The sequence below is a fragment of the Streptomyces sp. TLI_55 genome, assembly GCF_900206255.1.
GTDB lineage: Bacteria > Actinomycetota > Actinomycetes > Streptomycetales > Streptomycetaceae > Streptomyces > Streptomyces aquilus.
This window is the reverse complement of sequence record NZ_OAOJ01000001.1, coordinates 2732749-2789165: the sequence shown is the minus strand read 5'-3', so window position 1 is coordinate 2789165 and position 56417 is coordinate 2732749. Positions and strand designations below refer to the sequence as shown.

Here is a 56417-nt window from a genome sequence, read left to right as displayed (position 1 = left end):
GCGTCCGATGCTTCCGAGGGCTTCCTTCACCTGGGCCACGGTCAGCCACTTCTGCGGGGCGAGGATCTTGCTGACCTGCGGGGCGAAGGAGGGGGACGCGACGACCACGTCGGCCGCCGGGCCGTCCGCGATGATCTCGCCGTCCGCGAGCAGGACGACGCGGTCGGCGATCTCGGCGGCGAGTTCCACGTCATGGGTGGCGAGGACGATGGCGTGGCCTTCGGCGGCGAGTGTCTTGAGCACGGCCGCCAGGCGGGCCTTCGCCGCGTAGTCGAGACCTCGGGTCGGCTCGTCGAGGAGGAGGAGCGGGGGGCGGGCGGTGAGGACGACGGCGAGGGCGAGGGCGAGGCGCTGGCCCTCGGAGAGGTCGCGGGGGTGGGTGTCGTCGGTGACATCGGTCATGCCGGGGAGGAGGTCGGTGACGAGGGTGCGGCAGGTGCCGGGCGCTGCGCCTGCGTCGGCGTCGGCGGCCTCGCATTCCGCGGCGATCGTGTCTGCGTAGAGGAGGTCTCTTGGTTCCTGGGGGACCAGGCCTACTCGGCGGATCAGGTCGCGGGGTGGGGTGCGGTGGGGGATGGCTCCGCCGGTGCGGACTCCTCCGGAGGTGGGGGCGATGAGGCCTACGAGGGTGTTGAGGAGGGTGGACTTTCCGGCGCCGTTTCTGCCCATGAGGGCGACGGTTTCGCCGGGGGTGAGGGTGAGGGTGATGTTGGTGAGGGCGTGGGTGGGGGTGCGGTGGACTGAGAGGGCTTGGACTTCGGCGGCGTGGGGGGAGGGCTGGATCGGGGTGGGGGTGCGTTTCTTGAACCAGCGGCGGGTGGGAGGGGTGCCTACGGGGGTGGGGGGTGTGGTGTGTTGGCGGGTGCGGGTGGTGTGTGGCTGGTCGCGCAGTTCCCCGCGCCCCTGAGGGGCGTCAGCTGTGCCGGTGCTTAGTTGCTGCCGTAGGGCTGCTGCCTTGCGCCTTGCGTCCCGCACCGTGAGGGGGAGGGGGGACCAACCTGCCAAGCGGCCCAGGGCCACCACCGGTGGGTACACCGGTGACTCGGCCATGATCTCGGCCGGGGTGCCCAGGCGCAGAGGCTCGCCCGGGCCTGGCAGGAGGGCTAGCTGGTCCGCGTACTGGATGACGCGTTCCAGGCGGTGTTCGGCCATGAGGATCGTCGTGCCCAGGTCGTGGACCAGGCGTTGGAGGACCGCGAGGACTTCCTCCGCCGCGGCGGGGTCCAGGGCGGAGGTCGGTTCGTCGAGGATCAGGGCCTGGGGGTGGGGGGTGAGGACCGAGCCGATCGCGACGCGTTGCTGCTGGCCGCCGGAGAGGGTGGAGAGGGGGCGGGACCGGAGGTCGGTCAGGCCGAGGAGGTCCAGGGTCTCCTCTACGCGGCGGCGCATCACGTGCGGAGGCAGGCCCAACGACTCCATGCCGTAAGCCAGTTCGTCCTCGACCGTGTCCGTGACGAAGTGGGAGAGCGGGTCCTGGCCCACCGTGCCTACGACGTCGGCCAGTTCGCGGGGCTTGTGGGTGCGGGTGTCGCGGCCTGCGACCGTGACCCGGCCGCGCAGGGTGCCGCCCGTGAAGTGCGGGACGAGACCGCTGACGGAGTTGAGGATCGTGGACTTGCCGGTGCCGGACGGGCCGACGAGGAGGACGAGTTCACCCTCGGGGACCTCGAAGTCGACGCCCTGGACGGTGGGTTCGGTCGCGCCGTCGTAGGTGACGGAGACGTCCTCGAAGCGGATCACGACGGCTCCTCGGGAGGCGGGGTGACGAAGGCGGGCAGCAGGCCGAGCAGGATCGCGGCCGCCGGGTAGAGGGGGAGGGTGGGGGTGGTCAGGGGGATGACGCCGGGGTGGAGGGCCGCGGGGTCGTGGACGGAGGCCCAGGCGAGCGCCGCGGCCACCGCCGCGCCGGACGCGGTCACCAGCCAGGCGCGGGCGCCCCAGGGGGCGGGGCGGTAGCGGGTGCGGGGGGTGCGGCGGCCGCCCAGGCGAAGTCCGGCGAGGGCCGCGGTCACGCCGGCGAGGAGGACGGGGACGCCGTACGTGCCGCCTTCGGCGGTCAGCAGGCCGTACGTTCCCGCGCAGACGCCGAGCAGGCCGCCGAGGGTGAGGGCGTTCGTCGTACGGCGGACGCGGGGCGGGACGTCGGCGGTACGGCCGTAGCCGCGGGCGTCCATCGCGGCGGCGAGGGCGACGGAGCGTTCCAGGGCGCCTTCGAGGACGGGCAGGCCCACTTGGAGGAGGCCGCGCAGGCCGGAGTCGGGGCGGCCGCGGAGCCGGCGGGCGGCGCGCAGGCGCTGGACGTCGGCGATGAGGTTCGGGGCGAAGGTGAGGGCGACGACCACGGCCACGCCCATCTCGTACAGGGCGCCGGGGAGGGACTTGAGGAGGCGGGTGGGGCTGGCGAGGGCGTTCGCGGCGCCCACGCAGATGAGGAGGGTGGCCAGTTTCAGGCCGTCGTAGAAGGCGAAGGTGAGGGTCTCCGCGGTGACCTTGCCGCCGAGGCGGATGCCCTGGGCCCAGTCCGGGAGGGGGACTTCGGGGAGGGTGATGATCACGTGCGTGCCGGGGAGGGGGGAGCCGAGGGTGACGGCGAAGGCGAGGCGGATGAGGAGGACGGCGAGGGCGAGCTTGACGAAGGCGGAGTACGAGCGGGCCCAGGGGGTGTGGGGGCGGCGGGCGGCCACTACGTAGGCGGACGTGGCTATGAGGAGGGCGAGGAGGAGGGGGTTGGTGGTGCGGGTGGCTGCGGTGCCCAGGGAGAGGGACCAGAGCCACCAGGCACCCGGGTGGAGGGGGGTGGGGTGGTGGGTGCGGTGAGTGGGGGGTGCTGTGGGGGGCGTTGCGCTTGCCCGCGCTTGTTGCAGCGGGCGGCTACGGCTGTGCATTTCTACGCCGTCGCGCTTGCCAAACCGCTGCCCCGCCCAGCGCCGCCACCGCTGCCGCGCCTGCCAGCAGGCCCACCGAGGGGCCCGAGTCCTTGTGTTGCTTCTTCGCGGCCGTCTCCTTCTTTCCCTTCTCGCCCGACGCCACCTGCTCCCCGCACCCCGCCTCCGGGTACCCCGCGATCGCGCACAGCAGGGCGTTCGTGTCGTAGCGCAGGGGCTTGGCCACCGAGGCCAGGGCCTCTGCCGTGGTCGCGTCGTCCGGTACGACCGCGCACCGCGTGCGGAGTGCCGGCGGGGTTTCGCCCGAGGGGGCGTCCGTCGGCGTGCCGAAGTCGATGACCAGGGCGATGCGCTTCCTGCCGTCCTCCGTGGGGGTGTCCGCGCAGATCTTCGCGAACGACGCCGTGCCGCGTGGTTTCGTCGCGTCCGACGAGTCCTCGCTCACCGCGAACCGGAAGCCCTGGACGTCGCCGTCGGAGGGGACCGCGGTGGCGGGGCCCTGGGTGGCGTAGGTCCAGGTCGTGCCGGTGCGGTCCCAGAAGGACCAGTAGCGGTAGCCGGTGGCGTGGGCGGCCTGGGTGGAGAGGGGGAGGAGGCAGAGCGCCGTCAGGAGCAGGGTGGTGACGCGGCGCATCACTGCCCGCGCTTCCGGCCGCGGAGCATGAGGCCGAAGCCGATCAGGGCGCCGAGGAGGAGACCGCCGCCGACGGCCCAGGCGACGGTGAGGGTGCCGTCGTCGTCCTTGCCGCTCTTGCCCTCGAGATGCGGGGCCTCTTCCGCGGTGGGCAGGTGCTCGGGCTTCGGGCCGGTGGCGTTCAGCAGCGTGACCAGGTTCTTGCCGCCGAAGTCACGCGGGTCCACACCGGCGGAGCGGGCCGCGAAGATGAGCTGGGCGTAGGCGGCGGGGCCGCTCTGCGCGGCCCACTTCAGGGCGTGGGTCTCCAGCCAGTGGGCGGACGCGGCGGCCTCGTCGTTGAACTCGGCGGCGGAGAGGGCGACGACGGCGTCGGCCGTGTTGCCGTAGTCCGGCTGGTCCTCGGAGCCGGGCAGGACCGACTTCAGGTACTTGTCCTTGGACATCGTCTTCGCGAGGTAGGAGGCGCCGTTGTGGACGGCCGTCTCGAAGCTGCTCGGCTTCTCGCAGGATGCGGAGGACTGGTCGTCGCCGAGGAGGATGGTCTCCGGCCCGCCGCCCATACCGCTGAGCACAGCCGCCGCCGTCGCGTCCGCGTTGGCGGTCAGCTTCCCCTTCTTGTCCGGCTGGTAGGCGAAGGCGCCCGCGCCGTCGCCGGTGCAGGGCAGGGCGAGCTTCAGCAGAGCGTCGGACGGCGTGTGACCGGCCTTCTTGAATTCCGAGGTCGAATCCACCTCGTTGCTGGAGAGGAGCGCATCGATGACCACGGACGTGGAGTTCGCGTCGGTCGCCCCGCCTGGCGTGTAGCCCCAGCCACCGTCCTTGTTCTGCACGGACCTCAGCCAGGCGACACCCTTGCGCACCGCGTCCTCGTGGGTGCTGCCGACCACGGCGAGGGCATGGACGGCGGCCGCCGTGCTGTTGGTGTCGACCATCACCTCGGCGTCACAGGGCTTGGACGGATCGGCGCGGAAAGCCGGGAAGGCGCCGTTCGCGCACTGCTGGCCGGCCAGCCAGTCCACCGCCTTCCGGGCGGGGACCACGCTCTGCTTGTTCTGCGCTATCAAGGCCCAGGACTGCCGCCACACCCCGTCGTACGTCGGGTCCCCCACCCCGTACAACCCCTCCGGTATCGCCACCGAAGGCGACGGCGAAGGCGAGGCGGACGGATCGGCGGCCACGGCCGGTGTGGCCGTGCCGATCACGGCGGTGGCGGCCAGGACCGCGGCGCTGCGGCGGACGTTCATGATCGGCGGATGCCTCTCCCTGCAAGGGAGCCGGGCGCACGGGAAACCCCCGGGCGGCTCGGCCCCGTAGACCTCGACGGTGCCGTGCACCGGCCGGATGCCGGTGCGCGTGAGCCGGTCAACTGCTCCGTGCGGGGCGATCCGGCTCGCCGCCCAGGAAAGGACGGCTCACGGTTGCGGGTCAGCGCCGGAATTGCACCGGCTTCCCCCCGTACGGGTGTGATGACGACGCGGCCACTCTACCCGGCCGTAAACAACCGGCTGAGGGGCTCCTGTGAGGGGCCTGCGCGCTGCGGATAGGTTCTGCGGCATGGAGATCACGGGGAGACTCATCGGCTCGGGGCGGGCGTCCGACGTGTACGAGATCGACGAGGAGTGGGTGCTGCGGCGGGACCGGGAGGGATACGCGGACGCCCTCGCGGAAGCGGCCGTCATGGAACATCTGCGCGGGCACGGCTACCCCGTACCCCAGGTGCGGCTCGACGCCTCCTCGCGCAGCGACCTCGTCATGACGCGGCTGCACGGTCCCACCATGCTGGCCGCCTTCGCCGCCGGGCGGATCGACGCCCGGGAGGCGGGGACGGTGCTGGCGCAGCTGCTGCGGCGGCTGCACGCCGTTCCGGGACGGATCGTCCACCTCGATCTCCATCCCGACAACGTGATGCTCACCGACGACGGGCCCTACGTCATCGACTGGGCCAACGCCGAGGAAGGCGACCCGGGGCTCGACTGGGGCATGTCCGCGGTGATCCTCGCCCAGGTGGCTGTCGGGGAGGAGGCGATCGCCGAGCCCGCCCGCGCGATGCTGGCCGCGCTGCTCGCCGACCCGTCCGACCTCACGGAGGAGGGGCTGGCGGAGGCCCTTGGGCGGCGGGCGGTCAACCCGACGATGAGCCGGGCCGAGACCGAACTGCTCGGCCCCGCCGAGCAGTTGATCAGGACTTACCTGTCCTGACCGGCGTCGGCCCTCCGAACGGCAGCCTCAGCCGCCGCGCCGCCAGCAGCCACGTACCCTCCGCCGACCTGCGGAACTCGTCCTCGTACTGACCCACCTGCACCGGCGGACCCGGCGGGACCGAGCCCTGGGCGTCGCCCTCGTGGCCGTCGACGCGGTACGTCGTGAAGTACGAGGTCGCCGTCGCGGTGTCCGGGGACGTGACCGTGACGAGGATGTTCGACATCACCCGGCGCGAGAGGCGATCCGCCGGTCGGGAGCCGAAGTACGCCCGCAGCGCCTCCCGGCCCTCGGAGTGCCGCCCGTCACCGCCCGGAGGCGGCCACTCCCAGACACCGTCCTCGGTGAACAGCTCGGCGACGGAGCCCGGTTCGCCGAGGTCGAGGCGGTGGACGAAGTCGATGATCAGGCGTTCGCAGGCGCGCTCGGCCAGGAGCTGTTCCAAGGGGTCCATGGCCGTTATGAGATCACGCGGCCACGTACGTCACCGGCTCGCTCCCCGGTACCGCCTCCGCCCGGCCCAGTTTCACCAGGCGCCGTAGGTGCGCCTCCGCCTCCGAGACGGCGATGTTCCTCGATCCGTACGGGATTTCGGCCCAGGGGCGGTTCCACTCCATGCGCTCGGCGACCTGCCAGGGCGTGAGCGGCTCGACGAGCAACATGCGCAGTCCGTCGAGGCGTTCCTCGTGGTGGGCCAGCAACTCCCGTACCCGGGCGGGCGCGTCGGTGAAGACGTACTGGTGGGCCGGGAGGATCTCCGCGGGGGCGAGGCGGCCGACGCGTTCCAGGGAGTCGAGGTAGTCGCCGAGGGGGTCGGTGACGGTGGCGTCGTCGGGGTCCTCGTACAGGCCGATGTGCGGGGTGATCTCGGGGAGCAGGTGGTCGCCGGAGAACAGGCGGCCGTGGCCCGGGAGTTGGGCGGGGTGCTGTTCCTCCAGGTGGAGGCAGACGTGGCCCGGGGTGTGGCCCGGCGTCCAGATCGCGCGCAGTCGGCGGCCGGGGAGGGGCAGGAGGTCGCCGGGGACGATCTCGCGGTCCGGTACGGCGGGGGAGAAGCCGGGGAGGCGGCGCGGGCGGGCGGTGCGCAAGGGGGCCACATGGTCCTCGGGGGCGCCCGCCGCCTCCAACTTGGCCGTCATATAGGCGAACCAGCGCTCGGGGCGGGTCTCGCCGGTGCGGCGGACGATGGCCGCGTCCGCCGCGTGCATCGCGATCCAGGCGCCGGACGCCTCCCGTACCTGGCCCGACAGGCCGTGGTGGTCCGGGTGGTGATGGGTGATCACCACTCCGTGGATCTCGGTGGGCGAGGTGCCGCAGGCGGCCAGTCCCGCAGCGAGGGTGTCCCAGGAGTCCGGGTCGTCCCAGCCGGTGTCGACCAGCACCGGGCCGCCGTCGGTGTCGACGACGTACACGAGTGTGTAGCCGAGCGGGTTGTCCGGGATGGGGACGCGGACGGAACGGACGCCACCGCCGTGATCACTGACCTGTGTCATGGGCTCCCCTGTCGCCGCGTTCCGGTCACTATAACTAGAACGGGTTTCGATGGGAGCCCGAGTCATCCATCAGTCGCGTGTTCGGGGCTGTGGACTCATGGGAGTAGAACTGGTATCAGTTCCGGTAACTGAGTATCTGATGAACCGTCAGAGTCAGCTCCCGGGGAGGCAGTCGGCCATGACCGAGCTCGTGGAACACGGACAGCTGTTCATCGGCGGGGAGTTGACCGACCCCCACGGCAAGGACGTCATCGAGGTGATCTCCCCGCACACCGAAGAGGTCATCGGGCGCGTCCCGCACGCCGCGCAGGCGGACGTGGACGCCGCCGTCGCCGCCGCCCGGCGTGCCTTCGACGAGGGGCCCTGGCCGCGGATGAGCCTCGACGAGCGCATCGAGGTCGTCACCCGCATCAAGGACGGCATCCTCACCCGGCACGAGGAGATCGCCCGCGTGATCTCCTCCGAGAACGGGTCGCCGTACTCCTGGAGTGTCCTCGCGCAGGCGCTCGGCGCGATGATGGTGTGGGACGCGGCGATCACCGTCGCGCGGAACTTCACGTACGAGGAGCAGCGCGACGGCGTGCTCGGGAAGATCCTCGTGCGGCGGGAGCCGGTCGGCGTCGTCGCGGCCGTGGTCCCGTGGAACGTCCCGCAGTTCGTCGCCGCCGCCAAGCTCGCGCCCGCGCTGCTCACCGGCTGCACGGTGATCCTCAAGCCGTCGCCGGAGTCGCCGCTGGACGCGTATCTGCTCGCCGAGATCACGCGGGATGCAGGGCTGCCGGAGGGCGTGCTGTCGATCCTCCCCGCCGACCGGGAGGTCAGCGAGTACCTGGTCGGGCACCCGGGCGTGGACAAGGTCTCCTTCACCGGGTCGGTGGCGGCGGGCAAGCGCGTGATGGAGGTCGCGTCACGGAACCTGACCCGGGTCACCCTCGAACTGGGCGGTAAATCGGCGGCGGTCGTGCTGCCGGACGCGGACGTCGAGTCGACGGTCGCCGGGGTCGTCCCGGCCGCCTGGATGAACAACGGCCAGGCGTGCGTCGCCCAGACCCGCATCCTCCTGCCGCGCTCCCGCTACGACGAGTTCGCGGACGCCTTCGCGGCGGCGGCGAGCGCGCTCGTGGTCGGCGACCCGCTGGACCCGGCGACCCAGGTGGGCCCGCTGGTCGCCCAGCGTCAGCAGCGCCGCAACCTCGACTACATCCGCATCGGCCAGGAGGAGGGCGCGAAGATCCTCACCGGCGGTGGCCGTCCGCCCGGCCTGGACAAGGGCTGGTACGTGGAGCCCACCCTCTTCGGCGACGTCGACAACTCCATGCGGATCGCCCGCGAGGAGATCTTCGGCCCGGTCATCTGCCTTCTCCCGTACGGCGACGAGGCCGAGGCCGCGAAGATCGCGAACGACTCCGACTACGGACTCAGCGGCAGCGTGTGGACGGCGGACGTGGCCCACGGCATCGAGTTCGCGCGCGGGGTGCGGACGGGCACGTACAACGTCAACACCTTCAGCCTGGACATGCTCGGCCCGTTCGGCGGCTACAAGAACTCGGGGCTCGGGCGGGAGTTCGGGCCGGAGGGCTACGGCGAGTTCCTCGAACACAAGATGATCCATCTGCCGGCCGGCTGGGAGGCGTGAGGGCGGCCATGGGGGACCGCTGGCAGGTAGAGGTCGACCGTTCGATCTGCATCGGCTCGGCCCAGTGCGTCCACCGCGCCCAGGGCGCCTTCCGACTCGACTCCGGCATGCAGTCCCACCCCGCGGAGCCGGAGACCGACGCCAACGAGAAGATCCTGGAGGCCGCCGAGAACTGCCCGGTCGAGGCGATCATGATCACGCTCCTGGGCAGCGGGGAGCCGGTGTTCCCGCCCGAGGAGTGAAGGCTCACAAGGAGGACTGGCCGCGCGGCCGAGGCCTTCGAGGAGGTGCTCGCGCACTTTCCGGATGAGCCGGATGAGCCGGATGAGAAGGACAGCGCGGTGTGGTGGTACGACGCCGCGTTCGCTTGATCCGCCGGGCAGGCCCTGGCCGCGAGGCCGCCGCCCGCGCGCCGCGCGGGGAGGGTGACCCGGCGTACTGGAACCTCGGCATCGCGGCGACGATCCAGCGCGACTGGGCGACGGCGCGGGACGCCTGGGCGGGCTTCGGCATCCAACTCCCGGCCGGGGAGGGCGAGATCACCGGCCGCTTCGGACACGCGTGCGTGCGGCTCGACACGGGCGGCGAGCGGGAGGTCGTATGGGTCGAACGGCTGTGTCCGACCCGCGGCCGGGTGGTGAACGACGAGCTGCTGCTCTTCCGGGAGTCCGAGCTGCCCACCCTGGAGGTGACGGTCGCCGCGGGCGAGCGCGCCGACCTGGAAGCGCTGGTCGGCCTGTTCACCGAGCACGGCTACGGCGTCGAGCCCGCGAGCAGCGTCCGGATGGCTGTGTGCCTGCTGCTGGAGCGGTGGGCGGCGGGGGCGGCGATCGGGCGGAGCTGGAGCCGGTTGGATAGGTCGGACAGGCGGCGCGTGGCGGCGAAAAAATATCCGGAATGTTCGGATCGGGCGGGTTCATTCCCGCTCTGGCGTTCTATTCTGGAAGTGGCCTACGGGACGAGTGAGGGAGCCCGAGCGGAGTAGCCGACTCTGGCGTGACGCGGACGCAGTGCATCCGCCGGTGCCGACGTCGACGGTCGGGCTGAGAGGCCGGAAGGCAGCGGTCAGGCCGGAAGGCGACCCCCAGAACCTGCTCCGGACCATGCCGGCGAAGGGAACCCGTCTCGTAGGTTCCCTATGTCTCCTCGGGTGCCGTGAGGTCGATCAGGCGGCACACCGTCTCGATGTCGATCTTCACCTGGGCGATGGAGGCGCGGCCCGAGAGCCAGGTGATCAGCGCCGAGTGCCAGGTGTGCTCGATGACCCGGACCGCGGAGAGCTGGTCCGGGGTCGGGTCCGCGAGCCCCATCGCGTCCAGGATGATCACCGTGGTCTGCCGGGAGACCTGGTCGACCTCGGGGGAGACGCTGCGGTCGGCGAAGGTGAGGGCGCGGACCATCGCGTCGGCCAGATGCGGCTCACGCTGGAGGGCGCGGAAGGCCCGCATCAGGGTCTCCGCGACCCGCTCCGCCGCCGTCTCGCCCTGCGGGGGCTTCTTCCGCAACGTGCCGTGCATGTGCTCCAGTTGGTCCTGCATGGTCGCGACGAGCAGATGCACCTTGGAGGGGAAATAGCGGTACAGCGTGCCGAGCGCCACCTGGGAGGACTCGGCGACCTCCCGCATCTGCACGGCGTCGAAGCCGCCCCGGCTCGCCAGCTGGGCGCTCGCGTGCAGGATGCGGCGCCGGCGGGCCTCCTGCCGTTCGGTGAGCGGCGGCGAGTCGGTCCGCACCGTACCGGCTTCGACCTTGACCGGCTTGACCGGTTTGGCCGGTGGCTTGGCTTGCGCAGGCATGGGTCGGGTCCCGTTCCGTGACAATCGGTGAGGGCGAATGATCGCACAGCATGACAGGGGCTTCGGCCGTGGCGCGAATCACCTGATCCACTGCTCACACCGCCCCTACCTGCCGGTAGATTCAGAGCCTCTTGGACGATCAAGTCTGAAACTTGTTCTAGATTAGCGTCCCGGCGTAATCTCGCGGGAAACAGCAGGGAGAAGGGGGCCCGGAGTGACCGCTGAGGCCAGTCAGGCGGGGTCCCAGGAGGACCCGGCCGCGGACGGCGAGCGACCGCTCAACATCGCACTCCTCACCTATAAGGGAAACCCGTTCTGCGGCGGCCAGGGCGTCTACGTCCGCCACCTCTCCCGCGAACTGGCCCGCCTCGGCCACCGCGTCGAGGTCATCGGCTCCCAGCCGTACCCGGTCCTGGACGCGGGACTGGAGGACCGGCTGTCCCTCACGGAGCTGCCGAGCCTCGACCTCTACCGCTCCCCGGACCCCTTCCGCACCCCGAAGCGCGACGAGTACCGCGACTGGATCGACGCCCTCGAGGTCGGCACCATGTGGACCGGCGGCTTCCCCGAGCCCCTCACCTTCTCGCTCCGCGCCCGCCGCCATCTGCGCGCGCGCCGCGGCGAGTTCGATGTCGTCCACGACAACCAGACGCTCGGCTACGGCCTGTTGGGCGACGTCGGCGCCCCCCTCGTCACCACCATCCACCACCCCATCACCGTGGACCGGCAGTTGGAGCTGGACGCCGCCGAGGGCTGGAAGCGCCGCTACTCGATACGCCGCTGGTACGCCTTCACCCGCATGCAGAAGCGCGTCGCCCGCCGGCTGCCCTCGGTCCTGACCGTCTCCGGCACCTCCCGCCAGGAGATCGTCGACCACCTCGGCGTCCGCGACGACCGCATCCACGTCGTCCACATCGGCGCCGACACCGACCTGTTCAAGCCGGACGCGTCCGTACGACGGGTGCCCGGCCGGATCGTCACCACCTCCAGCGCCGACGTCCCGCTCAAGGGCCTCATCTACCTCGTCGAGGCCCTCGCCAAGGTCCGCGTCGAACACCCCGACGCCCACCTCGTCGTCGTCGGCAAGCGAGCCGAGGACGGACCCGTCGCCCAGGCCATCGAGCGCTACGGCCTCGAAGGCGCCGTCGACTTCGTCAAGGGCATCACCGACGCCGAACTCGTCGACCTGGTCCGCTCGGCCGAGATCGCCTGCGTCCCGTCGCTCTACGAGGGCTTCTCCCTCCCGGCGGCGGAAGCCATGGCCACGGGAACGCCGCTGGTCGCCACGACCGGCGGAGCGATCCCCGAGGTCGCCGGCCCGGACGGAGAGACGTGCCTCGCCGTACCGCCCGGCGACGCGGGGGCGCTGGCCGCTGGGCTGGGCCGGTTGCTAAGTGACCCGGCGTTGAGAGCGCGGCTCGGCTCTGCCGGGCGTGAGCGGGTACTGGCGAAGTTCACCTGGGCCAGGGCTGCCGAGGGAACGGTGGCCAGGTACCGCGAGGCCATCGCCCGCTCCGCGGGCACGATTCCCGGCCGCTCCGCAGCCTTCCAGGGTGTCGAGTCCGCGACCCCCACCAGCGACACCGGTGTCTATTCCGAAAGCAGGGCCACGTGCTGACCGTCGACTTCTCCCGGTTCCCGCTCGCCCCGGGCGACCGCGTCCTGGACCTCGGCTGCGGAGCCGGCCGGCACGCGTTCGAGTGCTACCGGCGCGGCGCCCAGGTCGTCGCCCTGGACCAGAACGCCGAGGAGATCCGCGAGGTCGCCAAGTGGTTCGCGGCGATGAAGGAGGCCGGCGAGGCCCCCGAGGGCGCCACCGCGACGGCGATGGAGGGCGACGCGCTGGCCCTCCCCTTCCCCGACGAGTCCTTCGACGTCGTGATCATCTCCGAGGTCATGGAGCACATCCCCGACGACAAGGGCGTGCTCGCCGAGATGGTCCGGGTCCTCAAGCCCGGCGGCCGGATCGCCGTCACCGTCCCGCGCTACGGCCCCGAGAAGGTCTGCTGGGCGCTGTCCGACGCCTACCACGAGGTCGAGGGCGGCCACATCCGCATCTACAAGGCGGACGAACTGCTCGCGAAGATCCGCGAGGCCGGCCTCAAGCCGTACGGCACCCACCACGCGCACGCGCTGCACTCGCCGTACTGGTGGCTGAAGTGCGCGTTCGGCGTCGACAACGACAAGGCGCTGCCGGTGAAGGCGTACCACAAGCTCCTGGTCTGGGACATCATGAAGAAGCCGCTCGCGACCCGGGTCGCCGAGCAGGCCCTCAACCCGCTGATCGGCAAGAGCTTCGTGGCGTACGCGACCAAGCCGCACCTGCCGCGGGTGGACGCCAAGTGACCACTCCCCGGACAGAACACCTCGTCCTGCCCGGGGTGCTGACCGCCGAGCAGGCCGCCGCGACCGTCGCCGGCATCCTCGCCGTACAGCGGGAGGACGGCGCGATCCCCTGGTTCCGCGGCCACCACCTCGACCCGTGGGACCACACCGAGGCCGCGATGGCCCTCGACGCGGCCGGCGAGCACGAGGCCGCCGAGCGGGCGTACGACTGGCTGGCCCGGCACCAGAACGCGGACGGCTCCTGGTACGCGGCGTACCAGGACGGGGACTTCGCACAGGTCACCGACCGGGGCCGCGAGACCAACTTCGTCGCCTACATAGCCGTAGGGGTGTGGCACCACTACCTCTCGACGGGCGACGACACCTTCCTCGACCGCATGTGGCCCTCGGTCTACGCGGCGATGGAGTACGTCCTGCGGCTGCAACAGCCCGGCGGCCAGATCGGCTGGAAGGGCGAGGAGGACGGCGGCTTCACGACGGACGCGCTGCTGACCGGCTCCTCCTCCATCCACCACGCGCTGCGGTGCGCCCTGGCCATCGCCGACCAGCGTGAAGAGGCACAACCGGACTGGGAGTTGGCGGTAGGGGCACTGCGCCACGCGATCCGCCGTCACCCGGAGCGGTTCCTGGACAAGGACCGCTACTCGATGGACTGGTACTACCCCGTCCTCGGCGGCGCGTTGACGGGCGCGGAGGCCAAGTCCCGGGTGGAGAAGGACTGGGAGCGCTTCGTCGTCCCCGGGCTCGGGGTGCGCTGCGTCGTCCCCAACCCGTGGGTGACGGGCGGCGAGTCGGCCGAACTCGCCCTGGCCCTGTGGGCGATGGGCGAGTCCGACCGCGCGCTGGACATCCTCCAGTCCATCCAGCACCTGCGGGACCCGGAGACCGGCCTGTACTGGACGGGCTACGTCTTCGAGGACAAGGCGATCTGGCCCCGCGAGCTGACCACCTGGACGGCGGGCTCCCTGCTGCTGGCGGTCGCGGCCCTCGGCGGCCACGAGGCGACCTGCACGGTGTTCGGCGGGGAGCTGCTGCCGAGGGGGCTGGATCCGGACTGCTGCGCCTGATCCCCGGGCGCCGCCGGGTGCGTGGTCAGTGCCGCGTCATCCGTCCGGCGATGGCGTGGCCGACGAACAGGTAGACCACCGCTGCCAGGCCGTAACCTGCGACCACGCGGGCCCAGGCCTCGTCGAAGGTGAACAGGTCACGCGACCAGCCGGCCAGCCAGTTGGCCACGTTGTGGACGAACTGCACCAGCTCGTTGGCACGGTTGGCGTCCAACAGGTACATCAGGATCCACAGGCCCAGGATGAGGGCCATGACGTCGGCGACGATCGCTATGACCGCCCCGGCTCGATTACCGCTGCTGTATCGAGACATGCCTTTCGGATTGCCGCCGAATGCTGTATGAAACCCGGTTGGGTGGATCCGAAACGGGTGCCCTCAGGAGTTCAGCTCCGCCAGCACGCGCAGCGACTCCCGGTCGGGGGAGAGGGCCAGCAGGTCCGTCACCGGCCCCTTGCGCCACAACTCCAGCCGCTCGGCGATCCGTTCACGCGGGCCGACGAGGGAGATCTCGTCGGCGAAGGCGTCGGGGACGGCCAGCACCGCTTCCTCCCTGCGGCCTTCGAGGAACAGCCGCTGGATCCGGCGCGCCTCCTCCTCGTACCCCATGCGGGCCATGAGGTCGGCGTGGAAGTTGCGCCGGGCGTGGCCCATGCCGCCGATGTAGAAGCCGAGCATGGTCTTCACGGGCAGCAGACCCTCGGCGATGTCGTCGCAGACCCGCACCTGAGCCATGGGCGCGACGAGGAAGCCGTCGGGGGCGTCGGCGAGTGAGGCCTCGTAGACCTCGGGTCGGGTGGGGGACCAGTACAGGGGGAGCCAGCCGTCGGCGATACGGGTGGTCTGCGCGATGTTCCTGGGGCCCTCGGCGCCGAGGAGGACCGGGAGGCCCGGGCGGAGGGGGTGGGTGATGGGCTTGAGGGGTTTGCCGAGGCCGGTGGCGTCGGGGCCGGTGTAGGGGTGGGAGTGGAAGCGGCCGTCGACCTCGACGGGGCCCTCGCGGCGCAGGACTTGGCGTACGACGTCGACGTACTCGCGGGTCGCGGTGAGCGGCGACTTGGGGAACGGGCGGCCGTACCAACCCTCGACCACCTGCGGCCCGGACAGCCCCAGCCCGAGCATCACGCGCCCGCCGGAGAGGTGGTCGAGGGTGAGGGCGTGCATGGCGGTGGTGGTGGGGGAGCGGGCCGCCATCTGGGCAACGGCGGTGCCGAGCTTGATGGTTGTGGTGTGGGCGGCGATCCAGGTGAGGGGCGTGAAGACGTCGGAACCCCAGGACTCGGCGGTCCACACGGAGTCGTAACCGAGCCGCTCGGCCTCCTGCGCGAGCGGAACGTGCTCCGGGTTGGGGCCACGCCCCCAGTAGCCGAGCGCGAGACCGAGCCGCATGCCTGCCTCCTGACGGTACGTCAGACTTCGGTCGGGGAGGCGACTGTACGACAACGGCCCCCCACCCGGAAGGGAGAGGGGCCGTGTGTTGGTTGTCGCTCGGGGCTCAGCCGCGCTGGATGCCCGAGGTGTCCTGAAGGACGCCACGACGGCCGTCCTGCGTCTGGGCGACGAGGGCCGGGCCGCGCTGCTCGACGGCCAGGTACCAGGTGCCCGGCGCCAGTTCGGCGATCGGCGTCTGCGAGCCGTCCTCGGCGAAGAGGGGGCGCGGGACGGGGACGGCGAACCAGAACGGGGAGAAGTCCGACGCGGCCGGCGCGGGCTGACCCGGCTGCGGCTGACCGGCGTTGAACGGAGCCGTCGGCTGCGGCTGACCACCGTAGGGCTGACCGGGCTGCGGGGCACCGGCACCGGCGCCCGGGTAGCCGTAGCCGCCGGGGGGCTGGGCGCCGTACGGCTGCGGGGCGGCGGGGCTCTGGGCGGGGATCAGCGCGGGCTGGAGCGCCCCGACCAGCGGCGTGGCGATCGCCGCGGCGGCCAGCAGGAGCGCGGCGATGAAGCCGAGGATGAGACCGGCACCGGCGTCGGTCCGCTCACCCGGGTCCACCAGCGACCAGAACAGGCTCCAGGCGGCCAGGACCGTGAAGGCCGCACCGACGGTCCCGAGGTCCAGGCCGGCGACCTTGCGCGGCTGCGGCAGGCAGCGGTTGACCACGATCAGGACCGCGCCGATGACCCCGCCCATGTAGATGCCGAGGCCCAGGCCCAGGCTGTCCCATGAGTTCGCGTCGATGTCGTACCCGGCGATGGAGCTGAGATTGAGGAACGACGCGATGAACAGCAACACCGCTGCTCCGATCACCACGCCGTCGCCTCGAGTGAGGGAGCGGATATTCACTTCAAGGTCCTTCGGTTCAGTCGTCTCGTCATCGGCTCGCTGGAGGCGTCGCTGTCACCATGTCGCCGTCAGGCCCCGGTGTGAAGCGCGGGGGTGGCCCCTCATCGTAAAGACGACCTTATCGTCCGTCCGACGAGGCTGTCCGCAGGGATCAACCCGCGAACCACTAGCCGCGCAGGAAACTCACGATTCCTTCAGAGATCCCCTGCGCCGCCTTCTGCCGCCAAGCGCCGCTGGTCAGCTGTGCCGCGTCCTTGGTATCGCGCATGTTGCCGCACTCGATGAACACCTTGGGAACCGTTGACAGATTGAGACCGCCCAGGTCCTTACGCGTGACGAGCCCGGTGCCGTCGCCGACGTAGTTGGAGGGGGCGCTGCCCGTGGCGCGGACGAAGTTGCCCGCGATGCGCTCGCCGAGGTCCGCGGAGGAGGCGACGATCGGGCGGGTGTCGGCGGCGCCCGCGTGGACGCTGCCCGGAAGGATGACGTGGAAGCCGCGCTGTCCGGCGCCGGCGCCGTCCGCGTGGATCGAGACGACGGCGTCCGCGTGGGCCTTGTTGCCGATGCGGGCCCGCTCGTCGACGCACGGGCCGTACGGCCGGTCGCCGTCCTGCGTCAACTTCACCGTGGCGCCCTGCTGTTCGAGGAGCGTGCGCAGCCGGTGGGCGACGTCGAGGGTGAACTTGGCCTCGGTGTAACCGGAATTGGTGGATGTGCCCGTCGTATCGCATTCCTTCCAGTTCGTGCCGATGTTCACCTTCTTGTTGATCTCGGCCGTGTGCTGGAAGTTGCTCGGGTTGTGCCCCGGGTCGATGACGACGACCTTGCCCTTGAGGGGACCGGAGGCGGCGGGCGCGGAGGCGGAGGGGGTCTTGCTCGGGTCCGGACTCGGGCTCGGCTTCTCGTCGTCGGTCGACTCGGGGGCGGAGGCGGGGGCGGAGACCGGCGCGCTCGACGAGGAGACCGGCGTCCCCACGGCCCCGCTCGCGTCACCACCCGACCCGCCCACCGCCTCGTACACCACCCAGCCGAGCAACGCGCCCGGCACGAGGGCGGCCACCGCGACCGTGAGAGGGCGGCGCCTGGGGCGGCGGGGCTGGGGAGGATCGAAGTCCGGGCCTACGTACGACACGACAGCCACCCTAGCGGCGGCGCCCGGCGGCGGCGTGGCGGCTGCCGCCGGACGGGTCGTGTCATCCGAACGGCACGCCGGCGTCGCTCACGGCCGGCCGATATGCCGAGAATCTCCCATGAGATCACACCTGCGCGTCATAGCCGGCGCCTTCACGACCGTCATCGTCGCCGCGACCGTCGCCCTGGGCGCGCCCGCGGCCCAGGCCGCCGATCCGTTCCCCTGCACTCCGCCGGAGGACGCCTGCGCCGTCGACTATGTCGTCGGCCAGCCGGGCGTCGGTACCGGCAACGTCATCCAGACCCCGGTCGACATCGACATCAACGTGCAGCCCTGAAGCGCCTCAGATCCCCGTACTCACCCGTCGCAGCACGCGCAGCGTGTCGGTCGCCGAGACCTCGGTGAAGGCGCCCGACTCCAGCGCCCGCAGATAGATCCGGTACGGCGCCTGCCCGGTGAACTCGTCCTTCGGGTCCGGGTGCACGTCGTGGATGAGCAGCAGCCCGCCCTCCGCCACCTGGGGCGCCCAGCCCTCGTAGTCGGCGGTGGCGTGCTCGTCGGTGTGCCCGCCGTCGATGAAGACGAGGCCGAGGGGAGCGCCCCAGACCTTCGCCACCTGCGGGGAACGGCCGACCAGCGCGACGATGTGGTCCTCCAGACCGGCCCGGTGCAGGGTGCGGCGGAACGTCGGGAGGGTGTCCATCAGGCCGAGCTCCGGGTCGACCGTCTCCGGGTCGTGGTACTCCCAGCCGGGCTGCTGCTCCTCGCTGCCCCGGTGATGGTCGACGGTGAGCGCCGTCACCCCGGCCGCCCGGGCCGCGTCCGCGAGGAGGATCGCGGAACGCCCGCAGTACGTCCCGACTTCGAGGAGCGGGAGCCCGAGCCGCCCGGCATCGACGGCCGCCTCATACAGGGCAAGCCCCTCATGTACGGGCATGAACCCCTTGGCGGCCTCGAACGCGGCGAGGATCTCGGGCTTGGGGGCCGCGGCGGTCATCGGGGGTCCCTTTCGGTCGTACGGGGGTACGGGCGCCCATGGTGCACCACACCCCCATCACGCCGGGTGACGGGGGTGTCTTTTTAGGGGCGCGGGGAACTGCGCGACCAGCCACAGCGGCCCCGCACCCGACATACGACCTCTACGCGGTCACAGTCTCACCGGGCAACGAAAGATCCAGGTCCACGGCACTGTCATCCCCCGCGTGCGTGGCCGAAGAAGCAAGCGGCCCATGCCCGGAGGCCTTCGCCGCGAGCACGTACGCCCCCTCCGCCGGCACGGCAAGCGCATAGCTCCCGTCCTCCTCGGACAGCGTCGCTCCCGCCTGCCGCCCCCGCCGGTCGATGAGCGTCACCTTCGCCCGCGCCACAGGAACACCGTCGGCGCCCAGGACCCGCCCCCGGAATCCCCGCAGCACAGCCTCCGCACGCTCCAGGTTCGCGTCCTCCTCGCTGCTCGCGTTCAGCCGCGGCGCCCGGTCGGGCTTGGGGAGGAACAGGGCCATCAGCAGGCCGATCCCGACCGCGCCCGTCGCGATGAGGAAGGAGACCCGGAAGCCGTGCATCGTGGGGATCTCGACGCCGTTCACGGTGTTCGCTGTGTTGGCGAGGACCATGCCGATGACGGCGCTGGACACCGACGTACCGATGGACCGCATCAGGGTGTTGAGGCCGTTCGCCGCACCCGTCTCCGACGCCGGCACCGCGCCGACGATCAGGGCGGGCAGCGAGGAGTACGCGAGGCCGATGCCCGCGCCCAGCACGACCGCGATGACCAGGCTCTGCCAGGCCGCGCTCATCAGGCCGAGACCGGCGCCGTAGCCGATCGCGATGATCAGCATGCCGAGGATGAGGGTGAACTTGGGGCCGTACTTCGCGGACAGGCGGGCGTAGACCGGGGCGGTGATCATCATCGTCAGGCCCAGCGGCGCGACCAGCAGTCCGGCGACGACCATCGACTGGCCGAGACCGTAGCCGGTGGCCTTCGGGAGCTGAAGCAGCTGGGGAAGGACGAGCGAGACGACGTAGAACGAGACACCGACCATGATCGAGGCCAGGTTGGTGAAGAGGACCGCCGGGCGGGCCGTGGTGCGCAGGTCGACGAGGGGGGCCGCGGTGCGGAGCTCGAAGACGCCCCACAGGACGAGGACGGCGGCGGACGCGGCGAACAGGCCGAGCGTGGTGCCGGACGTCCAGCCCCAGTCGCTGCCCTTGGTGATGGGCAGGAGGAAGAGGACCAGGCCGGCGGAGAGGCCGAGGGCGCCGAGAGTGTCGAAGGTGCCTTCCGCGCGCATCTTCGATTCCGGTACGACGATCAGGGTGAGCGCGATGGCGAGCGCGCCGAGGCCCGCGGCGCCGTAGAAGAGGGCGTGCCAGTCGGCGTGCTGGGCGATCAGGGCCGCGAGGGGGAGGGCGAGGCCGCCGCCGACGCCGATGGAGGAGCTCATCAGGGCCATCGCCGAGCCGAGCTTCTCGCGGGGCAGCATGTCGCGCATCAGGCCGATGCCGAGGGGGATCGCGCCCATGGCGAAGCCCTGGAGGGTGCGGCCGGCGATCATCAGGAGCAGGTCGCTGGTGAGCGCGCTGACGAGGGCGCCGATCACCATGACCGAGAGGCTGGCGATCAGCATGCGGCGCTTGCCGTACAGGTCGCCGAGGCGGCCCATGATCGGGGTGGCGACGGCACCGGAGAGAAGGGTCGAGGTCAGGACCCAGGTGGCGTTGCTGGGGGCGGTGTCCAGCAGCTGCGGCAGGTCCTTGATGACGGGGACGAGCAGGGTCTGCATCACCGCGACGACGATGCCCGCGAACGCGAGCACCGGGACGACGGCGCCGCTGGCGGTGCGGGCGGGCTGGTCGGTCGGCGTAAGTCTCATGTGTGCAATGAACTCGGTGTGCCGGGGCAACTATTCCGATGCTTCGAGCCACTAACGATTTCTTTATCTTCTCTTGACGTTACGAGCTGCGGCCGGCGGCCCTGGCCTGTCCGTACGGGCCCGTGGCCCTAGGGCGAAATCCCGATGCCAGGGGCGCAGGGCGGTTGAGAGTATTACGCCCATGTCCCGAGCCGCCGAAGCCCCCGTCACCGCCGCGCCCCCTCGCCGTACCGCCCCGCCCGCCTGGGTGCTGGTGGCGCTTGCGTGTGCCGGACAGTTCCTCGTCGTGCTGGACGTGTCCGTGGTGAACGTGGCGCTGCCGTCGATACGGGCCGACCTGGGCCTGAGCGGGCCCGGGCTGCAATGGGTGGTGAACGCGTACGCGATCGCCTTCGCCGGGTTCATGCTGCTCGGCGGGCGGGCCGGGGACCTGTACGGGCGCAAGCGGATGTTCCTCGTCGGGCTCGGCCTGTTCACGCTGGCCTCGCTCGCCGGCGGGCTCGCCCAGGACGGCTGGCAGCTGCTGCTGGCGCGGGCCGCGCAGGGGCTCGGCGCCGCGGTGCTCGCGCCCTCGACGCTGACGATCGTCACGTCCGCCGTCCCGGAGGGGCCCGCACGCGCGCGTGCCATAGCCACCTGGACCGCGGTGGGCGGAGGCGGCGGCGCGGCGGGCGGCCTGGTCGGCGGGGCGCTGGTGGACGCGTGGTCGTGGCGCTGGACCCTGTTGATCAACGTGCCGGTCGGGGCCGTCGTGCTCCTCGGCGCCCTGTGGTGGCTGAACGAGAGCCGGGCCGGGGACGGGCGGCGGCTCGACCTGCCCGGCGCGGTGCTGGTGACCGCGGGCCTGGCCACACTGGCGTACGGCATCTCCCGGACCGAGGCCTCGGGGTGGGCGTCGGCGGGGACGGTGGTGCCGCTGGTCGGCGGGCTCGCGCTGATCGGCCTCTTCCTCGCCGTCGAGGCGCGTACGGCCGCCCCGCTGATGCCGCTCGGGCTGCTCCGGGTCCGGTCGGTGGCCTCGGCGAACGTGGCGATGTTCCTGTCCGGCTCGGCGATGTTCTCCATGTGGTTCTTCATGACGCTGTACGCCCAGAACGTCCTCGGCTACTCGCCGCTGGAGGCCGGTCTCGCCCTCGTGCCCAGCTCGCTCGCCGTGATCCTGGGCTCCAAGACGGCACCGCGGCTGATGCGGGCCGTGGGCGCGCGCATGGCGGCGGTCCTGGGGACGTGCGTGGCGGTGGCCGGGTTCGCGTGGCAGTCGACGATGAGCGTCGACACCGGGTACGTGGTGACGATCATGTGCCCCGGCATTCTGATGATGCTGGGCGCCGGCCTGGCGACGACGCCCCTGGCCGCGCTGGCCACGTCGGGGGCGGCGCCCGGGGAGGCCGGGCTGGTGTCGGGGCTGGTCAACACCTCGCGCACGATGGGCGGCTCGCTGGGGCTCGCGGTGATGTCGACGGTCGCGGCGTCCCGGACGGGGGACCGGGAGACGGCGGAGGCGCTGACCGAGGGGTACGCGCTGGTGTTCCGTACCGGGACCGGGGTGCTGATCGGCGGGGTGCTGCTGATGGTGCTGTGGCTGCCGCGGAGGGTGGTGGCGGTCCCGTCGAAAAAGTCCTCGAACTGAGGCAACGGTCCGGGCGGCTCATGGACTCCTTTGAACATCTAGGAGGTGCCCATGGGGGATCGCAAGGAGGCTCGGGACGCTGAGTTCCAGAGCTTTGTCATCGGCCGCTGGCCGCGGCTGATGAGGACGGCATTTCTCCTCACGGGGGAGCAGCACGCCGCGGAGGACCTGGTCCAGTCGACCTTGGAACAGGTCTACGTGGCCTGGCGCAGAGTCGGCTCGGCCGACGCCCCGGAGGCGTACGTACGGCGCGTGATGATCAACGCGCACGCAAGGAAGCACCGCAGGAAACTCAGGGAGTTCCTGGCTCCCAAGGACGACTCGGGGCTGGTCCGCGAGATCGCCGACACCGGTGACCGCATCGCGCAGGCCGAGGACCGCAGCGCCCTGGTGAAGGCGCTGGCCCAGCTGCCGCCGCGGCAGCGCGAGGCCGTGGTCCTGCGCTACTGGGAGGACCTGACCGAGACCCAGACCGCCGAGGCGATGGGCTGTTCCGTCGGCTCGGTGAAGAGCAACGCGGCCAAGGGGATCGCGAAACTCCGCGCCATACCGGGTCTGGCCGACATGGCGACGCAGGGAGGGCGGAAGTGATGAGCGCGGACCGGGAGACGAACCACGACATGACGAACAGCGACATCACCCTCCTGCTGGCCGACGCCACGGACGAGGTCGAGATCGGCATAGCCCCCTACGAGGCGGTGATCCGCGGCGGCCGCCGCCGCAAGGCCCGCCGCTGGGCGGTGGCCGCGGCCACCGCCCTGGTGATCGCCGGCTCCTCGGCGACGCTGGCGGTGGCGGGGCTGCCGGGCGGGAGCGGCATGGTGACACCACCGGCGACCCAGGCCCCCACGGCGACCCGGGCGGACCTCTACACCGCGCAGCGCACGCTGCTGGCGACCGGTGTCGAGGACGGCAAGGAGTGGCGGGTGTACATCGACGTCTGGGCGGCCCCGAGGAACGAGGCCGAGGCCGCGGGCCAGCTGGAGGCGATGGGCGAGTACGGCGACGTCCCCTCGGGCGTGACCAAGGCCTCCGAGCTGATCGGCAAGAGCTCGTACGTCACGTTCCTCAGCGACGGCGACGGTGCCGACCGGGACAACCGCAGGCCCGTCTACGAGGACGCGTTCGAGGCGACCGACGACCCCATGAGGGGCACGGACGTCGAATCCGCCGCGATCCCCTTCAGGACGACGAACGAGCATGTGGAACGCCTGGTCATCGGCATGGTCGGCAAGGACGCCGAGCAGGTCACCTGCACCTGGAGGGACGGCACGAAGACGAAGATCGACCGCCCGGCCGGCAACACCGTTGTGAGCACCGACCAGTCGGCGATCCGTACGGCCGAGGGCTCCCCGGTGGACTGGTTCGTGTGCCTGGCGCCGAAGGGGACGGGGGACGGGACGGCGGATGTGACGGGGGTGAGGTAGCAGGGAAGGCCGGTCGGGGCCGAGGTCTGGGCGGGACACGGGGGTGTCCGCCCCGGCCCGCGCCGCATCTCCGCAGGGCATGCGCGGGCGGCGTTCAGCGAGATTCTTGCGAGGAACCCCAGGCGTTTAACGCCTGGGAGGAATCACATCGTGTGGTGGCGTCACGGGAGTCCGGGCGCGGAGCGCCCGTCGGGCTGTCTGGCCGAGCCGGGCAATGCCGAACGTACGGTCGGTGGGTCACTGAATAGTGGGACTGGTGTGCGGAGGTAGTCTGTTTGTGCGGACGGCTGTCTAGCTTCGGGTGTCATGAAGCTGGTGGTGCAGGTCAAGCTGTTGCCGACGCCCGTACAGGCGGCGGCGCTTGAGACGACCCTGCACGCCTGCAACGAGGCGGCGTCCTGGGTGTCCGAGGTGGCGTTTGCCAAAGAGGTGAAGCGGAACTTCGCGCTGCGTGAGCACACCTACACCGAGATCAAGCAGCGGTGGGGTCTGGGGGCGCAGGCCGCCCAGCACGTCATCAAGAAGACCTGCGACGCCTACCGCACACTGGCGGCGAACCTGAAGGCCGGCAACCTCGGAAAGCCGTCGTCCAAGCGGTACCGGCGGGCCACCGAGAACCCGATCGCCTTCCGGCCCGAGGGCGCGCAGCCCTATGACGACCGGATGCTGTCCTGGCAGATCCCCGACCGCACCGTCTCCCTACCCTGTCCGGGCGTGTGAAGCAGGTGGCGTTCACCGCCTCCCCGGAACAGCTGGCCCGTCTGGCCCTGTACCGCAAGGGCGAGTCCGACCTGCTGCACCGGGACGGCATGTGGTTTTTGCAGGCCACCTGCGAGATCCCCGAAGCCGAACCGAACACCGACCCGGCAGGCTTCCTGGGCATCGATCTGGGCATCGTGAACATCGCGACTACCTCGGACGGCCAGATCATGGCCGGGCGCGCACTCAACCGGGGACGGCTGCGTGAACGCACGTTGCGCACCAAGCTGCAGACGAAGAACACCCCGTCCGCCAGGCGCCGGCTGAAGAAGCGCAGGCGCAAGGAGGCGCGGCGGGCCAGGGACATCAACCACAAGATCGCGAAGCATGTGGTGGCCGAGGCTGAACGCACCGGTCGCGGAATCGCCCTCGAAGAACTGACGGGCATCCGCGAACGGGTACGGTTTCGCAAGCCCCAACGGGCCACCCTGCACTCCTGGGCCTTTCACCAGCTCGGGCAGTTCATCGCGTACAAGGCCCGCCGAGCCGGGGTACCGGTGGTGTACGTCGATCCGGCACACACCTCCCGCACCTGCGCCGAATGCGGCCACATCGACAAGGCGAACCGGGTCTCCCAGGCATGGTTCGCGTGCCGGTCCTGCGGATTCGTTGATCACGCGGATCGCAACGGCTCCCGCAACATCCGCGCTCGCGCGGAAGAGTTGTGGCGACGCGGGGCGCAGTCAACCGCCCCAGACCCACCCCCGAAACCCGAGGGCGGGACCGGACGCAAGCGCAGCACCACAGCCAGTGGCGCCCGCTGTGCAAGCCCGGGACTTTAGTCCCGGGTCGTTGACTGGATGTCGTGGTCCGGGTGGGTGCGGTCGTAGGTGTCGCGGGCCTCGGCGATGACCGGGCGGTGGGTCAGGGACCAGTCGGTGAGGGCCTTGACCAGGTGGGTGAGGCTGCTGCCGGTCTCGGTGAGGCGGTAGTCGACCTGGGCCGGGACGGTCGGGTAGACGGTGCGCAGGACCAGGCCGTCGCGTTCCAGGCGGCGCACGGTGAGGGTCAGCATCCGCTGGGAGATGCCGTGGATCGCGCGCTGCAGCTCCCGGAACCGGCGTGGGCCGCCGGCGAGTTCGACGATCACGAGCACGGACCACTTGTCGCCGATGCGGTCGAGGACGTCACGGATGCCGCAGTCGGGGTGGTCCTCGTGGCCGCAGGGGTCGAGGTCGGCCGGTGCGGTGGCGAGGGGCGGGTCGGGCGTGGTGGTTACCCCCGTGTGCGTGGGTGACATGGAACTGCCTCCTTGTGGGGGGTAGTTGGGCGGACAAGGATCCAGCGTAAGCAAGTAATCAACCTGCGAGAGCCCGACGGGGGAGACATGACCGGCATGATTCTGGTGACCGGAGCTAACGGGGGCCTCGGCTCCGCCACGCTCGCGGCGCTGCGGGCGGGCGGTGCGGACGCCCTCGGCGGCAGCCGCACCCCGGGCGAGGGGATGAGACGCCTCGACTTCGACGACCCGGCCGGCATCGACCTCGCCGGGGTGTCCACCCTGGTGCTGGTCTCCGCCGGCTACGCCGAGGACGACCAGGTCGTGGCACGGCACGCGGCGGTGGTCGACGCGGCCGTGCGGGACGGCGTACGGCACGTCGTCTACACGAGCCTGACGGGCGCCGGTGACCATCTCGGGTTCGCGCTGGCCCACCGCGCGACGGAGCGGCTGCTGCGCGCGTCCGGCCTGTCGTGGACGATCCTGCGCAACGGGCTGTACGCCGAACTCTTCGGCGGGCTGCTGATGTGGTCGGCCGACGGGGCGGCCGTGGAGTCGGCGTTCGGCGACGGCGCGCTGGCCGCGGTCACGCGGGCGGACCTCGCCGAGGCCGCGGCGGTCGTCGCGGCGGACCCGGCACGCCATGCGGGGCGCGTCTACGAGTTGGTCGGTACGCCGATCACGGCGGCGGACGTGGCCGGCCGGCTCGGTGTCCCGCACCGGGGCATCGGCCTGGGCGAGTACCGGCGCAGGCTCCTCGACGAGACACCGGGCCTGCTGCCGTTCCAGCCGCCCATGCTCACCTCGATCGCGACCGCGGTACGGCACGGCTTCCTGGATGCCACCCATCCCGACCTGCCCACCCTTCTCAACCGCCCGTCCGACCCTCTGGAAACGGCGGCGACGGCGGCGTCGGCCACGAGGCCGCGGGTGGCCGTCTGAACGCTCCGCTGGAAGAGCCGCGTTGTGCCGTCGTTCGTCTGCGGCGCCGTCGTGGCTGGTCGCGCAGTTCCCCGCGCCCCTTGGGGCACTGCCGAACCGCAGTCGACTTCACCAGGTCCACTCAGCGCCGCGTCGCCGCTACACCCACCCCTGTTGACGGGCCTCCCGCAGTGCCTCCGTGCGGTTGCGGGTGCCTGTCTTGCCGATCGCGGAGGAGAGGTAGTTGCGGACCGTGGACTCCGACAGGTGCAGCGCGTCGGCGATGTCGGCGACCGTCGCGCCGTCCGCCGAGGTGCTCAGGACCTCGCACTCACGAGCCGTCAGGGGGTTGGGACCGGCGCTGAGGGCGGCCGCGGCGAGCGCGGGGTCGATGACCGTCTCGCCGGTCAGCACCCGGCGGATCGACGAGGCCAGTTCCTCCACGGGGCCGTCCTTCACCAGGAAACCGGCGGCCCCGGCCTCCATGGCCCGGCGCAGATAGCCGGGGCGGCCGAAGGTGGTCAGGATCAGCACCCGGCAGTCGGGGGCCTGGTCGCGGAGCTCGGCGGCGGCGTCCAGGCCGCTCTTGCCCGGCAGTTCGATGTCGAGGAGCGCGACGTCCGGGCGGTGCGTCAGCGCGGCGTCCACGATGAGGTCACCGGCCGCCACCTGCGCGACCACCTCGATGTCCGCCTCCATCCCGAGCAACAGCGCGAGCGCGCCCCGCATCATGCCCTGATCCTCGGCGAGGAGGACCCGGATGGACTTGGCGGGCCGGTAGTCCCGCGGCATCTCGTTCACGGCCCAAGGGTAGGGCGCGGTCGCCTGCGGCGCTTGATGCGCGGGGTCATGCTCCGGTGGGCACGGGCGCCATCCGGTCCGGGCATCCGAACTCTCCGCGGCCGAGGTCAGGTCCCGGTGGCCGCGGGCGCCACCCGCCCCGGGCATCCGAACTCTCCGCGGCCGAGGTCAGGTCCCGGTGGGCACGGACGCCACCCGCTCCGGGCATCAGATCTCTCCGCGGCCGAGGTCAGGTCCCCGTGGCCACGGGCGCCAGCTCGCTGTGGGGATCGCCCGACTTCACCAAGTGTCCTGCGTCGCCCACCTCCACCGGCAGTTCCGCCGTCACCACGAACCCGCCCCGAGCCCCTGCTCCGGCCTCCAACCGACCCCCCGCCACCGCAAGCCGCTCCCGAAGCCCCCGCAAACCGGTGCCGGTACGCGTGCCGATGCCGCCGCCCCCGCCCGCCACCCCGGCACCGGCTCCGATGCCGCTCGCCAGGGTGGCCGTACCGCCACCGCCGGCTCCGACGCCGCTTCCCGCAGGGGCCGTACCGCCGCACCCGCCCCCGTCGTCCGCCACCCGCACCCGAACCCTCCCGACCTCCCCCTCCACCGAGATCTCGCACCGAGCCACCCCCCGCCCGTGCCGCACCACATTGGTGACCGCCTCCCGGACCACCCACCCCAGCAACGCCTCCGTCTGGGCCGCGAGCGGTGGGCCGGAGTGGTGGACGACCGGCTGCACGCCCGCGGCCTCCAGGACCGACCGCGCCCGGTCGAGCTCGGTGCTCAGGCTGCCCTCGCGGTAGCCCGTCACCGCCTCGCGGATCTCCGTGAGGGCCTGGCGGCCGACGGATTCGATGTCGGTGATCTGGGCGACGGCGGCGTCGAGGTCGCGGGGCGCCAGGCGGCGGGCCGCCTCCGACTTGACCACGATCACGGACATGGTGTGGCCGAGCAGGTCGTGCAGATCGCGGGAGAAGCGCAGGCGTTCCTCCTCGACCGCGCGCCGGGCCAACTCCTCACGCGCGGCGCGCAGTTCCCGTACCGCCTCGGACAGCGACAGGATCGCCGCCGTCACCATCGTCGACAGGAACGTGGCGTAGGCGATGTTCACCGCGTCCCAGCCTTCCCGGTACGAGGAGACGGCCGCCGCCAGCGCGGTCAGGGCCAGGCCGGTCCTGCCGAGCCACGGCCCGCGGGTCACGGATCCGGTGGCCAGGCCCAGGAGGGGGAAGAAGTACAGCCAGCTGCCGCCGTAGCCGAGGGCCAGGGCGCAGGTGACCACGCCCATGAGGACCAGGGCCACCCGGGTCGAGCGGGCCTCCCGGGTCTGTTTCGTGAACGCGCGGAAGACGACGTAGATGTAGAGGGAGTTGAAGACGAACAGGCCGATGCCGCCGAGCACCGGCTGCCGCGTGCCCGCCTGGAAGAGGTTGGAGAACGCGCCCATCCCCAGCAGCAGCCAGGGCAGGAGCGAGAACCCGGTGGGCGGCGGGCCCGGCGCCTCCGACGACTTGCGGGCCTGGCGTGCCTCGAGGCTGCAGGACGCCGACTCGATCCAGTGCCACTTGTTCCATGTCTCCCGCATGCGCCGCATGCCCCGCATCCCCTGTGTCATGGCTCCACGCTACGAACCCCACCCACCCGCACGGCAGAGCCGGTCGTACGGAATCCCGCAGGACAAATGTCATACGGTCATGGACCGCACCCCCACCCGAGCTGACACTCCGTCAGGAGTCTTCACAACTCCCGTGCGCTGGGCTATACAGGGGGCGCCGGACTGGAACGCGTTCTAGATCGGCCCGTGACGACCTCGGTGCGGCCGACGGTGCGGACGGCCGTACCGGGGTCTTTGAGCCCGACTCCGAACCCGAGGGAGCCGCAGTGCCCATCGATGCCGCCAAGGCCCTTGCCGCCGAACCCCGTTCCGGCGAGATCTCCTGGAACTCCAAGGACGTGCAGCTCTACCACCTCGGCATCGGCGCGGGCGCGAATCCCGACAAGGCCGATCCCGCCATCGATCCCGACGAGCTGCGCTACACCCTGGAGTCCCGGCTGCACGTCCTGCCGAGCTTCGCGACCGTCGCCGGCTCCGGCTCGCCCGGTGTGATCAGTGGTCTGTCCATGCCTGGCATCGAGGTCGACCTGGCCCGCGTACTGCACGGCGGACAGTCGCTGACGATCCACCGCCCGCTGCCCGTCGACGGCACCGCGAACGCCACCGGCCGGATCGCCGCGATCTACGACAAGGGCAAGGCCGCCGTTCTTGTCATGCGTACTGAAGTCGCCGACGCCGAGGGCCCGTTGTGGACCAATGACGCGCAGATCTTCGTACGGGGGGAGGGTGGTTGGGGTGGTGACCGGGGGCCGTCCGGTCGGCTCGAACCGCCCGCCGGTGAGCCGGACCGGGTCGTCGAGCGGGCCGTCCGCCCGGACCAGGCGCTGCTCTACCGCCTCTCCGGCGACTGGAACCCGCTGCACGCCGACCCCGAGTTCGCCAAGGTCGCCGGGTTCGAGCGGCCGATCCTGCACGGGCTGTGCACCTACGGGATCGCCCTCAAGGCCGTCGTCGACACGCTGCTCGGCGGGGACGTGACGCGCGTGCGGTCGTACGACACCCGGTTCGCCGGGGTCGTCTACCCGGGCGAGACCCTGCGCATCCGCCTGTGGCACACGCCCACCGAGACCCGCGTGGCCGTCAGCGCCGTCGAACGGGACGACGCGCCCGTCCTCGCCGACACCGTCGTCGCACACTCCTGAACTCCGCATGACCTGAGGGGAGCCGCACCATGCGCGCAGCCGTACTGCACGAGATCGGTCAGGACAAGCTGGAGGTCCTCGACGACGTCGAGGCGGTGGGCTTCGGCCCGGGCAAGGTGCGGATCCGGGTGCGGGCCACCGGGCTGTGCCACTCGGACCTGTCCGCGATGAGCGGCGTCCTGCCGCAGCCCGCGCCCTTCGTGCCGGGGCACGAGGGCGCCGGGGAGATCCTCGAAGTCGGCGAGGGCGTAAGCAACTTGAAGGCGGGGGACCGGGTCGTCGTCTGCTGGCTGCCCGCCTGCGGTGTCTGTCCCGCCTGCAAGCGCGGCCAGACCGAGCTGTGTCTGGCCGGGTTCATGAACGCCGGCACCCCCAACTTCAAGCGCCCCGGCGGTGACCTGTTCGGCTTCGCCGGCACCGGCACCTTCGCCGAGGAGGTCGTCGTCGACGCCGGATGTGCCGTCCCGATCCCCGACGACGTGCCCTTCGACATCGCCGCGCTCATCGGCTGCGGGGTGACCACGGGACTCGGTGCGGCCCTCAACACCGCTGATGTGGCGGCCGGTTCGTCCGTCGCCGTCATCGGGTGCGGAGGTGTCGGCATCTCCGCGATCCAGGGGGCGCGGCTCAAGGGCGCCGCCGAGATCGTCGCCGTCGACCCGGTCGCCTCCCGGCGCGAGTCCGCCCTGAAGTTCGGTGCCACGAAGGCCGTTTCGCCCGACGAGCTGCCCGACGCCAAGCAACAGGTCACCGGCGGCGAGGGGTTCGACTACGTCTTCGAGGTCGTCGGCAAGTCCGCCACCGCCCGCACCGCGTACGAGAACACCCGGCGCGGCGGCACCCTCGTCGTCGTCGGCGCGGGCGCCATGGACGACTTCCTCCAACTCAACATGTTCGAGCTGTTCTTCGACGAGAAGCGCATCCTGCCGTCCATGTACGGCGGCGGCGACGTCCTCACCTCCTACGAGCGGACCATCGCGCTGTGGCGGGCCGGCCGCATCGACCTGGAGGGGCTCATCACGCACCGGGTGCCGCTCGCCGACATCAACGAGGCCCTCGACCAGATGCGCACGGGCACCGCGCTCCGTACGTGCATCGAGATCTGAGGAACCCGGACCATGTCACTGCCACTTGAGGGGCTGTCCGCGATCGTCACCGGTGCGGGCCGGGGGCTCGGCCGGGCCGAGGCGCTCGAACTCGCCCGGCTCGGCGCCGCCGTCGTCGTCAACGACTTCGGACAGCCCGGACGCGACGGCTCCGGCGCCGCCTCCGCCGCTCCCGCCGAGGAGGTCGCCGCCGAGATCCGCGCGGCGGGCGGCAAGGCGGTCGCCCACACCGGAGACGTCGCCGACTTCCAGCAGGCCGGAGAACTCGTCGGGTCGGCCGTCTCCGAGTTCGGCAAGCTCGACATCCTCGTCAACAACGCCGGCATCCTGCGCGACCGCATGGTGTTCTCGATGACCGAGGGGGAGTGGGACGCCGTCATCCGCGTCCATCTCAAGGGCCACTTCAACACCACGCACTTCGCGGCCGCACACTGGCGGGCACGCGCCAAGGAGGCCGGGGGGCGGGTGTACGGGCGGATCGTGAACACCTCCTCGGAGGCGTTCCTCGCCGGGTCGGCCGGACAGCCCAACTACGCCGCCGCCAAAGGCGGGATCGTCGGGCTCACCACCTCCACGGCCCTCGCCCTCGCCAAGTACGGCGTCACCACCAACGCCATCTGCCCACGCGCCCGCACCCGGATGACCGAGGACGTCTTCGCGGGCTTCGAACTCCCCGAGGACCGCCTCGACCCGCTCGCCCCCGAGCATGTCGCCCCGCTCGTCGGCTACTTGGCCTCCCCGGCGGCCGCCCGCGTCAACGGACAGCTCCTCGTCGTCCACGGCGGCATGGTCGCCGTCGTCGAACGGCCGCGCGTGCAGGCCAAGTTCGACAGCAAGCAGGAGACCTTCACGTACGACGAACTCGACGCGGCGCTCACCCCGCACTTCGCGCAGCGGCCGGAGGGGGAGACGTTCGGCGCGACCGAAGTGCTGGGGCTGAAACGCGCATAGCGCCAATACAGAACGGCCCCGCTCACCACGAAGGTGAACGGGGCCGTGCGTCCTGCGTCCTCAGGCCGCCGACTCGGTCTCCTCGGCCGGCTTGCGGTGCCGGCCGCGAGGGGCCGATTCACCGTCCTGAGCCGAGATCTGACCGCGGTGCCTGCCGTGGCCGGAGGCATCCTGGGAATCGGTGTGCGGCGGCTGAATCGTGCGTGCGTCGCTCATCGGAAGAACTCACCCCGTCAACATGATCTTTCTAACAGCCGGGCGAGTTTAACCGGCACCCCACGGGCCGAATCCAGACGGCCACGCCAACCGGCACTAGTTCGTTACAAGACGTGCCAGAGGCGCTTTCCCGAGCGGCACCGGACGCGGCACCACCGGTTCCACCGGCTCCGGTTCGGCGTCCGCCGCGGGCTCCGGGGGATCCGGCTCCGACGGCCCGCCGGTACCCGAGTCCGACGCCGCGTCCAGCGTCCGCCCGGCGGCCGTCCCGCCCCTGTCCGGATCCCCCGGGCCCGCGTCCCCCGCGGTCCCCCCGTTCCCGATGGCTCTTCCCTCCGTTGCCGGCATCGTCAACTCCGCGACCCCGCACGGCACTTCGTCCGTGGCGTACGGCAGCCGCAGCACCCTGTCCGGCGTCCACAGCCCGCTGCCCGCCAACCAGCCCACGGGCGCCGCGAGATGGTGCACCTGCCGTCCGTCCGGCCGCCACATCCCGACCCAGCTGCCCAACGGCCCGTCGATGCGCAGCGCCACCGCGCAGCTCTCCGGCATCAGCACCTGCCCCGGCTGGATGGCGAACGGCGTCACCGTGCACTCCGGCAGCCGCAGGCTCTCCGGGAAGCGCACCGGCAGCGTGCTGCCGATGACCCCCCAGCCCAACCGTTCCTGCCCCGGCGACGGCGCGTCGGAGGCGATCAGCAGCAGCCCGCTGTCCGGGTCGGCCAGCAGCAGCCGGTCGTCGCTGCCCGCCGCGATCTGGAGCAGCGGCGACACCTCGCCGCCCCGCGCCAGGTCCACCACGATCGCCTTGGTGCAGCCGCCGACCTCCCGGTCCAGGGCCAGCATCCGCCCGGCCCGGTCCAGCCACACCCCGCCCGAACAGCGCCCCGGGATCTCCGCGAGATGCTCCGGGCCGAAGGCGCCCCCCGCCACGAGCCACACCGCCGTCGTCCGCCGGCCCACGGCGAGGGCGTACGCCTTCTCCCCGTCCGGGGCCGGCGGCAGCAGCCGCAGCCGGGTCCCCTCGTCCGGGCACTCGACCGCGCCGAGCAGCAGTTCGCCGGTGCCGGGGCCGGTCGGGTAGAGCAGCGAGAAGTTGTGCCGCCCGTCCGCGAACCGCCGGATCAGAACTCGCCCGTCGGCCATCGGCTGCACCTCGGTGCCCGGCTCCTCCGGCTGGTTGCCGGGCAGCGGCACCGCGTACGGCTCCGGGCCGTCCATCGTCCAGCGCTCCGGGAACCAGGAGTCGCCGTCACGCGTGAGGCGGGCGGCATACGCGCCGTCCGCGGTGATCACGCAGCCAGCCTGCGGCGTACCGTCCTCGTCCGCCGCCGTGGGCTCGATCGCACAGGCCGTCATCGTTCGGTCACCTCCGGCCACGAAGCTAGTTTTCGCACGCACGGACGTGGGAGCAGGCGATGACCGCTTCACACAAAGGGGTGGCCCAGGAACGATTCGCCTGAGGAAACGGAGGTGGGTGTGCTGGGCGGGGCCAAGGAGAGCCACACCGGTACAAGGGCACAGAACAGCCAGGTAGCCTTTTGTGCGTGCCCCGTCTGTCTGAAGTCATCGCCGCGCTGGAGACCCTGTGGCCCGCCGAGCGGGCCGAGTCCTGGGACGCGGTCGGCACCGTCGTGGGCGACCCCGACCAGGAGGTCACGCGGGTCCTGTTCGCCGTCGACCCGGTCCAGGAGATCGTCGACGAGGCCGTGAAGCTGGAAGCCGACCTGCTGGTCACCCACCACCCGCTCTATCTGCGCGGTACGACGACGGTCGCGGCGACCCACTTCAAGGGCCGGGTCGTCCACACCCTCATCAAGAACGACATCGCGCTGCACGTGGCCCACACCAACGCGGACACCGCCGACCCGGGTGTCTCCGACGCCCTCGCCGGCGCCCTGGATCTCCGTGTCGTACGACCCCTAGTGCCGGACCCGGCCGACCCGAGCGGCCGCCGGGGCCTCGGCCGGATCTGCGAGCTGGACCACCCGCTGACCGTGCGCGAGCTGGCCGCACGCACCGCCGAACGCCTCCCCGCCACCGCGCAGGGCATCCGCGTCGCCGGCGACCCCGAGGCCGTCGTCCGCACGGTCGCCGTCAGCGGTGGCTCCGGCGACAGTCTGTTCGACGTCGTACGCGCCGCCGGCGTGGACGCCTTCCTCACCGCCGACCTGCGCCACCACCCCGCCTCCGAGGCGCGGGCCCACAGTCCTCTCGCGCTGCTCGACGCGGCGCACTGGGCCACCGAATGGCCCTGGTGCGAGCTGGGCGCCGCCCAGCTCGACGAGATCTCCGACCGGGAGGGATGGGACCTCAGGGTCCACGTCTCCCGCACGGTCACCGACCCCTGGACCGCCCACGCGGCGTCCACCACGCCTACCGACCTGGGAGCCCCCAACTGAACGCCGCGCCCGCCGACCAGATTCGTCTTCTCGACGTCCAGGCCCTGGACGTCCGCCTGCAGCAGCTCGCCCACAAGCGGAGGTCGCTGCCCGAGCACGCCGAGATCGAGTCGCTGACCAAGGACGCGACCCAGCTGCGCGACCTCCTCGTCGCCGCGCAGACCGAGGAGAGCGACACCGCCCGCGAGCAGACCAAGGCCGAGCAGGACGTCGACCAGGTCCGCCAGCGTGCCGCCCGCGACCAGCAGCGCCTGGACTCCGGCGCGGTCACGTCCCCGAAGGACCTGGAGAACCTCCAGCGCGAGATCGCCTCCCTCGCCAAGCGCCAGGGCGACCTGGAGGACATCGTCCTGGAGGTCATGGAGCGCCGTGAGTCCGCCCAGGAGCGGGTCGCCGAGCTGACCGAGCGGGTCGGCGCGGTCCAGGGCAAGATCGACGACGCGACGGCCCGCCGGGAGGCCGCGTACGAGGGCATCGACGGTGAGGTCGCCACGGTCACCAAGGAGCGCGAGGTCATCGCCGGCACCATCCCCGCGGACCTGCTCAAGCTCTACGACAAGCTGCGCGAGCAGCAGGGCGGCATCGGTGCGGCGAAGCTGTACCAGCGCACCTGCCAGGGCTGCCGCCAGGAGCTGGCGATCACGGACATCAACGAGATCCGCGCGGCGGCGCCCGACACGGTCGTCCGCTGCGAGAACTGCCGCCGCATCCTGGTGCGCACGGCCGAGTCGGGTCTGTAAGGGGCTTACGCGGTGCGGGAGTTCATCGTCGAGGCGGACGGCGGGTCGCGGGGCAACCCCGGCCCGGCCGGGTACGGCTCGGTCGTCATCGACCCGGCGACGGGCGAGACGCTGGCGGAACGGGCCGAGTACATCGGGGTCGCGACCAACAACGTCGCCGAGTACCGGGGGTTGGTGGCGGGCCTGCGCGCGGCGCACGACCTGGACCCCTCCGCCTCCGTCCACGTCCGCATGGACTCCAAGCTCGTCGTCGAGCAGATGTCGGGCCGCTGGAAGATCAAGCACCCGGACATGAAGCCGCTGGCGATGGAGGCGGCACGGGTGTTCCCGCCGGATCGGGTGACGTACGAGTGGATCCCGCGCGAGCGGAACAAGCATGCGGATCGGTTGGCGAACGAGGCGATGGACGCCGGGGCGCGGGGGGAGCAGTGGTCGGCGTCGAGTTCGGTGGCGGAGTTGCAGGCGAGGGCGGCCGCGTCCGCCGGCTCCGTCGCGTCCGCCGTGCCTGAGGCGTCCGGCCCGCCGGGAGACGCGGCGGCGGGGGCGGCGCGAGTTCGGGCGGCGCTGGGGGTTGCCTCTGCCACGACGGCTTCGGCGTCCTCTGCGGCTGCCTCTTCTTCGTCCCGCCGCGGAGCGGCGGAGTCTTCGGGCGGCGGAGCCGCTAAAGCCGACGCTGATGTCCGTGCCGCTCAGAGCGTCGCCGGCTCCGGCTGGGCCCCGGCGGACATGGGAGCGCCGGCGACCTTCGTGCTGTTGCGGCACGGGGAGACGCCGTTGACTCCGCAGAAGCGGTTCTCGGGGAGCGGGGGGACCGACCCGTCGCTGTCCGAGGTGGGTCAGGAGCAGGCGCGGCTGGTCGGGGAGGCGCTGGCCCGGCGTGGCACCGTACAGGAGATCCTGGCGTCGCCTCTCGCCCGTACCCGGCAGACCGCGGCCGCCGTGGCCGAGCGCCTCGGGCTCGACGTGACCGTCGAGGACGGCCTGCGGGAGACCGACTTCGGGGCGTGGGAGGGGCTGACCTTCGGTGAGGTGCGGGAGCGGTACCCCGACGACCTGAACCGCTGGCTCGCCGACCCCGACGCCGAACCCACCGGCGGCGGCGAGAGCTTCGCGGCGACGGCCACCCGTATCGCCGCCACCCGCGACAAGCTGATCGCGACGTACGCGGGCCGAACCGTCCTGCTCGTCACGCACGTCACACCGATCAAGACGTTCGTACGCCTCGCCCTGGGCGCCCCGCCGGAGTCCCTGTTCCGCATGGAACTCAGCGCGGCCTCCCTGTCCGCGGTGGCGTACTACGCAGACGGCAACGCCAGCGTCCGCCTCTTCAACGACACGTCCCACCTGCGTCCCTGAGCCCGGCGGCCTCCCGGGCCAGCTCCTCGACCCGCGCCCAGTCCCGCGCGGCGATCGCGTCCGCGGGGAGCATCCAAGTCCCGCCCACGCAGCCGACGTTGGGCAGGGAGAGATAGTCGGGAGCGTTCGCCGGGCCGATCCCGCCCGTCGGGCAGAACCGCGCCTGCGGCAACGGCCCCGCGAGCGACTTCAGATACGCCGTCCCGCCGGCAGCCTGCGCCGGGAAGAACTTCATCTCCCGCACCCCGCGCTCAAGCAGCGCGACGACTTCGGAAGCCGTGGACACCCCCGGCAGGAACGGCACCCCGGACGCCCGCATGGCGTCGAGGAGTACGTCCGTCCACCCCGGGCTGACCAGAAACCGCGCCCCGGCCCGAACACACTCGGTCACCTGATCCGGCGTCACGACCGTCCCCGCGCCGACCACCGCGTCCGGCACCCCGTCGGCGATCGCCCGGATCGCCTCCAACGCGGCCGGCGTCCGCAGGGTCACCTCGATCGCCGGCAGCCCTCCCGCCACCAGCGCCCGCGCCAGCGGCACGGCATCGGAGGCCTCCTCGATGACGACGACGGGCACGACGGGGGCGAGATCCAGCACGCTCATGGCCTCATCGTGCCCAGGAGGAGCGACGTGTGCAACGAGCGTTGCGGAGGGTGCAATGGCTGGGTTGCCGTGCTAGTGGATCTCGTCCACCAGCACATCCAGCGTCCACGCCTTCCCGGCCCCCTTGGGCGGCTCGACCTCGACGACGTACCCGAGGTCCCGCAGCGCCTCCACCAGCTCGGCGGGCCCCGTCGGCGCGATGCCCGCCGACAGCAGACTCCGTACGATCCGCCCCTTGGTCGCCTTGTTGAAGTGGCTGACCACCTTCCGCGTAGGCGCGTGCAGCACCCGCACACTCGCGGTCCGCCCGGCCACCTCCCCCTTGGGCTTCCACGCGGCGGCGTACGCGGAGGACCGCAGGTCAAGCACGAGCCCGGCCCCCGCCGCCTCCGGCATGACGTCCGCCATGGGCCCCCGCCAGTGCGCGCCCAGCGCCCCCAGCCCCGGCAGCTTCACACCCATGGAGCACCGGTACGAGGGGATCTTGTCGCCGACCCCGACGGCCCCCCACAACCCGGAGAACACGAGCAACTGCCGCCCGGCCCGCCGCTTCGCCGCAGTGTCGAGGGAGGCGAGGCCGAGCGCGTCGTACAGCACACCGGTGTAGATCTCCCCGGCGGGCCGCGCCCCGGCGCTCAGCAGCTCGGTGTTCTTCCCGACCTCACCCCGCAGCCCCTCGCTGAGCCCGAGCACCTCGCGGGCCTTCTCCTCATCCCCCGCACACAGCTCGACGAGCTCCGCGAGCACGGCGGACCGCGCCTCGGTCAGCCCCGGCAGCGACAAGGACTCCAGCTTCACGGGGGCGCCACGACCGGAGGAGGCCTTGCCTTCGGACGGCGGCAGCAGGACAAGCACGGGTGGGATCTCCTTCACGTCTGGCTTCGCCATAGCGTACGGCGTGCCACCCCGCGCCCCCCGCTCTACGCTCGCTGGTATGCCCCGCCGCCACATCAGCGTGACCGGCGCCCCCGAAGCCCCTCTCCGGGCCGCCCTCACCGCACTGCGCACGGAACTCGGCGTACCGGACGCCTATCCGCCCGAGGCGCTGGCCGACGCCGAGCGTCCCCCCGTACTCCCGACGTACGACGCCACCGACATCCCCCTCTTCACCATCGACCCGCCCACGTCCACCGACCTCGACCAGGCGATGCACCTCTCCCGCCGGGGCACCGGCTACCGCGTCCGGTACGCCATCGCCGACGTCGCCGCGTTCGTCGTACCAGGATCGACCCTCGACGAGGAGACCCACCGGCGGGTGATGACCCTCTACTTCCCCGACGAGAAGGTCCCTCTGCACCCGCCCGTGCTGAGCGAGGGCGCGGCCAGCCTGCTCCCGGACCGGACCCGCCCGGCGGCCCTGTGGACGATCGACCTGGACGCGGAGGGCCGGACGGTGGCGGTGGATGTGCGCCGCGCACTGGTCCGCAGCCGCGCGAAGCTCGACTACGAGGGCGTGCAGAAGGAGATCGGCGGGGGTACGGCGGAGGAGCCACTGGCGCTGCTGAAGGTGATCGGCCGGCTGCGGGAGGAGTTGGAGGTGGCCCAGGGCGGCATCTCCCTGAACGTCCCCGAGCAGGAGATCGTCGAGCGGGACGGGGGGTACGAGCTGACGTACCGCGCGCCGCTCCCCGCGGACGCCTGGAACGCCCAGATCTCCCTCCTGACGGGAATGGCGGCGGCGGATCTGATGCTCGCGCACGGCACGGGCGTACTCCGCACGCTCCCCGCCGCCCCCGACGGCGCGGTCGGCCGCCTGCGCCGCACGGCCCACGCCCTGCACATCGACTGGCCGCACCACGTCTCGTACGCGGCGCTAGTACGTTCGCTCGACCCCCATGCCCCGCACCACGCGGCGTTCTTGCAGGAGTGCACGACGCTGCTGCGGGGCGCGGGTTACACGGTGTTCCAGGACGGGGTTCTTCCTTCGATCACCACACACTCGGCGGTGGCGGCCCCGTACGCCCACTGCACGGCCCCTTTGCGCCGCCTGGCCGACCGGTACGCGTCGGAGATCTGCCTGGCGGCGGTGGCGGGGGAGGCGCCGCCGGAGTGGGTGCAGGCGGCGTTGGAGTCGCTCCCGCACGAGATGGCCGAGGGCGGCCGGCGGGCGGGCGCGGTGGAACGGGCCTGCGTCGACATCGTCGAGGCGGCGCTGCTGAAGGAGCGGGTGGGGGAGGTGTTCGACGGGTGCGTGGTGGAGGTGGAGGAGCGGAGGCCGTCGGTGGGGGTGGTGCAGTTGGAGTCCCCGGCGGTGATCGGGCGCATCGACGGTGACGATCTCCCCCTGGGCGAGCGTCTGCGCGTCAGGCTGGTGCAGGCCGATCCGGGAGCGGCGAAGGTGCGGTTCGCGCCTGCGTGATCGCGCTGATGAGGGGGGCGGGGGCGTCGGCGTGGAAGCGGACGACTCGGACGTGCCGTTGGCGGCCGAGTGGGGTGAAGTGGGTTATGGGGTGGGTGAGTTCGAGGGTGACGGTGGTCTGTGCGCCCACGGGGACGTCGAGTTCGCCGTCGGCGCGTTCGTGAGTGGTGCGCAGTTCGCGGCGTACGGTCGCGATGTGCTCGACCGGTATGCGCAGATCGACGTGCACGCCGTGGCGGACGCGCAGCAGGCCGGGGCCGAGCACGTGCGGCCGTACGACGGAGGCGGCGTGCACCCCGACGACGAACACGATGGTGTACACGTCGAGCACGAACACCACGTGGTGCACGGTCGGATGGTCCCGCAGCAGCACGGACATGGTCAGCGTCTCCACGCAACACACAAAGGCGAACCCGAACATCACCGCGCCCTGCCCCCGCGCATACCCGAACGCCCGCCCGCCGTCGACCCCGTGCGTGCGCCGCGCCGCCCACAGCGCCAGGCTGGCGAGCAGCCGCAGCTCATGGCGCACGAGGACCCACGCAGCCGTCCTCCCGGCCGTCCTCTCGGCCATCCTCACGACGGCTCCTCGGCCTCGGTGAGGATCTGCATCGCGAGGCGGAGGACTTCCGCCTGGGCGGGGGCGAGGTCCGCGTAGAAGGCGCGCATGAAGCTGTTGTCCGCGTCGATCCCCGTCCGGGGGACGAGCTCGCGGGGCATGCAGCCGGCGAGGGTGCGGGCGGCCTCCGCCACGCGCGGGTCGGCCGGGTCGGCTTCGGCGAGGTCGTCGAGCAGGGCGTACGCCTCGAGTGCCCGCGCAATCCCCTCGGGGGAGCCGAGGGCGCCGCGCAGCAGGTCCACGAGCCGCTCCCGGTCCTCCACGGCCGTCATGGTGTCGATCAGCGCGAGCATCTCGCGGTCCTTGACGGCCATGGGGGAGTCGGCCCCGACATGAGCCAAGTCCCCGAACAGCGAGGCCAGTTCCGGCGAGACGGGCCCCTCGACGATCAGCCCGCCCTCCGCCTCCAGCAGCGCCCGCAGCCACGCCCGCCGCTCCCGGATCGCGGCCTCCTGCCGGGCCAGGTCCTCGTCGAGCTCGGTGAGCACCTCGACGAGATCCTTCCCGGCGTCCTCGGCGAGCACGTCCCGCACCTCCGCGAGCCCCATCCCCAACTCGGTCAGCCGCCGGATACGGGCGAGGACGACGGCGTGCCGCAGGGTGTAGTCCCGATAGCCGTTGGAGAGCCGCTCGGGCTCGGGCAACAGCCCCTGATGGTGGTAGTGCCGCACGGTCCGCGTGGTGACGCCGACGGCGGCGGCGAGTTCTCCGATTCGCATGGGAGCAGTAGAGACGCTGACGTCGCGGCAGGGTCAAGGGGCAGGGTCAAGGGCCGGGGCCGGGGCCGATGTTGGTCACTAACGGGTGATCTTCGACGGTTCGGTCCTGGCGCTAGGTGAAGGGCTGTTGTCTGGTGGCCGTGGCACTGGATCCGATCACGCAGAAGATCTTGTTGGACTGGTTCGTTGACTTGGAAACCCCGGAAGGGCTCAGGGCGGAGCTCATCGAGGGGGAACTCGTGGTGACGCCGTTGCCCGATGGGCACCACGAGCACTGCATCAGCCTGATCGTGGAACAGCTGTACCGGCGCTCTTCGGCAGATGTGCAGTTCTCTGCGAACAAGGGGCTGAAGTTGCGCAGCGCGGACGGCTGCCCCGAGGACCACGTGATTCCGGATGGGACGTTCGTCCCCAGAGAGTCGCGCCTGTTCCGCGGTGCTGACTCCTGGATGCCCTGCAAGGGTGTAGCCATGGTCTTGGAGGTGACGTCCAGCAGGCCGGAGGCCGATCGCGAGGCCAAGCCCCGTTGCTACGCCCGTGGTGGCATCCCTCTGTACCTGCTGGTCGACCGTGAGGCCTCGTCGATCACGCTCTTCAGCGCCCCGGAGAAGGACGACTACCGCGAGCAGTGCACCAGGCCTTTCGGTAAAGCGCTGGCACTCCCCGCACCCTTCTCCTTCGACCTGGAGACAGCGGACTTTCTCTGACCACCCCGGCGTTGCACCCTGAGAACGACGGAGGACAGGGGGCGCGGCGTGGAACAGGCACTGTGGACTCGGGCGAGGCTGGGCCGCTGCGGCCCCCGCCTGGACCTCCTCACGGCCCGCTTCGACAAGCACGTCTACGCCCCGCACGCCCACGACGAGTTCACGGTCGGTGTGTGCGTGGGCGGCTCGGAGATCATCGACTACAGGGGCGGCCACATCCGCACGGGCCCGGGCAGCATCGTCGTACTGGCACCCGGAGAGGTGCACACGGGAGGACCGGGAACCACGACGGACGGTTACGCGTACCGGGCCCTGTACGCGGCGACGCCCCTGCTGGCCGACGGCACCTGCGGCTTCCCGCACTTCCGTGAGCCCCTGATAGACGACCCGGAGCTGGCTGCCGCCCTCCGCCTGACGCACACGGAACTCAGCGCCTGCCCCGACCCCCTGGAGGCGGAGTCGCGACTGCCATGGCTCCTGACGGCACTGGCCCGCCGCCACTCGACGGCACGGGCGACGGACGACGTGGTGCCGGGCGGTGCCGGCATCGCGTTGCTCGTACGGGACCGCCTGGCGGACGAACTGCTGGCCCCTCCCTCCCTGGCGACGCTGGCCGAGGACGTGGGCCTGTCCCGCTACCAACTCCTACGGGCCTTCCGCACGACGATGGGCTTGCCCCCGTACGCCTGGCTGGCCCAGTACCGGGTCCACCGCGCCCGGACCCTGCTGGAAGCGGGCCTGCGCCCGGCGGAGGCGGCGGCAGCGGTGGGCTTCGCGGACCAGGCGCATCTGACCCGCTGGTTCCGGCGGGTGCTGGGGGTGACGCCGGCGGCGTACCGCAACAGCGTTCAAGACGGACGCTGACCGACGGGGCCAGCATGGCGGTATGACTGCACGCGGCTGGTTCCTGTTCTCCCTGATGGGAGTGGTGTGGGGGATCCCCTACCTGATGATCAAGGTGGCGGTGGAGGCCCCGCTGTCCCCGTCGTTCGTGGTGTTCACGCGATGTGCGCTGGGGGCGGTGCTGCTGCTGCCGTTCGCGGCGCGGGGTCTGGGGCGGACGATCCGGTCGTTTTGGAAGCCGCTGCTGGCCTTCGCGTGCATAGAGATCATCGGCCCGTGGTTCACGCTGACGGACGCGGAGAGGCACCTGTCGAGCTCGACGGCGGGACTGCTGATAGCCGGGGTGCCGATCGTGGGCGTGGCGCTGGCTCGCTTCTTCGGGGCCACGGAGCGGCTGGGGGCGCGCAGGGTGACGGGGCTGGGATTGGGCCTGGGCGGGGTCGGAGTCCTGACGGTGCCGCATCTGACCGGGGGAGACGCGCGGTCGATGGCGGAGGTGCTGGTGACGGTGGTGGGATACGCGACGGCGCCACTGATAGCGGCGCGCTATCTGCGGGCTGTCCCGTCCCTCCAGCTCACGGCGTCGTGCCTGGCGCTGGCGGCGGTGGTGTACGCACCGGCGGCGGGGCTGACGTGGCCCTCGTCCATGCCTTCCGCCTCGGTTCTGCTGGCGCTGGCGGGCCTGGGAGTGATCTGCACGGCGGTCGCCTTCGTGGCCTTCCTGGAGCTGATCAAGGAGGTGGGCCCGACGCGGTCGACGGTGATCACGTACGTGAACCCGGCGGTTGCGGTGGCGGCGGGCGCGCTGTTCCTGGGGGAGGAGCTGACGGCGGGGGTGGGCGTGGCCTTCGTCCTGATCCTGGCGGGCTCGGTGCTGGCGACGGCGGCCGGTCCTGCGAGGAGTGGGGGGCCGGTAACATGGTCGACACGGCAGACGAGCCGGGCGGACGGCCGCGTGGAGTCCCCTTGACGGGGGCTTCCCGAGGAACGTCCGGGCTCCACAGGGCAGGGTGGTGGCTAACGGCCACCCGGGGTGACCCGCGGGACAGTGCCACAGAAAACAAACCGCCTGGCGCTTCGGTGCCGGGTAAGGGTGAAACGGTGGTGTAAGAGACCACCAGTGCTCAGGGTGACCTGGGCAGCTAGGTAAACCCCACCTGGAGCAAGGTCAAAAGGGAGCGCCTTGGCGCTCCTGCGGGAACGTTCGAGGGCTGCCCGCCCGAGTTCCCGGGTAGACCGCACGAGGCCGGCGGCAACGCCGGCCCTAGATGGATGGCCGTCTCCCCGGTCGCCGTGAGGTGGCCGGGTGACAGAACCCGGCGTATAGCCCGACTCGTCTGCTTGTACGGCCCTGGCCTGGAGGTTTCCCCAAGGCAGGGCCGTTTCTCGTAGTGGTGGGTGTGCCGCCCGGCTGACCTGGGGTGTCCCCGGGATTCCTGCATGTTTGTGGCAACGGGACACCGGGACGGCGGTGTGGACCGTGCTCCGAATCAGAGGAAGTGAAGCTGGCGGTGATTATGCCGCTGACGTAAAAGCCGGCCTCGCCGGGCGCTTCTCCGTGGACTCCGGGATGCCGATCACCTCCACGCTGATGCCGGCCTGCTCCAGGGCCCGTGCGGTCTGGGCGAGGGTGATCTGGGAGAAGGGGAACAGGGTCTCCGGCGTCAATGTCGCGCCGTTGCCCAGCTTGATGGCGAAGACCACGCGGCGCGGGACGAAGTCCGCGGGCAGGAAGAAGCCGTCCTTGCCCTTGTCCTTGGCCTCTGCGGCAACACGCTCGGTGAACTGCCGGCGTACCTCCGCGTCCTGCAGGAGCAGCTGGATGGCGACGATGCTCTGGTTGAACAGGTGGCTGAGCGGTCCGGAACCGCCGTGAGCGGGCTTGACCAGGATCAGGGTGCCGTCCTTGGCGAGCAGGTCGCAGACCTCGAAGTGACTCGAATTGGTGCCGACGGGGTTGCGCGCGTTCTTGCGGTCCATGCAGAGCAGCTGGTGGGTGTCGGGGACGCTCTCGTTGTACTGGCGCTCGGTCTGCCCCTTGTACCAGCTGGGTAGATCCACCGAGGGGTGCGGCGGGAAGAGCCTGGCGATGGTCGCGCGGATCGCTTCGACGAAACGCGCGCCGAGCTCGTACCACTCGCCGTCGGTGAAGCAGAACCGGCGGGATCCGACGGAGATCTGGGCCTCGATCCAGCGCAGAGCGGAAGTCGTGAACAGGTGCTCCTGGCCACCGCCCTTGGGATAGAGGTAACCGGTCACCGTGCCCGCGCGCACGGCGTCCAGGCGCGTCCCCTGGCGATGTACGCGGGCGCGGCCCAGGAGATAGGCCAGGTCGAAGTCGTCATGGTGGCCGGGCTCGCTGCTGTCGATCCTGATGTGGAACATCCGAGCTGCCTGGTACGGCTGCCAGAGTTCCATGGGGACGGCGGAGACGATCCGACCGTCGGCCGGCTCACCGAGGGCAGCGTCCAGGGCCACTTCGAGGAGTTCGAGAGTTGCGGCGTCCTTGACCGGCGTGATGTGTTCGACGAACTCCAGCTCCGGCTGCGGCTTCTCGTCCCGCAGAACGCGTCCGATCTCGCGGAGGTCGGCGATCAGGTCCTCGCGCTCGACGCCGAGGGGGATACGCAGCCCCGCGCCTCCGTCCGCACCGAACTGCTCCACGCGGCCGAGGTGGGAACGAGTGAGCTTGAGATCCTTGAGGTAGGCGCCAAGCCGGTCGACGTGCTGAGCATGCTCGCGGACGGCGAAACTGAGCACCGGCTTCCCTGCGGGCGTCAGCGCGATGTCGGTGCGTGCCTCGCCGATGGTGCGGGATACAAGCCCCCGCAACTGGTAGGGATCGCCCGCACGCAGCACGAACGCGAGCCCGAACCGCTTGTTGACGTAGCTGTCCTCCAGCATCCGGTACCCCATGTCGGCGCCGAGCGCGTACACCATGCCGTCGACGGCGAGCAGATGCAGGGCGGCGGGTCGACTGGAGGAGATGGCGAAGGACTCTCCGTACCCGCTGGAGAAGACATCACCCCAGCCCACCTGCTCCCTGTCGTGGGGGACGACGACCGCGATCTGCTGAATCGGCTCCTCCGGCGCAGAGACCCTCAGTACAGCGTGCGGGGTGTTCAGGTACTTCGGGTTTACGGCCTCCAGCATGGCCTCGACGGTCGGGGAGACGCCAGGGAGCTGGTAGACGGTGCGGGGGCAGGTGCGAAGGGCCATGAGTGCCTCCATGCGGCAGGGGAGCGCGATGTGTGCGGGGTGGGGTAACAGGGGCGTGCCTTACGTGTGACCGAGTGGTGGTGCTTGCGGCATTGAGAGACGTCGGTGCGCCCCCCCTGGCTGACGGGCCTCGGCGGAAGACCGGGGCCTGACGCATACAAAGTGACAGACAGACGGTCGAAAGCATCCGCGAAAGCCTGATAACCGGGGTTATCAAGTACCTAGGTGCCTTGGTTTCAGATCGGCGATAGAGTCTGCGATGCCTGCAGATGAGCTGGCGACGTGAGGACGTACGAGCCAAGCGTGATCCACCTGCGGAGAGGAGCGAGACCAGGTGCCCACTGAGCACGAGGCGACGACTCCCATCCTGCCGGACCAGGTGTCCTGGCGGATCACGTACACGGAAATCGGGACATTGGCCCGGGTCCAACGTCCCGTCGTCACCACCTGGGCCCGCCGGTACCCCGACTTTCCCGCGCCGGTGGAGCACGATGGCACCCGCCCGCTCTTCGATGGTCATGCCGTCGTCCGATGGCTCCTGGACACCGGACGAGGCAATGTCGACGCTCGCTACCTACGCAGCGAGCTCGCCCTCCATACCCTCGCCGCATGGAGCGAACGGCTACCGGGAACGGCCCTTGTCGACACTCTGACGTCCCTGATCTGCTTGCGCCGTCATGATGACGTGCCGCTTTCCGCCGACGGCTGGTCCGAGCTGGTTGAGCGCGCCCGCTACTTCGACGAGGAAGATGCCTTCTTCGCCCGAGAGATTGACGCGGCCGCCCAATCCGGGGAGCAGCTCGACGGCCTCAGGGCCGTGGCTGACGAACTGATCGAGACCGCGTACTCGCCGGCAGAACCGTTCAACTGGATCCTTGACGCACGCCGCCGCCTGGGCGCCCATCACCTGGCGGAGGATTCCGTCACCCCGGCCATGACCCAGTGCATCGCCCGACTCTCCGGCATCGAGGAGATGGCTAACGGGCGTGTCATCGGTATCCCTTATGTGCGGGCCGGCGACCTCCTGACGGCCCTGCGAGACAAGGACGTCACCGACACAGGACACCTCTACCAGGCCTGTGACCCGGACCCGTCCCTAGTACGCCTGGTCCGGCGCCGGGCCCTGGTCCACGACATCGCGGAGTACGAACTCGACATCCGTGAGGGCAACGAGCTACCCACCGAAACCTTCGACGCACCCGACCTCATCACTGCCGTGCTCCCCTACGAGGCGGGCGAGGACCGAGATCCGCTGGTTGCGCTGGAGCGCATAGAGGCCCTGACCGACCTCCTCGCGGACGGCCGCACGGCAGTGGTCCTCGGCCCCGCCGATGCCCTCGCCCAAGCACTGCCCCCGCGAGGCGAGGCGGACCGGCTGCGCCGCTCCCTGCTCACCTCCGGTTTGGTGAAGGTCGTCGTCAACCTCCCCGGTGGGGTCGTGCCCTACCGGCCCGCCTACCGCACCGCCCTGTGGGTGCTGCACCGCACCCCGCAGGAGCAGCGACGAGGCCGCGTCCTTCTCATCGACCTCTCTGCGCAGGACCTCACCCAGCGCACCCTCGACGCGCTGTGCGAGGACGTCCACATCTGGCGCACGGCTAACTGGGTCGACGACGGCCGCCACGAACCGCGTCACGGCGTCATCCTGCCGATCCAGGTTCTGGATGACCGGCCGGGTATCGCCTTCACTCCCCAACACCGTTCCCACGCCAGCCGCTACATCAGCGCGGTGATCGACCGCCCCGCGCTGATCTCCGAACTCGAAGTACGCCTGAGCCGGCTCACTGACGCCGCGCACCGCCAGCACGACCAACGCCCGGAACTGCGCACCCATGCGGCACTCCGTCCTTCCGACCGGCCCATACGGCGCACCACGGTCACCCGTCTCATCAAGGAACGCCGCCTGCGTAAACTGCCGGGTCACCGCATCGGCACCGAGCACCTTGGACCCGAGGGCCGTTACGACGTCCTCAGCCCTGACGAGGTCACCGGTACCGTCCCGGTCGGCACACACCGCATCGACCGCGCGGTGCTGATGACGGCGTACGAGCACGCGCAGTTCACCGAGCCTGGTGATGTGGTCATCACCGGCACCCCCCGATTCGGGGTTTACGTGGACGAGGAGGGCCTGTCTGTCGTCGCGTATCCCGCCCGTGTCCTACGTGTCCGCCCTGACGCCGAACAGCCGCTCCGCCCACGCGTGTTGGCTGCCCTGCTTCGCGCGGCGGCGGCCGAACACCGCCGCTCCAGTGGAGCTGTCCGAGCTGCCCGACGTATTGAGGACATGACGATTCCGGACCTGGAGCCCGATGAAGCCGCCCGCTGCGAAGCCCTGCTTGTCGAGATCGCCCAGCGTGCCGCACTCCTGCGTGACCAGGCCGCGGCGCTTGAGGACTTGAGCCGTCTGACGACCGCCGGTCTCACGGACGGCACCCTCACGATCCTCGCCCCCGACTTTCCGAGCCACGCACTCTGACACCTGAAGGAGCCCTGCACCTTATGCCTCCGGCTAAGAAGAAGCCCGCCCCGCAAGGGGAGTTGTTCTCCGCGTCCACGCCCAAGGAGATCCAAGACATCCTCTGGAAGGCCGCCGATAAACTGCGCGGCTCCATGGACGCCGCCCAGTACAAGGAGTTCGTCCTCGGCTTGATCTTCCTCAAGTACATCTCGGATGCCTTCGACGAGCGCCGTGAAGCCCTCGCCAAGGAGCTCGCGGACGAGGGGATCGAGGAGGAGCGCCAGGCCGAACTTCTCGAAGACAAGGACGAGTACACCGGCGAACACGTCTTCTGGGTCCCCGAGACCGCCCGCTGGGGCTGGATCGCGGCGAACGCCAAGGCCAACGGCGTCGGCCTCCTCTTGAACGAGGCCATGGACGCGATCATGCGCGAGAACGCCTCGCTCACAGGCGTCCTCCCGAAGATCTTCAACAGCGACAACGTCGACCAGAAGCGCCTGGCCGAACTCGTCGACCTGATCAGCGACGCCCGCTTCGGTGGCAGCGGAGACAAGCCCGCCCAGGATGTGCTCGGCGAGGTGTACGAGTACTTCCTCGGTAACTTCGCCCGCGCAGAGGGCAAGCGCGGTGGCGAGTTCTACACGCCGCGGTCCGTCGTCCAACTCTTGGTGGAGGTTCTGGAGCCGTACGAGGGCCGGGTGTATGACCCGGCGTGCGGATCGGGCGGCATGTTCGTTCAGGCCGGCAAGTTCATCGAGGTGCACCGGGGGCGCGACCACAAGTCCGACATCGCGGTCTATGGTCAGGAACTCAACGAACGCACCTGGCGCCTGGCCAAGATGAACCTCGCCATCCACGGCATCGACGGCAACCTCGCCGCCCGCTGGGGCGACACCTTCGCCGAGGACAAGCACCCGGACCTCAAGGCCGATTACGTCATGGCCAACCCGCCCTTCAACATCAAGGACTGGGCGCGCAAGGAGTCCGATGCCCGTTGGAAGTACGGCGTCCCCCCGAAGAACAACGCCAACTACGCCTGGCTCCAGCACATCGTCGGCAAGCTCGGCGAGAACGGCTCGGCGGGCGTGGTTCTGGCCAACGGCTCGATGGGCAGTCAGCAGAGCGGCGAGGGCGAGATCCGTAAGGCGCTCGTCGAGGCGGACCTGGTGGCGTGCATGATCGCGCTGCCGTCGCAGCTGTTCCGGACGACACAGATTCCGGCGTGCTTGTGGTTCCTGTCGCGCAACAAGTCGCCCCAGGGAGCGAAGCGCCTTGACGATCGGCGCGGTGAGATCCTCTTCATCGACGCGCGTGCGATGGGGGAGATGGTCGACCGCACGGAGCGAGTGCTGACGGAGGCCGACCTCGCGAAGATCGCGGGCACGTATCACGCGTGGCGGGGGACGAAGTCGGCTCGCGAGGAGGGGCTTTCGTACGCGGATGAGCCTGGGTTCAGTTTCACGGCTGACCTGAAGACGGTGCGCGAGCACGGGTATGTGCTGACGCCGGGGCGGTACGTGGGTGCCGTTGAGGCGGAGGAAGAGGACGCAGAGGTGGTCGCGAGGAAGATCGCGCGGCTGACGGGGGAGCTATACGAGCTCTTCGACAAGAGCGACGAGCTAGCGAAGGCGGTTCGCGAGCAGCTGGGCAGGGCCGGATGACTACTTTGATGCTGGCAGACCTCTGCGATCTGATCGTGGACTGCAAGAACCGTACTCCTCCTGAGGTTGGACCTGGCGAAGAAGCGGTGGGCTTCTCCATCGGAACGCCGCACATCGTGAACGGGCGTATTCGGCTGGACGACGCCAAGGCGGTGAGCCAGGAAACCTTCGATATCTGGACGGCAAGAGCAGTGCCCCAGCTGAACGACCTTGTTTTGACGCGAGAGGCACCTGTCGGCCGTGTCGGGCGGATCGAAGCAGGGATGAAGGTGTGCCTTGGGCAGCGCACCATGCTCCTGCGTCCGAACATCAATGTGGCCGACCCCAGGTTCTTGCACTACTTCCTACTTGGCTCAGAGGTTCAGAACCTGTTGCTCGGGCAGGCGTCTGGCTCGACGGTTTCTCACTTGCGTGTGGCCCAGGTCCGAGATCTCAAGATTCCTGCCGTCCCCGAGGTAGCCGAACAGAGGAGGATCGGCGCTGTGCTCGGGGCGCTGGACGACAAGATCGCCATCAACGAGCGCATCGCGGCTACCGTGATGGAGTTGGCGGAGAACCATTTCCGTCAGGTGGCACTCGAAGCTGATCGCACAGTGGCAATGGGCGAGTTGGTTGAACTCAAGTATGGAAAGTCCCTCCCTGCGACCCGGCGAGTCCCTGGACGTGTGAACGTGTTTGGCAGCGGAGGCGTCAGTGGAACTCATAACAATCATCTCGTCACGGGTCCAGGCGTGATCGTGGGGCGCAAGGGGACTGTTGGCGCCGTGTATTGGTCGGAGAGTGATTTTTACCCGATTGACACTACCTTCTACGCAGTGCCAAAGCAGGGCGAGATGACCATGGAGTACGTCTACTTTGCGCTACGTAATATGGGTCTGGAGGAGATGAATTCGGATTCTGCAGTGCCAGGGCTTAATCGGGATCGCGCCTATTCCGTCCCAATGAAAGTTCCCGGCAGCAATCGGGTTCGCGAGTTCACTTCGGGAGCACGCACGCTTTTTGCTGTGCACCATGCTCGGCAGGAAGAGTCCCGCGCCCTAGCTGCTCTCCGTGACACCCTCCTCCCCCAACTCATGTCCGGCCGCCTGCGCGTCAAAGACGCCGAGAAGATCGTGGAGGACCAGGTATGACGAACGACGGTCACGACGACCGCGGCTACGGCACATACGACTCCCGCTCCGCCGAGAACCTCCCGAGCACCAACTACCGCCCCCTGGAAGCCGACTGGGAGCACCTCGCCCTTGACGAGCTCGTCGAACTCGACTGGCCGAAGGCCGAGGGCAACGAACTTGCCCCGGGTTCCGGTCACCGCGCCTCCTGGGACGACCTCGTCCTCAACACCGATCTCCGCGACGCGATCGAGCGGCTGAACCCCGACCTCCCCCCGGACGCCGTCCGCGACGCCCTCGCCACCGCCGCGACCCCCGCCTCGCAGGACGCGTACGAGGAGAACCGGACCGCGCACGGCTTCCTGACCGCTGGCATCCGTTCCGTCACCTACACCGACTCCTTCGGCGCGGAACACAATCCCACCGTCCGCATCATCGACCTCACCGACTCCGACGCGAACACCTACCGCGCCGTCCGCCAGGTCATGGTGATCGACGGCGAAAAGAACCGTCGCTTCGACCTCGTCCTGTACGTCAACGGCCTTCCCCTCGCCGTGATCGAGCTGAAGCGCGCCGGCGACGAGAGCGCCACCCTCGAAGGTGCGCACGCGCAGATCAGCCGCTACGTGGAGGAGTTCCCGACGGCGTTCCGCTACAACGCGCTGGTGCTGCTGTCCGATGGGATAACCGCCAAGTACGGCACCCCATTCACGCCGTACGAGCACTTCGCCCCGTGGAACACCGACGAGTTCGGCGCCCGCGTGGACCCTCTCCGAGGCGAGGGCATCGTCGACTCGGCTCAGAATCTCGCCCTGCACGGCCTGTTCACGCAGCCGCGATTCCTCTCCCTCATCGGTAGCTTCATCAACTTCGTACCTTCGAGGAAGATGAAGCGCATCGCCAAGCCGCACCAGTACTTCGCCGTCACCCGCGCCGTCGACAAGGTGCGGCAGGCCGCGGCCAGCGACGGCAAGGCAGGCGTGGTCTGGCACACGCAGGGTTCGGGTAAGTCCGAGGAGATGGTGCTCACCAGCAACCTCGTCTCCCGCGACCCGGCACTGCAAAACCCGACCATCATCATCATCACCGATCGCAACGACCTCGACGACCAGCTCTACGGCACCTTCCTGGAGAGTGAGGTCCTGCCGGAGAAGCCCCAACAGGTTCTCACCCGCGCCCAGTTGCGCGAGGAGCTGGCCGCCAAGCGCACCGGCGGCATCCTCTTCACGACCCTGCAGAAGTTCGGCAAGACCAAGGAGGAGAAGGAGTCGGGCACCGATCACCCGCTGCTCTCCGACCGCCGCAACATCATCGTCATCGTCGACGAGGCCCACCGCAGCCACTACGACAACCTCGACGGCTACGCCCGTCACCTGCGCGATGCACTTCCGCACGCGACGCTGCTCGCATTCACCGGAACCCCGATCTCCGAGTCCGACCGCGACACCCGTGAGGTCTTCGGCGACTACATCGACGTATACGACCTGAAGCGGGCCGCCGACGACGGCGCGACCGTGAAGGTCTACCACGAGAGCCGCGTGGTGCAGCTCGTCCTCGACCGGGATGTCGACCCGACGTCCATCGACGCGGAAGCCGACCGGATCACTGACGGTCTCGACGACTCCGAGCGCTCCCGTATCGAGCAGGCCGTGACCACCATGAACGCCATGTACGGTGCCCCGGCCCGGATACGGGATCTCACCCGGGACCTGGTTGAGCACTGGGAGGCGCGGCGCACACGGATGCAGCCGTTCGTCGGTGCCTCCGAGAGTGGCGGTGCACCCGGCAAGGCGATGATCGTGTGTGCCACCCGCGACATCTGTGTCCAGGTCTACGACGAATTGCGCACGCTGCGCCCCGAGTGGCACAGCGACGACATCGACAAGGGCGCGATGAAGATCGTGTTCTCGTTCAACAGCCGTCAGGACAAGGATCACCTCAAGCCCCACGCCCTGCGCGACAGTCAGCGCAAGGCCGTCATCAACCGGGCCAAGGACCCTGACGACGAGCTGGAGCTGCTCATCGTGCACAGCATGCTCCTGACCGGATTTGACGCACCGCCGATCCACACCATGTACCTGGACCGGCCGCTGAAGGGGGCCAACCTGATGCAGGCCCTCGCCCGCGTCAACCGACGCTACAGGATGAAGGAGGATGGCCTCCTCGTCGGCTACGCCCCGCTCACCGAGAACCTGCAGCGGGCCATCGCCGAGTACTCGGAGTCCGACCAGAAGGACCGCACCCTCGGCCAGGACATTGATCGGGCCCTGGAAGAACTGCGCAACGAGTACAACATCCTCGACGAGATGCTCCACGGCTGGGACTGGCGGGAGCGGCTCGCCCGGCCCACCCGGACGGCATTCATTGACGCTGCTCTGGGCACCGCGAACTACCTGCGCAGTCCGCAGACCCCGGGCAACAATCCCGAGCTACTCGACAACCCGGAGGAGACCCTCGCCCGTCGCTTCCGCAACCACGCACATCGCCTTGAACGCTTCTTCGCGCTCGCCGGCTCGTCTGCGGACGTCTGGGTGTGCTTCGAGGACCAGCCGTACTGGAAGCGGGACATCCAGTTCTTCGTCGAGGTCCGGGCGTACATGGCGAAGCTCGACGCCATGGAGCGTGAAGCGCGGGGTCTGCCGATTTCTCGGGACGTACAGCTATACCTCGCCCAGCTGACCTCCGCGGTCGTCGAGACTGGAGGTGTGACGGACCTCTTCGCCGAAGCCGGCCTGGAGACGGCAGACTTGACCTACCTCAACGACGCTCTCGTCGCCAAGCTGCAGGGAAGCGAGACCCCGCACCTGGCCGCGGAGGCCTTGCGTCGTCTCGTCGAGCAGAAGATGCGCGAGGTCACCCGACACAACATTGTCCGCCAGACGGCGTTCTCCGACCGCCTGCAGGACCTGATGGTGCGCTACATGCGCCAGCAGCTCACCAGCGCCGAAATCATCGCCAAGTTGGTCGAGATGGCCAAGGAAATCGCGAACGACGTTAGGCGAGGTGAACAGTTCACGCCCGCCCTCGACAACAACGAACTCGCCTTCTATGACGCCGTGGCTGACCTCGGCAGTGCCCGCGAGCTCATGGGTGACGAGACCCTCGCGGAGATCGCCCGCGAGCTCGTCGTGCAGATTCGACAGCAGCTCAAGCCGGACTGGATATCCCGTGAACCCGTCCGCGCCAAGCTCCGCACCACGATCAAGCGTCTCCTCGCCCGCCGCGGCTACCCGCCGAAGCAGGCCCCGGCAGCCATCGAGCTCGTGCTGAAGCAGATGGAACACTTCGCCAAGGAGTGGTCCACGGACGGCACCGCCGTGCGCTGAACGACCGCTAGTCCAGGGCCTTTCATCCAGGAGAGGCCCTGAACCGGCTGCCTCGCCTACACCTCGGAAAATGCGACCTCGCGGGCGAGGCCATTGTAGGGCGCTAGCAGACCGGTCCTCCTGTCCGCCCAGAACACGAACGCTCCCGCCCGGTTAGCGAACTCCGCTGCGGGACGTGTCATCCCGCCCGTTCGGAGCAGCACCATCAGTCGCTTCTTTGCGATAGAGGCATCCGCATACAGCTGCTTGACATCCGCGAGGCCAAGCGGCCTGGAACGCGCCGTCGAGGCGATGTACAGAGTCTCCGACGCCAGCGATGCGGATTCGGCGTCGGCCTCGGTCGTCACGTCCGTGAAACCCAAAGCGAGGAGTTCCCTCATGGTGACCTGCTGCGCCTGCTGTGGACTCAGAGGCTCGCTTCGGTCGCGGTCTGCCGCCATGCGCGGCCGATCGCCTTTACGTGCGGGCGAGTTGACCACGTTTTTGGGTGGTCTGTCCCATATCGCGGGCTCGATGACATGATGCAGCCTGCCGAGGACTTGGTCATCATCGGCGTAACCGGGAAAGCTCCCAGCCTCCTTGTCGAGTAGCCAGTGGAGATCAATGCGCCACTGCACATCCAGTTCCGGTTCGTGTACATCCGCGAGCCAGCCGATCTCCTTCTTGCGGGAGATCCGCACCGAGTGGTGTCCGACCTTGAACTCAACGAAGTCCCCCTCATGCTCTCGAAAGGGGAAAGCCTCGACACCATCCGCTGTCTGCGTTGCACGGATCCGATTACCGGACACGACGAGTCGGACGTCGAACGAACTCTCAGCCAGGGTGTCAGCCAGCCTGATGATCGACGTCTGCCTGTCCGGCTCATCCCATCGCCACGGACTGGCCTCTACACGATGCTCCTCGAAGGCCCGGACACGCTCCCGCACTGCGTCGGCCAGCACATCGGGGCTCGTTAAGGCGTCCCACATCCGAGGCAGCCCCGTGTCGTCGGGGCCGACGATCAACCAGAAAGGATAGAAGTCGCGCGGGCGGGCGAATCGTGTCAGCCAGAGCAAGACTCTGCGGTCGTCGGGAAGCCGGACGGAGAGCATCGTTGGCAGTGCACTCAACGGCGAGTGCATCTCGATGCGATCGCTCAACTCGGGATGTCGTAGGCGCAGCGCGGCCTCGGCGCGTTGGTACGCGACGAGGTGTCCCATTCCTGAAGACTCGCTGCTCCACGGATACCGTTCCAGATCCATCTGTCAATCCCCTCGCAGCATGGAGACGGTCTGTGCGGCCAGTCCCTCGGCGAGGGTGGCTCGGTAGTCGCGTTCGTAGCCGAGCGCGCTCTTGAACCCACACGGCCTCTGTAGCCGCCCGGTGTTCGGCGGTCCAGGCAGCAAAGCTGATGCGGGCCTCGGTGCGGGTGGGAAGGTGTGGCGGTGGACGTACTCGCCCGTCAGGACGCGGTTTAGCTGGAGGGCTGAGGGTTTTCGGAGGGCGGGAGGGGGTTGACGACGAACGACCCCCGGGCACGCACGGTCACCACAAGGCCTCTGTCCCGCAGGATGTCCAGAGCACGGCGGACGGTACCCGGGCCGACTTTGTACTCATGCGTCATGGTCAGTTCTCCCGGTAGGCGGGTGCCGGGTAGGTACTTGCCGGAACGGATCTTCTGCTCGATGATCGCGGCCAGCTGTTCGTACACGTACTGCGGTGAGTCGGGGCTGATCTTGTCCACCTTTTGACCGTAGACCGCCACTCTCTACCACGCATTACCTACCACTACTACTAACCACTACCTACCACTACGGTCATCAGAGTAGGGTTCGGAGGGAACAAAACGCCCCGGCGGGAAGGGTGAGAGCTTCCACGTCGGGGCTGTGCCGACTGACAAGGAGTCGACCTATGCGTAGCCTACTGGCCGCGATCCTGAGTCATTTGCTGCCTCCAGGTGGAGTGCATCGTGCCACCGCAACGCTGATGTCCCTTGCCGAGGGACTACCTGCCGCCGTCCCCAAGATCACGTCCACGCATCGGCCGTACGCGGCGGACGTAATCCACGTCGACAGCCTGCCTATCGTCCGCCCGTACCTCGCCGTATGGGAACGCGAGCGGGACGAACGAGACCACAGGCACCTCCAGCGCGAGCGCCGCCGAGCAGCGGTCCTCGCGACCCTCGGTCAGGA

General features: G+C 70.2%; 51 protein-coding genes, 1 other RNA gene and 2 pseudogenes (2 of these 54 only partly in view). 29 read left to right on the top strand and 25 right to left on the bottom strand.

The features are described 5' to 3' along the window. The 4 genes in view from CRP56_RS12940 to CRP56_RS12925 are tightly spaced (each overlapping or abutting the next) and all read right to left on the bottom strand, a layout consistent with a single transcriptional unit that may run on beyond the window. Nucleotides 1-1740 carry the 5' portion of an ABC transporter ATP-binding protein gene (locus tag CRP56_RS12940; protein ID WP_097263453.1) on the bottom strand. Its footprint begins 6 nt before the window's first position, so only the first 1740 of its 1746 coding nucleotides appear in the window; its start codon is at nucleotides 1738-1740; its stop codon lies beyond the left edge, outside the window. Next, entirely contained in the window at nucleotides 1737-2885 is a 1149-nt protein-coding gene (locus tag CRP56_RS12935; RefSeq protein ID WP_097263450.1) for an energy-coupling factor transporter transmembrane component T, read from the bottom strand. The genes CRP56_RS12940 and CRP56_RS12935 overlap by 4 nt, the downstream gene beginning before the upstream one ends. Beyond that, nucleotides 2872-3519 (bottom strand): SCO2322 family protein, encoded by a 648-nt coding sequence (locus CRP56_RS12930; protein ID WP_257040762.1) that lies wholly within the window; start codon nucleotides 3517-3519, stop codon nucleotides 2872-2874. The genes CRP56_RS12935 and CRP56_RS12930 overlap by 14 nt, the downstream gene beginning before the upstream one ends. Then, on the bottom strand, nucleotides 3519-4766 hold the full coding sequence (locus CRP56_RS12925; protein ID WP_097263444.1) for a prenyltransferase/squalene oxidase repeat-containing protein: 1248 nt from the start codon (nucleotides 4764-4766) through the stop codon (nucleotides 3519-3521). The genes CRP56_RS12930 and CRP56_RS12925 overlap by 1 nt, the downstream gene beginning before the upstream one ends. Before the next feature lie 310 nt (nucleotides 4767-5076). On the opposite strand from CRP56_RS12925, the gene CRP56_RS12920 reads away from it, so the two are divergent. After that, nucleotides 5077-5721, top strand: coding sequence for a phosphotransferase (locus CRP56_RS12920; RefSeq protein WP_097263442.1), 645 nt, complete (start codon nucleotides 5077-5079; stop codon nucleotides 5719-5721). Here the strand turns inward: CRP56_RS12920 and CRP56_RS12915 are convergent. Both CRP56_RS12915 and CRP56_RS12910 read right to left on the bottom strand, forming a co-directional pair. Further along, nucleotides 5702-6175 (bottom strand): nuclear transport factor 2 family protein, encoded by a 474-nt coding sequence (locus CRP56_RS12915; RefSeq protein ID WP_097263439.1) that lies wholly within the window; start codon nucleotides 6173-6175, stop codon nucleotides 5702-5704. The two genes, CRP56_RS12920 and CRP56_RS12915, sit on opposite strands and share 20 nt — an antisense overlap. 13 nt (nucleotides 6176-6188) lie before the next feature. After that, nucleotides 6189-7214: an MBL fold metallo-hydrolase gene (locus CRP56_RS12910; RefSeq protein ID WP_097263436.1), complete on the bottom strand. Its 1026-nt coding sequence runs from the start codon at nucleotides 7212-7214 to the stop codon at nucleotides 6189-6191. A gap of 178 nt (nucleotides 7215-7392) precedes the next feature. On the opposite strand from CRP56_RS12910, the gene CRP56_RS12905 reads away from it, so the two are divergent. The 3 genes from CRP56_RS12905 (at nucleotide 7393) to CRP56_RS12895 (ending at nucleotide 9835) form a co-directional block, all read left to right on the top strand. After that, a complete protein-coding gene (locus CRP56_RS12905; protein ID WP_097263433.1) occupies nucleotides 7393-8850 on the top strand; it encodes an aldehyde dehydrogenase in 1458 nt (485 codons plus the stop codon). Nucleotides 8851-8858: 8 nt separating this feature from the next. Next, nucleotides 8859-9092 (top strand): ferredoxin, encoded by a 234-nt coding sequence (locus CRP56_RS12900; protein WP_097263431.1) that lies wholly within the window; start codon nucleotides 8859-8861, stop codon nucleotides 9090-9092. A 125-nt stretch (nucleotides 9093-9217) separates the two neighbouring features. Further along, the gene (locus tag CRP56_RS12895) at nucleotides 9218-9835 is read left to right on the top strand and encodes a hypothetical protein (RefSeq protein WP_257040761.1); all 618 of its coding nucleotides are present in this window, start codon (nucleotides 9218-9220) and stop codon (nucleotides 9833-9835) included. Between the two features lie 151 nt (nucleotides 9836-9986). Here CRP56_RS12895 and CRP56_RS12890 read toward each other — a convergent pair whose 3' ends face one another. Beyond that, a complete protein-coding gene (locus tag CRP56_RS12890) occupies nucleotides 9987-10646 on the bottom strand; it encodes a TetR family transcriptional regulator (protein ID WP_097263427.1) in 660 nt (219 codons plus the stop codon). A 214-nt stretch (nucleotides 10647-10860) separates the two neighbouring features. Between CRP56_RS12890 and CRP56_RS12885 the strand changes: the two genes are divergently transcribed. The 3 genes from CRP56_RS12885 to CRP56_RS12875 are packed head-to-tail and all read left to right on the top strand — an operon-like array spanning nucleotide 10861 to nucleotide 14059. Next, nucleotides 10861-12264, top strand: a complete 1404-nt coding sequence (locus CRP56_RS12885) for a glycosyltransferase family 4 protein (RefSeq protein ID WP_097263424.1) — start codon at nucleotides 10861-10863, stop codon at nucleotides 12262-12264. Then, a complete protein-coding gene (locus tag CRP56_RS12880; RefSeq protein WP_079312111.1) occupies nucleotides 12258-12992 on the top strand; it encodes a class I SAM-dependent methyltransferase in 735 nt (244 codons plus the stop codon). Before CRP56_RS12885 ends, CRP56_RS12880 begins: the two co-directional genes overlap by 7 nt. Beyond that, the gene (locus CRP56_RS12875; protein WP_097263421.1) at nucleotides 12989-14059 is read left to right on the top strand and encodes a prenyltransferase/squalene oxidase repeat-containing protein; all 1071 of its coding nucleotides are present in this window, start codon (nucleotides 12989-12991) and stop codon (nucleotides 14057-14059) included. The genes CRP56_RS12880 and CRP56_RS12875 overlap by 4 nt, the downstream gene beginning before the upstream one ends. A gap of 25 nt (nucleotides 14060-14084) precedes the next feature. Here CRP56_RS12875 and CRP56_RS12870 read toward each other — a convergent pair whose 3' ends face one another. The 4 genes from CRP56_RS12870 to CRP56_RS12855 form a co-directional block, all read right to left on the bottom strand. Then, nucleotides 14085-14372, bottom strand: a complete 288-nt coding sequence (locus CRP56_RS12870) for a hypothetical protein (RefSeq protein ID WP_097263418.1) — start codon at nucleotides 14370-14372, stop codon at nucleotides 14085-14087. A 63-nt stretch (nucleotides 14373-14435) separates the two neighbouring features. Next, the gene (locus CRP56_RS12865; RefSeq protein WP_097263415.1) at nucleotides 14436-15446 is read right to left on the bottom strand and encodes an LLM class F420-dependent oxidoreductase; all 1011 of its coding nucleotides are present in this window, start codon (nucleotides 15444-15446) and stop codon (nucleotides 14436-14438) included. Nucleotides 15447-15552: 106 nt separating this feature from the next. After that, nucleotides 15553-16344, bottom strand: coding sequence for a DUF5336 domain-containing protein (locus tag CRP56_RS12860; protein WP_179851002.1), 792 nt, complete (start codon nucleotides 16342-16344; stop codon nucleotides 15553-15555). Between the two features lie 166 nt (nucleotides 16345-16510). Continuing rightward, on the bottom strand, nucleotides 16511-17476 hold the full coding sequence (locus CRP56_RS12855) for an N-acetylmuramoyl-L-alanine amidase (RefSeq protein ID WP_097263408.1): 966 nt from the start codon (nucleotides 17474-17476) through the stop codon (nucleotides 16511-16513). Between the two features lie 118 nt (nucleotides 17477-17594). On the opposite strand from CRP56_RS12855, the gene CRP56_RS12850 reads away from it, so the two are divergent. Continuing rightward, nucleotides 17595-17813: a chaplin family protein gene (locus CRP56_RS12850; RefSeq protein ID WP_097263405.1), complete on the top strand. Its 219-nt coding sequence runs from the start codon at nucleotides 17595-17597 to the stop codon at nucleotides 17811-17813. Nucleotides 17814-17819: 6 nt separating this feature from the next. Here CRP56_RS12850 and CRP56_RS12845 read toward each other — a convergent pair whose 3' ends face one another. Both CRP56_RS12845 and CRP56_RS12840 read right to left on the bottom strand, forming a co-directional pair. Then, entirely contained in the window at nucleotides 17820-18473 is a 654-nt protein-coding gene (locus tag CRP56_RS12845; protein WP_097263403.1) for a class I SAM-dependent methyltransferase, read from the bottom strand. A gap of 142 nt (nucleotides 18474-18615) precedes the next feature. Then, the gene (locus CRP56_RS12840; protein ID WP_097263401.1) at nucleotides 18616-20349 is read right to left on the bottom strand and encodes an MFS transporter; all 1734 of its coding nucleotides are present in this window, start codon (nucleotides 20347-20349) and stop codon (nucleotides 18616-18618) included. A 181-nt stretch (nucleotides 20350-20530) separates the two neighbouring features. On the opposite strand from CRP56_RS12840, the gene CRP56_RS12835 reads away from it, so the two are divergent. From CRP56_RS12835 to CRP56_RS12820, 4 genes and pseudogenes are all read left to right on the top strand, one after another. Beyond that, nucleotides 20531-21979 carry an MFS transporter gene (locus tag CRP56_RS12835; protein WP_097263399.1) on the top strand — a complete coding sequence of 483 codons (1449 nt, stop codon included), beginning with the start codon at nucleotides 20531-20533 and terminating at the stop codon, nucleotides 21977-21979. Nucleotides 21980-22030: 51 nt separating this feature from the next. Then, nucleotides 22031-22570 (top strand): SigE family RNA polymerase sigma factor, encoded by a 540-nt coding sequence (locus CRP56_RS12830; RefSeq protein WP_097263397.1) that lies wholly within the window; start codon nucleotides 22031-22033, stop codon nucleotides 22568-22570. After that, nucleotides 22570-23406, top strand: a complete 837-nt coding sequence (locus CRP56_RS12825) for a hypothetical protein (RefSeq protein ID WP_179851001.1) — start codon at nucleotides 22570-22572, stop codon at nucleotides 23404-23406. Before CRP56_RS12830 ends, CRP56_RS12825 begins: the two co-directional genes overlap by 1 nt. A gap of 306 nt (nucleotides 23407-23712) precedes the next feature. After that, nucleotides 23713-24947, top strand: a pseudogene (locus CRP56_RS12820) (RNA-guided endonuclease InsQ/TnpB family protein). Here CRP56_RS12820 and CRP56_RS12815 read toward each other — a convergent pair. Next, nucleotides 24944-25405, bottom strand: a complete 462-nt coding sequence (locus CRP56_RS12815; RefSeq protein ID WP_097263393.1) for a winged helix-turn-helix transcriptional regulator — start codon at nucleotides 25403-25405, stop codon at nucleotides 24944-24946. The pseudogene CRP56_RS12820 and the gene CRP56_RS12815 overlap by 4 nt on opposite strands. A 96-nt stretch (nucleotides 25406-25501) precedes the next feature. Between CRP56_RS12815 and CRP56_RS12810 the strand changes: the two genes are divergently transcribed. Further along, entirely contained in the window at nucleotides 25502-26326 is an 825-nt protein-coding gene (locus CRP56_RS12810; RefSeq protein WP_097273989.1) for an NAD(P)H-binding protein, read from the top strand. A 138-nt stretch (nucleotides 26327-26464) separates the two neighbouring features. On the opposite strand, the gene CRP56_RS12805 is transcribed toward CRP56_RS12810, so the two are convergent. Together CRP56_RS12805 and CRP56_RS12800 are read right to left on the bottom strand one after the other, a co-directional pair. Next, entirely contained in the window at nucleotides 26465-27097 is a 633-nt protein-coding gene (locus CRP56_RS12805) for a response regulator transcription factor (RefSeq protein ID WP_097263392.1), read from the bottom strand. Nucleotides 27098-27335: 238 nt separating this feature from the next. After that, on the bottom strand, nucleotides 27336-28709 hold the full coding sequence (locus tag CRP56_RS12800) for a sensor histidine kinase (protein WP_097263391.1): 1374 nt from the start codon (nucleotides 28707-28709) through the stop codon (nucleotides 27336-27338). A 266-nt stretch (nucleotides 28710-28975) separates the two neighbouring features. Between CRP56_RS12800 and CRP56_RS12795 the strand changes: the two genes are divergently transcribed. Genes CRP56_RS12795 through CRP56_RS12785 form a run of 3 tightly spaced genes read left to right on the top strand, consistent with a single transcriptional unit; the run spans nucleotide 28976 to nucleotide 31908 of the window. Then, entirely contained in the window at nucleotides 28976-29851 is an 876-nt protein-coding gene (locus CRP56_RS12795; protein ID WP_097263390.1) for a MaoC/PaaZ C-terminal domain-containing protein, read from the top strand. A 29-nt stretch (nucleotides 29852-29880) separates the two neighbouring features. Further along, nucleotides 29881-30957, top strand: coding sequence for a Zn-dependent alcohol dehydrogenase (locus CRP56_RS12790; RefSeq protein ID WP_097263388.1), 1077 nt, complete (start codon nucleotides 29881-29883; stop codon nucleotides 30955-30957). 12 nt (nucleotides 30958-30969) lie between these two features. After that, nucleotides 30970-31908: a 3-oxoacyl-ACP reductase gene (locus CRP56_RS12785; RefSeq protein WP_097263387.1), complete on the top strand. Its 939-nt coding sequence runs from the start codon at nucleotides 30970-30972 to the stop codon at nucleotides 31906-31908. Nucleotides 31909-31968: 60 nt separating this feature from the next. Here the strand turns inward: CRP56_RS12785 and CRP56_RS47555 are convergent, their stop codons facing one another. Continuing rightward, nucleotides 31969-32124 (bottom strand): hypothetical protein, encoded by a 156-nt coding sequence (locus tag CRP56_RS47555; RefSeq protein ID WP_097263385.1) that lies wholly within the window; start codon nucleotides 32122-32124, stop codon nucleotides 31969-31971. Nucleotides 32125-32220: 96 nt separating this feature from the next. Further along, nucleotides 32221-33483: a hypothetical protein gene (locus CRP56_RS12775; protein WP_097263383.1), complete on the bottom strand. Its 1263-nt coding sequence runs from the start codon at nucleotides 33481-33483 to the stop codon at nucleotides 32221-32223. Nucleotides 33484-33671: 188 nt separating this feature from the next. Here CRP56_RS12775 and CRP56_RS12770 point away from each other — a divergent pair, with 188 nt between their 5' ends. From CRP56_RS12770 to CRP56_RS12760, 3 genes are read left to right on the top strand one after another with little or no spacing between them, the layout of a single operon-like run. Continuing rightward, complete coding sequence (locus CRP56_RS12770) at nucleotides 33672-34526, top strand: Nif3-like dinuclear metal center hexameric protein (RefSeq protein WP_097263381.1); 855 nt, start codon at nucleotides 33672-33674, stop codon at nucleotides 34524-34526. Further along, nucleotides 34523-35266, top strand: coding sequence for a zinc ribbon domain-containing protein (locus CRP56_RS12765; RefSeq protein WP_079306548.1), 744 nt, complete (start codon nucleotides 34523-34525; stop codon nucleotides 35264-35266). The genes CRP56_RS12770 and CRP56_RS12765 overlap by 4 nt, the downstream gene beginning before the upstream one ends. Nucleotides 35267-35278: 12 nt before the next feature. Continuing rightward, nucleotides 35279-36622, top strand: a complete 1344-nt coding sequence (locus CRP56_RS12760) for a bifunctional RNase H/acid phosphatase (protein ID WP_097263380.1) — start codon at nucleotides 35279-35281, stop codon at nucleotides 36620-36622. On the opposite strand, the gene eda is transcribed toward CRP56_RS12760, so the two are convergent. After that, nucleotides 36594-37226: a bifunctional 4-hydroxy-2-oxoglutarate aldolase/2-dehydro-3-deoxy-phosphogluconate aldolase gene (gene eda / locus CRP56_RS12755; RefSeq protein WP_097263378.1), complete on the bottom strand. Its 633-nt coding sequence runs from the start codon at nucleotides 37224-37226 to the stop codon at nucleotides 36594-36596. The genes CRP56_RS12760 and eda overlap by 29 nt on opposite strands. A 72-nt stretch (nucleotides 37227-37298) precedes the next feature. Beyond that, the gene (gene yaaA, locus CRP56_RS12750; protein ID WP_097263376.1) at nucleotides 37299-38081 is read right to left on the bottom strand and encodes a peroxide stress protein YaaA; all 783 of its coding nucleotides are present in this window, start codon (nucleotides 38079-38081) and stop codon (nucleotides 37299-37301) included. A 79-nt stretch (nucleotides 38082-38160) separates the two neighbouring features. Between yaaA and CRP56_RS12745 the strand changes: the two genes are divergently transcribed. Further along, nucleotides 38161-39585: an RNB domain-containing ribonuclease gene (locus tag CRP56_RS12745; RefSeq protein WP_097263374.1), complete on the top strand. Its 1425-nt coding sequence runs from the start codon at nucleotides 38161-38163 to the stop codon at nucleotides 39583-39585. Here the strand turns inward: CRP56_RS12745 and CRP56_RS12740 are convergent. Next, nucleotides 39530-40159, bottom strand: coding sequence for a hypothetical protein (locus CRP56_RS12740; RefSeq protein WP_097263372.1), 630 nt, complete (start codon nucleotides 40157-40159; stop codon nucleotides 39530-39532). The genes CRP56_RS12745 and CRP56_RS12740 overlap by 56 nt on opposite strands. A 2-nt stretch (nucleotides 40160-40161) precedes the next feature. Further along, complete coding sequence (locus CRP56_RS12735; RefSeq protein ID WP_097263370.1) at nucleotides 40162-40923, bottom strand: MerR family transcriptional regulator; 762 nt, start codon at nucleotides 40921-40923, stop codon at nucleotides 40162-40164. A 131-nt stretch (nucleotides 40924-41054) separates the two neighbouring features. Between CRP56_RS12735 and CRP56_RS12730 the strand changes: the two genes are divergently transcribed. The 4 genes and pseudogenes from CRP56_RS12730 to rnpB all read left to right on the top strand — a co-directional run bounded on the left by CRP56_RS12730 (nucleotide 41055) and on the right by rnpB (nucleotide 43813). After that, complete coding sequence (locus CRP56_RS12730) at nucleotides 41055-41630, top strand: Uma2 family endonuclease (RefSeq protein ID WP_097273987.1); 576 nt, start codon at nucleotides 41055-41057, stop codon at nucleotides 41628-41630. Nucleotides 41631-41678: 48 nt separating this feature from the next. After that, nucleotides 41679-42494, top strand: a complete 816-nt coding sequence (locus CRP56_RS12725; protein ID WP_097263368.1) for a helix-turn-helix domain-containing protein — start codon at nucleotides 41679-41681, stop codon at nucleotides 42492-42494. Nucleotides 42495-42516: 22 nt separating this feature from the next. Further along, nucleotides 42517-43341 (top strand): annotated as a pseudogene (locus CRP56_RS49280) (DMT family transporter); the annotation flags it as partial. A gap of 67 nt (nucleotides 43342-43408) precedes the next feature. After that, nucleotides 43409-43813, top strand: an RNA gene (rnpB, locus tag CRP56_RS12715) — RNase P RNA component class A. A gap of 175 nt (nucleotides 43814-43988) precedes the next feature. Here the strand turns inward: rnpB and CRP56_RS12710 are convergent. Then, nucleotides 43989-45692, bottom strand: coding sequence for a DUF6119 family protein (locus tag CRP56_RS12710; protein ID WP_179851000.1), 1704 nt, complete (start codon nucleotides 45690-45692; stop codon nucleotides 43989-43991). Between the two features lie 685 nt (nucleotides 45693-46377). Here CRP56_RS12710 and CRP56_RS12705 point away from each other — a divergent pair. Genes CRP56_RS12705 through CRP56_RS12690 form a run of 4 tightly spaced genes read left to right on the top strand, consistent with a single transcriptional unit; the run spans nucleotide 46378 to nucleotide 54246 of the window. Further along, entirely contained in the window at nucleotides 46378-48168 is a 1791-nt protein-coding gene (locus CRP56_RS12705) for an SAM-dependent methyltransferase (RefSeq protein ID WP_257040760.1), read from the top strand. A 23-nt stretch (nucleotides 48169-48191) separates the two neighbouring features. Further along, nucleotides 48192-49811: a class I SAM-dependent DNA methyltransferase gene (locus CRP56_RS12700; RefSeq protein WP_097263362.1), complete on the top strand. Its 1620-nt coding sequence runs from the start codon at nucleotides 48192-48194 to the stop codon at nucleotides 49809-49811. A gap of 8 nt (nucleotides 49812-49819) precedes the next feature. Then, a complete protein-coding gene (locus tag CRP56_RS12695) occupies nucleotides 49820-50941 on the top strand; it encodes a restriction endonuclease subunit S (protein ID WP_218877970.1) in 1122 nt (373 codons plus the stop codon). Beyond that, nucleotides 50938-54246 (top strand): type I restriction endonuclease subunit R, encoded by a 3309-nt coding sequence (locus CRP56_RS12690; protein ID WP_097263358.1) that lies wholly within the window; start codon nucleotides 50938-50940, stop codon nucleotides 54244-54246. Before CRP56_RS12695 ends, CRP56_RS12690 begins: the two co-directional genes overlap by 4 nt. A gap of 56 nt (nucleotides 54247-54302) precedes the next feature. Here CRP56_RS12690 and CRP56_RS12685 read toward each other — a convergent pair whose 3' ends face one another. Together CRP56_RS12685 and CRP56_RS12680 are read right to left on the bottom strand one after the other, a co-directional pair. Next, a complete protein-coding gene (locus CRP56_RS12685; protein ID WP_143664900.1) occupies nucleotides 54303-55487 on the bottom strand; it encodes a hypothetical protein in 1185 nt (394 codons plus the stop codon). Nucleotides 55488-55699: 212 nt separating this feature from the next. Beyond that, nucleotides 55700-55969 (bottom strand): GntR family transcriptional regulator, encoded by a 270-nt coding sequence (locus CRP56_RS12680; RefSeq protein ID WP_097273985.1) that lies wholly within the window; start codon nucleotides 55967-55969, stop codon nucleotides 55700-55702. A 242-nt stretch (nucleotides 55970-56211) separates the two neighbouring features. Between CRP56_RS12680 and CRP56_RS12675 the strand changes: the two genes are divergently transcribed. Then, nucleotides 56212-56417: the 5' portion of a hypothetical protein gene (locus CRP56_RS12675; RefSeq protein ID WP_257040759.1), read on the top strand. 25 nt of this gene lie beyond the right edge of the window; the window shows 206 of its 231 coding nt (coding positions 1-206); it begins with the start codon at nucleotides 56212-56214; its stop codon lies beyond the right edge, outside the window.

Coding starts and splice junctions, on each gene's coding strand:
- CRP56_RS12935 (WP_097263450.1), bottom strand. CDS start 2,885: ATGCACAGCCGTAGCCGCCCGCTGCAACAAGCGCGGGCAAGCGCAACG.
- CRP56_RS12930 (WP_257040762.1), bottom strand. CDS start 3,519: ATGCGCCGCGTCACCACCCTGCTCCTGACGGCGCTCTGCCTCCTCCCC.
- CRP56_RS12925 (WP_097263444.1), bottom strand. CDS start 4,766: ATGAACGTCCGCCGCAGCGCCGCGGTCCTGGCCGCCACCGCCGTGATC.
- CRP56_RS12920 (WP_097263442.1), top strand. CDS start 5,077: ATGGAGATCACGGGGAGACTCATCGGCTCGGGGCGGGCGTCCGACGTG.
- CRP56_RS12915 (WP_097263439.1), bottom strand. CDS start 6,175: ATGGACCCCTTGGAACAGCTCCTGGCCGAGCGCGCCTGCGAACGCCTG.
- CRP56_RS12910 (WP_097263436.1), bottom strand. CDS start 7,214: ATGACACAGGTCAGTGATCACGGCGGTGGCGTCCGTTCCGTCCGCGTC.
- CRP56_RS12905 (WP_097263433.1), top strand. CDS start 7,393: ATGACCGAGCTCGTGGAACACGGACAGCTGTTCATCGGCGGGGAGTTG.
- CRP56_RS12900 (WP_097263431.1), top strand. CDS start 8,859: ATGGGGGACCGCTGGCAGGTAGAGGTCGACCGTTCGATCTGCATCGGC.
- CRP56_RS12890 (WP_097263427.1), bottom strand. CDS start 10,646: ATGCCTGCGCAAGCCAAGCCACCGGCCAAACCGGTCAAGCCGGTCAAG.
- CRP56_RS12870 (WP_097263418.1), bottom strand. CDS start 14,372: ATGTCTCGATACAGCAGCGGTAATCGAGCCGGGGCGGTCATAGCGATC.
- CRP56_RS12865 (WP_097263415.1), bottom strand. CDS start 15,446: ATGCGGCTCGGTCTCGCGCTCGGCTACTGGGGGCGTGGCCCCAACCCG.
- CRP56_RS12850 (WP_097263405.1), top strand. CDS start 17,595: ATGAGATCACACCTGCGCGTCATAGCCGGCGCCTTCACGACCGTCATC.
- CRP56_RS12845 (WP_097263403.1), bottom strand. CDS start 18,473: ATGACCGCCGCGGCCCCCAAGCCCGAGATCCTCGCCGCGTTCGAGGCC.
- CRP56_RS12840 (WP_097263401.1), bottom strand. CDS start 20,349: ATGAGACTTACGCCGACCGACCAGCCCGCCCGCACCGCCAGCGGCGCC.
- CRP56_RS12835 (WP_097263399.1), top strand. CDS start 20,531: ATGTCCCGAGCCGCCGAAGCCCCCGTCACCGCCGCGCCCCCTCGCCGT.
- CRP56_RS12830 (WP_097263397.1), top strand. CDS start 22,031: ATGGGGGATCGCAAGGAGGCTCGGGACGCTGAGTTCCAGAGCTTTGTC.
- CRP56_RS12825 (WP_179851001.1), top strand. CDS start 22,570: ATGAGCGCGGACCGGGAGACGAACCACGACATGACGAACAGCGACATC.
- CRP56_RS12815 (WP_097263393.1), bottom strand. CDS start 25,405: ATGTCACCCACGCACACGGGGGTAACCACCACGCCCGACCCGCCCCTC.
- CRP56_RS12810 (WP_097273989.1), top strand. CDS start 25,502: ATGATTCTGGTGACCGGAGCTAACGGGGGCCTCGGCTCCGCCACGCTC.
- CRP56_RS12805 (WP_097263392.1), bottom strand. CDS start 27,097: ATGCCGCGGGACTACCGGCCCGCCAAGTCCATCCGGGTCCTCCTCGCC.
- CRP56_RS12800 (WP_097263391.1), bottom strand. CDS start 28,709: ATGACACAGGGGATGCGGGGCATGCGGCGCATGCGGGAGACATGGAAC.
- CRP56_RS12790 (WP_097263388.1), top strand. CDS start 29,881: ATGCGCGCAGCCGTACTGCACGAGATCGGTCAGGACAAGCTGGAGGTC.
- CRP56_RS12785 (WP_097263387.1), top strand. CDS start 30,970: ATGTCACTGCCACTTGAGGGGCTGTCCGCGATCGTCACCGGTGCGGGC.
- CRP56_RS47555 (WP_097263385.1), bottom strand. CDS start 32,124: ATGAGCGACGCACGCACGATTCAGCCGCCGCACACCGATTCCCAGGAT.
- CRP56_RS12775 (WP_097263383.1), bottom strand. CDS start 33,483: ATGACGGCCTGTGCGATCGAGCCCACGGCGGCGGACGAGGACGGTACG.
- eda (WP_097263378.1), bottom strand. CDS start 37,226: ATGAGCGTGCTGGATCTCGCCCCCGTCGTGCCCGTCGTCGTCATCGAG.
- CRP56_RS12745 (WP_097263374.1), top strand. CDS start 38,161: ATGCCCCGCCGCCACATCAGCGTGACCGGCGCCCCCGAAGCCCCTCTC.
- CRP56_RS12740 (WP_097263372.1), bottom strand. CDS start 40,159: ATGGCCGAGAGGACGGCCGGGAGGACGGCTGCGTGGGTCCTCGTGCGC.
- CRP56_RS12735 (WP_097263370.1), bottom strand. CDS start 40,923: ATGCGAATCGGAGAACTCGCCGCCGCCGTCGGCGTCACCACGCGGACC.
- CRP56_RS12710 (WP_179851000.1), bottom strand. CDS start 45,692: ATGGCCCTTCGCACCTGCCCCCGCACCGTCTACCAGCTCCCTGGCGTC.
- CRP56_RS12700 (WP_097263362.1), top strand. CDS start 48,192: ATGCCTCCGGCTAAGAAGAAGCCCGCCCCGCAAGGGGAGTTGTTCTCC.
- CRP56_RS12695 (WP_218877970.1), top strand. CDS start 49,820: ATGCTGGCAGACCTCTGCGATCTGATCGTGGACTGCAAGAACCGTACT.
- CRP56_RS12690 (WP_097263358.1), top strand. CDS start 50,938: ATGACGAACGACGGTCACGACGACCGCGGCTACGGCACATACGACTCC.
- CRP56_RS12685 (WP_143664900.1), bottom strand. CDS start 55,487: ATGGATCTGGAACGGTATCCGTGGAGCAGCGAGTCTTCAGGAATGGGA.